At 70.8% G+C, this 57,671-nt stretch carries 46 protein-coding genes and 1 pseudogene (2 of these 47 only partly in view); 25 read left to right on the top strand and 22 right to left on the bottom strand.

Features of this window, described 5'->3' with window-relative positions; all coding sequences use genetic code 11:
- The 4 genes from ACIQ8J_RS19825 to glgB all read left to right on the top strand — a co-directional run.
- Positions 1-2,086, top strand: the 3' portion of a protein-coding gene (locus ACIQ8J_RS19825) for an alpha-1,4-glucan--maltose-1-phosphate maltosyltransferase (protein WP_403272924.1). The gene continues 11 nt to the left of window position 1, outside the view; 2,086 of the gene's 2,097 nt are visible here — the last part of the coding sequence; the start codon falls outside the window, past its left edge; the stop codon is at positions 2,084-2,086.
- Positions 2,083-3,789, top strand: a complete 1,707-nt coding sequence (treS, locus tag ACIQ8J_RS19830; protein WP_403272923.1) for a maltose alpha-D-glucosyltransferase — start codon at positions 2,083-2,085, stop codon at positions 3,787-3,789. The genes ACIQ8J_RS19825 and treS overlap by 4 nt, the downstream gene beginning before the upstream one ends.
- A 143-nt stretch (positions 3,790-3,932) precedes the next feature.
- Positions 3,933-5,303 (top strand): maltokinase, encoded by a 1,371-nt coding sequence (locus tag ACIQ8J_RS19835; protein ID WP_403272921.1) that lies wholly within the window; start codon positions 3,933-3,935, stop codon positions 5,301-5,303.
- A 96-nt stretch (positions 5,304-5,399) separates the two neighbouring features.
- Entirely contained in the window at positions 5,400-7,655 is a 2,256-nt protein-coding gene (gene glgB, locus ACIQ8J_RS19840; RefSeq protein WP_403273045.1) for a 1,4-alpha-glucan branching enzyme, read from the top strand.
- Between the two features lie 158 nt (positions 7,656-7,813).
- Here the strand turns inward: glgB and ACIQ8J_RS19845 are convergent, their stop codons facing one another.
- The 3 genes from ACIQ8J_RS19845 to ACIQ8J_RS19855 form a co-directional block, all read right to left on the bottom strand.
- Complete coding sequence (locus tag ACIQ8J_RS19845) at positions 7,814-8,986, bottom strand: methyltransferase domain-containing protein (RefSeq protein WP_403272920.1); 1,173 nt, start codon at positions 8,984-8,986, stop codon at positions 7,814-7,816.
- Positions 8,983-9,177, bottom strand: a complete 195-nt coding sequence (locus tag ACIQ8J_RS19850; protein WP_403272919.1) for a hypothetical protein — start codon at positions 9,175-9,177, stop codon at positions 8,983-8,985. Before ACIQ8J_RS19850 ends, ACIQ8J_RS19845 begins: the two co-directional genes overlap by 4 nt.
- A 122-nt stretch (positions 9,178-9,299) precedes the next feature.
- On the bottom strand, positions 9,300-9,815 hold the full coding sequence (locus ACIQ8J_RS19855) for an NUDIX domain-containing protein (RefSeq protein WP_403272918.1): 516 nt from the start codon (positions 9,813-9,815) through the stop codon (positions 9,300-9,302).
- A 149-nt stretch (positions 9,816-9,964) separates the two neighbouring features.
- Between ACIQ8J_RS19855 and ACIQ8J_RS19860 the strand changes: the two genes are divergently transcribed.
- Entirely contained in the window at positions 9,965-11,320 is a 1,356-nt protein-coding gene (locus tag ACIQ8J_RS19860) for a helix-turn-helix transcriptional regulator (protein WP_403607895.1), read from the top strand.
- A 17-nt stretch (positions 11,321-11,337) separates the two neighbouring features.
- Positions 11,338-11,697, top strand: coding sequence for a hypothetical protein (locus ACIQ8J_RS19865; protein WP_403272916.1), 360 nt, complete (start codon positions 11,338-11,340; stop codon positions 11,695-11,697).
- 94 nt (positions 11,698-11,791) lie between these two features.
- On the opposite strand, the gene ACIQ8J_RS19870 is transcribed toward ACIQ8J_RS19865, so the two are convergent.
- Genes ACIQ8J_RS19870 through ACIQ8J_RS19895 form a run of 6 tightly spaced genes read right to left on the bottom strand, consistent with a single transcriptional unit; the run spans position 11,792 to position 21,318 of the window.
- Positions 11,792-14,800, bottom strand: a complete 3,009-nt coding sequence (locus ACIQ8J_RS19870) for an alpha-mannosidase (RefSeq protein WP_403272914.1) — start codon at positions 14,798-14,800, stop codon at positions 11,792-11,794.
- A 34-nt stretch (positions 14,801-14,834) separates the two neighbouring features.
- Positions 14,835-16,874: an endo-beta-N-acetylglucosaminidase gene (locus ACIQ8J_RS19875; RefSeq protein ID WP_403272913.1), complete on the bottom strand. Its 2,040-nt coding sequence runs from the start codon at positions 16,872-16,874 to the stop codon at positions 14,835-14,837.
- A 22-nt stretch (positions 16,875-16,896) separates the two neighbouring features.
- On the bottom strand, positions 16,897-18,138 hold the full coding sequence (locus ACIQ8J_RS19880) for a glycosyl hydrolase (protein WP_403272912.1): 1,242 nt from the start codon (positions 18,136-18,138) through the stop codon (positions 16,897-16,899).
- Positions 18,139-18,180: 42 nt separating this feature from the next.
- Positions 18,181-19,047 carry a carbohydrate ABC transporter permease gene (locus tag ACIQ8J_RS19885; protein ID WP_403272911.1) on the bottom strand — a complete coding sequence of 289 codons (867 nt, stop codon included), beginning with the start codon at positions 19,045-19,047 and terminating at the stop codon, positions 18,181-18,183.
- Entirely contained in the window at positions 19,047-19,967 is a 921-nt protein-coding gene (locus tag ACIQ8J_RS19890; RefSeq protein WP_403273044.1) for a carbohydrate ABC transporter permease, read from the bottom strand. Before ACIQ8J_RS19890 ends, ACIQ8J_RS19885 begins: the two co-directional genes overlap by 1 nt.
- A 55-nt stretch (positions 19,968-20,022) precedes the next feature.
- Positions 20,023-21,318, bottom strand: a complete 1,296-nt coding sequence (locus ACIQ8J_RS19895) for an ABC transporter substrate-binding protein (protein ID WP_403272910.1) — start codon at positions 21,316-21,318, stop codon at positions 20,023-20,025.
- A gap of 201 nt (positions 21,319-21,519) precedes the next feature.
- Here ACIQ8J_RS19895 and ACIQ8J_RS19900 point away from each other — a divergent pair, with 201 nt between their 5' ends.
- Positions 21,520-22,632 carry a LacI family DNA-binding transcriptional regulator gene (locus ACIQ8J_RS19900; RefSeq protein ID WP_403272908.1) on the top strand — a complete coding sequence of 371 codons (1,113 nt, stop codon included), beginning with the start codon at positions 21,520-21,522 and terminating at the stop codon, positions 22,630-22,632.
- Between the two features lie 148 nt (positions 22,633-22,780).
- Here the strand turns inward: ACIQ8J_RS19900 and ACIQ8J_RS19905 are convergent, their stop codons facing one another.
- From ACIQ8J_RS19905 to ACIQ8J_RS19915, 3 genes are all read right to left on the bottom strand, one after another.
- Positions 22,781-23,020 (bottom strand): hypothetical protein, encoded by a 240-nt coding sequence (locus ACIQ8J_RS19905; protein ID WP_403272907.1) that lies wholly within the window; start codon positions 23,018-23,020, stop codon positions 22,781-22,783.
- Between the two features lie 553 nt (positions 23,021-23,573).
- Positions 23,574-25,817 (bottom strand): HelD family protein, encoded by a 2,244-nt coding sequence (locus tag ACIQ8J_RS19910; protein ID WP_403272906.1) that lies wholly within the window; start codon positions 25,815-25,817, stop codon positions 23,574-23,576.
- 165 nt (positions 25,818-25,982) lie between these two features.
- Positions 25,983-26,513 carry an Lrp/AsnC family transcriptional regulator gene (locus ACIQ8J_RS19915; RefSeq protein ID WP_403272905.1) on the bottom strand — a complete coding sequence of 177 codons (531 nt, stop codon included), beginning with the start codon at positions 26,511-26,513 and terminating at the stop codon, positions 25,983-25,985.
- 79 nt (positions 26,514-26,592) lie between these two features.
- Between ACIQ8J_RS19915 and ACIQ8J_RS19920 the strand changes: the two genes are divergently transcribed.
- A complete protein-coding gene (locus tag ACIQ8J_RS19920; protein ID WP_403272903.1) occupies positions 26,593-27,498 on the top strand; it encodes an NAD-dependent epimerase/dehydratase family protein in 906 nt (301 codons plus the stop codon).
- 1 nt (position 27,499) lies between these two features.
- Complete coding sequence (locus tag ACIQ8J_RS19925) at positions 27,500-28,366, top strand: aldo/keto reductase (protein ID WP_403272901.1); 867 nt, start codon at positions 27,500-27,502, stop codon at positions 28,364-28,366.
- A 15-nt stretch (positions 28,367-28,381) separates the two neighbouring features.
- Here the strand turns inward: ACIQ8J_RS19925 and ACIQ8J_RS19930 are convergent, their stop codons facing one another.
- Positions 28,382-30,052, bottom strand: a complete 1,671-nt coding sequence (locus tag ACIQ8J_RS19930; protein ID WP_403272900.1) for an MFS transporter — start codon at positions 30,050-30,052, stop codon at positions 28,382-28,384.
- A 164-nt stretch (positions 30,053-30,216) separates the two neighbouring features.
- Here ACIQ8J_RS19930 and ACIQ8J_RS19935 point away from each other — a divergent pair, with 164 nt between their 5' ends.
- The 3 genes and pseudogenes from ACIQ8J_RS19935 to ACIQ8J_RS19945 all read left to right on the top strand — a co-directional run bounded on the left by ACIQ8J_RS19935 (position 30,217) and on the right by ACIQ8J_RS19945 (position 31,832).
- Entirely contained in the window at positions 30,217-30,780 is a 564-nt protein-coding gene (locus tag ACIQ8J_RS19935) for a TetR/AcrR family transcriptional regulator (RefSeq protein WP_403273042.1), read from the top strand.
- Positions 30,774-31,075 (top strand): annotated as a pseudogene (locus ACIQ8J_RS19940) (phospholipase A2); the annotation flags it as partial. The gene ACIQ8J_RS19935 and the pseudogene ACIQ8J_RS19940, both read left to right, overlap by 7 nt.
- Before the next feature lie 61 nt (positions 31,076-31,136).
- The gene (locus tag ACIQ8J_RS19945; RefSeq protein WP_403272898.1) at positions 31,137-31,832 is read left to right on the top strand and encodes a hypothetical protein; all 696 of its coding nucleotides are present in this window, start codon (positions 31,137-31,139) and stop codon (positions 31,830-31,832) included.
- Here ACIQ8J_RS19945 and ACIQ8J_RS19950 read toward each other — a convergent pair.
- The gene (locus ACIQ8J_RS19950; protein ID WP_403272897.1) at positions 31,825-33,210 is read right to left on the bottom strand and encodes a cation:dicarboxylate symporter family transporter; all 1,386 of its coding nucleotides are present in this window, start codon (positions 33,208-33,210) and stop codon (positions 31,825-31,827) included. The genes ACIQ8J_RS19945 and ACIQ8J_RS19950 overlap by 8 nt on opposite strands.
- Positions 33,211-33,348: 138 nt before the next feature.
- On the opposite strand from ACIQ8J_RS19950, the gene ACIQ8J_RS19955 reads away from it, so the two are divergent.
- From ACIQ8J_RS19955 to ACIQ8J_RS19980, 6 genes are all read left to right on the top strand, one after another.
- On the top strand, positions 33,349-34,947 hold the full coding sequence (locus ACIQ8J_RS19955; RefSeq protein WP_403272896.1) for an ATP-binding protein: 1,599 nt from the start codon (positions 33,349-33,351) through the stop codon (positions 34,945-34,947).
- The gene (locus ACIQ8J_RS19960) at positions 34,944-35,630 is read left to right on the top strand and encodes a response regulator (RefSeq protein ID WP_403272895.1); all 687 of its coding nucleotides are present in this window, start codon (positions 34,944-34,946) and stop codon (positions 35,628-35,630) included. The genes ACIQ8J_RS19955 and ACIQ8J_RS19960 overlap by 4 nt, the downstream gene beginning before the upstream one ends.
- A 115-nt stretch (positions 35,631-35,745) precedes the next feature.
- Positions 35,746-37,140 (top strand): extracellular solute-binding protein, encoded by a 1,395-nt coding sequence (locus tag ACIQ8J_RS19965; protein WP_403272893.1) that lies wholly within the window; start codon positions 35,746-35,748, stop codon positions 37,138-37,140.
- Complete coding sequence (locus ACIQ8J_RS19970; RefSeq protein WP_403272892.1) at positions 37,137-38,033, top strand: carbohydrate ABC transporter permease; 897 nt, start codon at positions 37,137-37,139, stop codon at positions 38,031-38,033. The genes ACIQ8J_RS19965 and ACIQ8J_RS19970 overlap by 4 nt, the downstream gene beginning before the upstream one ends.
- Positions 38,033-38,878 (top strand): carbohydrate ABC transporter permease, encoded by an 846-nt coding sequence (locus ACIQ8J_RS19975; RefSeq protein WP_403272890.1) that lies wholly within the window; start codon positions 38,033-38,035, stop codon positions 38,876-38,878. The genes ACIQ8J_RS19970 and ACIQ8J_RS19975 overlap by 1 nt, the downstream gene beginning before the upstream one ends.
- A gap of 124 nt (positions 38,879-39,002) precedes the next feature.
- The gene (locus tag ACIQ8J_RS19980) at positions 39,003-39,677 is read left to right on the top strand and encodes a helix-turn-helix domain-containing protein (protein WP_403273041.1); all 675 of its coding nucleotides are present in this window, start codon (positions 39,003-39,005) and stop codon (positions 39,675-39,677) included.
- Positions 39,678-39,846: 169 nt separating this feature from the next.
- Here the strand turns inward: ACIQ8J_RS19980 and ACIQ8J_RS19985 are convergent, their stop codons facing one another.
- Positions 39,847-40,872 carry an ATP-dependent 6-phosphofructokinase gene (locus ACIQ8J_RS19985; RefSeq protein WP_403272889.1) on the bottom strand — a complete coding sequence of 342 codons (1,026 nt, stop codon included), beginning with the start codon at positions 40,870-40,872 and terminating at the stop codon, positions 39,847-39,849.
- Between the two features lie 256 nt (positions 40,873-41,128).
- Here ACIQ8J_RS19985 and pta point away from each other — a divergent pair, with 256 nt between their 5' ends.
- The 4 genes from pta (at position 41,129) to ACIQ8J_RS20005 (ending at position 47,563) form a co-directional block, all read left to right on the top strand.
- Complete coding sequence (pta, locus tag ACIQ8J_RS19990) at positions 41,129-43,270, top strand: phosphate acetyltransferase (protein WP_403272888.1); 2,142 nt, start codon at positions 41,129-41,131, stop codon at positions 43,268-43,270.
- Positions 43,267-44,538: an acetate kinase gene (locus tag ACIQ8J_RS19995; RefSeq protein WP_403607897.1), complete on the top strand. Its 1,272-nt coding sequence runs from the start codon at positions 43,267-43,269 to the stop codon at positions 44,536-44,538. The genes pta and ACIQ8J_RS19995 overlap by 4 nt, the downstream gene beginning before the upstream one ends.
- Positions 44,539-44,661: 123 nt before the next feature.
- Positions 44,662-46,092 (top strand): pyruvate kinase, encoded by a 1,431-nt coding sequence (gene pyk, locus ACIQ8J_RS20000; protein WP_403272885.1) that lies wholly within the window; start codon positions 44,662-44,664, stop codon positions 46,090-46,092.
- Between the two features lie 226 nt (positions 46,093-46,318).
- Entirely contained in the window at positions 46,319-47,563 is a 1,245-nt protein-coding gene (locus ACIQ8J_RS20005) for a D-alanyl-D-alanine carboxypeptidase family protein (RefSeq protein ID WP_403272884.1), read from the top strand.
- Between the two features lie 116 nt (positions 47,564-47,679).
- Here the strand turns inward: ACIQ8J_RS20005 and ACIQ8J_RS20010 are convergent, their stop codons facing one another.
- From ACIQ8J_RS20010 to ACIQ8J_RS20025, 4 genes are all read right to left on the bottom strand, one after another.
- Positions 47,680-49,023, bottom strand: a complete 1,344-nt coding sequence (locus ACIQ8J_RS20010; RefSeq protein ID WP_403272883.1) for a hypothetical protein — start codon at positions 49,021-49,023, stop codon at positions 47,680-47,682.
- Complete coding sequence (locus ACIQ8J_RS20015) at positions 49,013-49,582, bottom strand: DUF6114 domain-containing protein (protein WP_403272882.1); 570 nt, start codon at positions 49,580-49,582, stop codon at positions 49,013-49,015. The genes ACIQ8J_RS20010 and ACIQ8J_RS20015 overlap by 11 nt, the downstream gene beginning before the upstream one ends.
- Positions 49,583-49,675: 93 nt before the next feature.
- Complete coding sequence (locus tag ACIQ8J_RS20020; protein ID WP_403272881.1) at positions 49,676-50,350, bottom strand: DUF6230 family protein; 675 nt, start codon at positions 50,348-50,350, stop codon at positions 49,676-49,678.
- A gap of 642 nt (positions 50,351-50,992) precedes the next feature.
- On the bottom strand, positions 50,993-51,964 hold the full coding sequence (locus ACIQ8J_RS20025; protein ID WP_403272879.1) for a tetratricopeptide repeat protein: 972 nt from the start codon (positions 51,962-51,964) through the stop codon (positions 50,993-50,995).
- A 295-nt stretch (positions 51,965-52,259) separates the two neighbouring features.
- Between ACIQ8J_RS20025 and ACIQ8J_RS20030 the strand changes: the two genes are divergently transcribed.
- A complete protein-coding gene (locus ACIQ8J_RS20030; protein WP_403272877.1) occupies positions 52,260-52,895 on the top strand; it encodes a TetR/AcrR family transcriptional regulator in 636 nt (211 codons plus the stop codon).
- Between the two features lie 19 nt (positions 52,896-52,914).
- Here ACIQ8J_RS20030 and ACIQ8J_RS20035 read toward each other — a convergent pair whose 3' ends face one another.
- Both ACIQ8J_RS20035 and ACIQ8J_RS20040 read right to left on the bottom strand, forming a co-directional pair.
- Positions 52,915-53,910 carry a GDP-mannose 4,6-dehydratase gene (locus tag ACIQ8J_RS20035; protein ID WP_403272876.1) on the bottom strand — a complete coding sequence of 332 codons (996 nt, stop codon included), beginning with the start codon at positions 53,908-53,910 and terminating at the stop codon, positions 52,915-52,917.
- Entirely contained in the window at positions 53,907-55,055 is a 1,149-nt protein-coding gene (locus tag ACIQ8J_RS20040) for a UDP-N-acetylglucosamine--N-acetylmuramyl-(pentapeptide) pyrophosphoryl-undecaprenol N-acetylglucosamine transferase (RefSeq protein WP_403272874.1), read from the bottom strand. Before ACIQ8J_RS20040 ends, ACIQ8J_RS20035 begins: the two co-directional genes overlap by 4 nt.
- Before the next feature lie 64 nt (positions 55,056-55,119).
- Here ACIQ8J_RS20040 and ACIQ8J_RS20045 point away from each other — a divergent pair, with 64 nt between their 5' ends.
- Together ACIQ8J_RS20045 and ACIQ8J_RS20050 are read left to right on the top strand one after the other, a co-directional pair.
- Complete coding sequence (locus tag ACIQ8J_RS20045) at positions 55,120-55,815, top strand: response regulator transcription factor (RefSeq protein ID WP_403272873.1); 696 nt, start codon at positions 55,120-55,122, stop codon at positions 55,813-55,815.
- A complete protein-coding gene (locus ACIQ8J_RS20050) occupies positions 55,812-57,200 on the top strand; it encodes a sensor histidine kinase (RefSeq protein ID WP_403272871.1) in 1,389 nt (462 codons plus the stop codon). Before ACIQ8J_RS20045 ends, ACIQ8J_RS20050 begins: the two co-directional genes overlap by 4 nt.
- Positions 57,201-57,239: 39 nt before the next feature.
- On the opposite strand, the gene ACIQ8J_RS20055 is transcribed toward ACIQ8J_RS20050, so the two are convergent.
- Positions 57,240-57,671, bottom strand: the 3' end of a protein-coding gene (locus tag ACIQ8J_RS20055; RefSeq protein ID WP_403272869.1) for a methylmalonyl-CoA mutase. Its footprint extends 1,269 nt past the window's final position; only the last 432 of its 1,701 coding nucleotides appear in the window; the start codon falls outside the window, past its right edge; the stop codon is at positions 57,240-57,242.

Here is a 57,671-nt window from a genome sequence, read left to right on the forward strand (position 1 = left end):
CGGTCAGCCGTCAATGGAGCAGCTAAAAAGGACAGATTCCCGCAAACGCGGCAAATCCTACCTATCGCCTACAGGTGAGCCCGTGAACCCGAACCCGTCAATCGGCCGTATCCCCATTCTGGACGTACGCCCCGCCGTCGAGTGCGGCAAGAGGCCCGCGAAGGCGGTGACCGGGGAGAGCTTCCAGGTCACCGCCACCGTCTTCCGCGAGGGCCACGACGCCGTGGCCGCCAATGTCGTGCTGCGCGACCCCGGCGGCCGGAGCGGCCCGTGGACCCCGATGCACGAACTCTCGCCCGGCACCGACCGCTGGGGCGCCCAGGTCACCGCCGACGCGGAGGGCCCCTGGACGTACACCGTCGAGGCCTGGAGCGATCCGGTCGCGACCTGGCGCCGACACGCCGGCATCAAGATCCCGGCCGGCCTGGACACCGAGCTCGTGCTCGCGGAGGGCGCCGCGCTGTACGAGCGGGCCGCGGCCGGCGTCCCCAAGGCCGAGGGGCGCGAGGCCGTGCTGGCCGCGGTGGACGCCCTGCGCGACGAGCGCCGCACCCCCGCGGCCCGGCTCGCCGCCGCCCTCGCCCCGGAGGCCGACGCGGCCCTCGCGGCGCATCCGCTGCGCGAGCTCGTCACGTCCTCGCCCCCGCTGCCCCTGCTGGTCGAGCGCGAGCGCGCGCTGTTCGGGTCCTGGTACGAGCTGTTCCCGCGCTCGGAGGGCGCCGTCGTCACCGGCGGGGGGCCACCGGTCTCCGGCACCTTCCGCACCGCCGCCGAGCGGCTGCCCGCCATCGCCGCGATGGGCTTCGACGTGGTCTATCTGCCCCCCGTCCACCCCATCGGCACGACCTGTCGCAAGGGCCCCAACAACAGCCTGTCGGCTGGGAGTTGGGACGTCGGCGTGCCGTGGGCGATCGGCTCCCCGGCCGGCGGCCACGACGCGGTCCACCCCGATCTCGGCACCCTCGACGACTTCGACGCGTTCGTGGCCACCGCCCGCGACCTGCGTCTGGAGGTCGCGCTGGACTTCGCCCTGCAGTGCTCCCCCGACCACCCCTGGGTCGACAAACACCCCGAGTGGTTCCACCACCGGGCCGACGGGACGATCGCGTACGCCGAGAACCCGCCCAAGAAGTACCAGGACATCTACCCGATCGCCTTCGACCAGGACATGCCCGGCCTCATCGGGGAGACGGTGCGGATCCTGCGGTTCTGGATGGCGCGCGGCGTACGGATCTTCCGCGTCGACAATCCGCACACCAAGCCGGTGGTCTTCTGGGAGAAGGTCATCGCGCAGGTCAACGGCACCGACCCGGACGTGATCTTCCTGGCCGAGGCGTTCACCCGGCCCGCGATGATGCACACGCTCGGCAAGATCGGCTTCCAGCAGTCGTACACCTACTTCACCTGGCGCAACACCCGCCGGGAGCTCACCGAGTACGTCACCGAGCTGGCGGGCGAGCCCGCCTCCTACATGCGGCCCAACTTCTTCGTGAACACCCCGGACATCCTGCCCGGCCACCTCCAGCACGGCGGCCGTCCCGCCTTCGAGGTGCGGGCCGTGCTCGCCGCCACCCTCTCCCCGTCCTGGGGCCTCTACGCCGGGTACGAGCTGTGCGAGAACACCCCGGTCAAGGACGGCAGCGAGGAGTATCTGGACTCCGAGAAGTACCAGCTGCGACCACGCGACTGGGAGGCGGCCGAGCGGGCGGGCCGTTCCATCGCCCCGCTGATCACCGCGCTCAACCGCATCCGGCGGCGCCACCCGGCGCTGCGGCAGCTGCGTTCGGTCCACTTCCACGACACCGGCAACGACGCGGTGATCGCGTACAGCAAGCGCGCCGGATCGAACACCGTACTGGTGGTCGCCAACCTCGACCCCCACCACACCCAGGAGGCCACGGTCTCGTTGGACATGCCGGCACTCGGCCTCGCGTGGCACGAGTCCGTCCCGGTGCGCGACGAGCTCACCGGCGAGACCTACCACTGGGGCAGGGCCAACTACGTGCGTCTGGAGCCGGGCCGAGCGCCCGCGCACATCCTGGTCCTGCGACCGTCCCCGCCGATCGGAGGGTCACCCACACCATGATCGTCAACGAGCCTGTCCACGACACCTTCGAGGACACCCCCGCCAAGGACCGCGATCCCGAGTGGTTCAAGCGAGCGGTGTTCTACGAGGTGCTCGTGCGGTCCTTCCAGGACAGCAACGGCGACGGCGTAGGGGATCTCAAGGGCATCACCGCCAAGCTGGACTACCTCCAGTGGCTGGGCGTCGACTGCCTCTGGCTGCCGCCGTTCTTCAAGTCGCCCCTGCGGGACGGTGGTTACGACGTCTCGGACTACACCGCCGTCCTGCCGGAGTTCGGCGACCTCGCCGACTTCGTGGAGTTCGTGGACGCCGCCCACCAGCGCGGCATGCGCGTGATCATCGACTTCGTGATGAACCACACCAGCGACCAGCACCCGTGGTTCCAGGAGTCGCGCAAGGACGCCGAGGGCCCGTACGGCGACTACTACGTCTGGGCCGACGACGACAAGCAGTTCCAGGACGCCCGGATCATCTTCGTGGACACCGAGACGTCCAACTGGACCTTCGACCCGGTCCGCAAGCAGTACTACTGGCACCGCTTCTTCTCCCACCAGCCCGACCTCAACTACCAGAACCCGGCCGTGCAGGAGGAGATCGTCTCGGCACTGCGCTTCTGGCTCGACCTCGGCATCGACGGCTTCCGCCTGGACGCCGTGCCGTACCTGTACCAGGAGGAGGGGACCAACTGCGAAAACCTCCCGGCCACGCACGAGTTCCTCAAGCGGGTACGGGCCGAGATCGACGCGAGCTACCCGGACACGGTGCTGCTCGCCGAGGCCAACCAGTGGCCCGAGGACGTCGTGGACTACTTCGGCGACTTCGCCGTGGGCGGCGACGAGTGCCACATGGCCTTCCACTTCCCGGTGATGCCGCGCATCTTCATGGCCGTACGGCGCGAATCGCGCTACCCGGTCTCGGAAATCCTCGCCAAGACCCCGGCGATCCCGAAGAACGCCCAGTGGGGCATCTTCCTGCGCAACCACGACGAGCTCACCCTCGAAATGGTCACGGACGAAGAGCGCGACTACATGTACGCCGAGTACGCCAAGGATCCCCGGATGCGGGCCAACATCGGCATCCGGCGGCGGCTCGCCCCGCTGCTCGACAACGACCGCAACCAGATCGAGCTGTTCACCGCGCTGCTGCTCTCGCTGCCCGGCTCGCCGATCCTGTACTACGGCGACGAGATCGGGATGGGCGACAACATCTGGCTCGGCGACCGCGACGCGGTGCGCACCCCGATGCAGTGGACCCCGGACCGCAACGCGGGCTTCTCCTCCTGCGACCCGGGACGGCTCTACCTCCCCACGATCATGGACCCGGTCTACGGCTACCAGGTGACGAACGTCGAGGCGGCCATGGCCTCGCCCTCCTCGCTGCTGCACTGGACCCGCCGGATGATCGAGATCCGCAAGCAGAACCCCGCCTTCGGACTCGGCTCCTACACCGAGCTGACCTCCTCGAACCCGGCCGTCCTCGCGTTCCTGCGGGAGGCGGGTGACGACCTGGTGCTGTGCGTGCACAACTTCTCGCGCTTCCCCCAGCCCACCGAGCTGGACCTCCAGGCGTTCAACGGCCGGCACCCGGTCGAGCTGATCGGCGGGGTGCGCTTCCCGGCGATCGGCGAATGGCCGTATCTGCTGACCCTGGCCGGGCACGGCTTCTACTGGTTCCGGCTGCGGAAGGACCCCGCCGTCGCCTGACCCCGCGTCCCGGGCGGGCGGTTTCCACCGCTCCGCCCGGGGCACTCTCCACCCCGTACCCCGCGCGCCGCCGGACAGCTTCTGTTGCAATCCGGGACACTCTGCGCAACTCGATTGTGTGCCCGGGGAAAGGATGCGCCGCCATGCCGAAGGCCGCACCGCCCCGTACCACCCGCCTCGAACCTGCCCGGCTGCTGACCTCGCTCGCCCCGCTGCTGCACGAATGGCTGCCCCGGCAGCGCTGGTTCGCGGGCAAGGGCCGGCCCGTCACCGACTTCGCCCTGCTCACCGCGACCGAACTGCTGCCCGGCGTCCTGCACCTGCTCGTCCGCACCGAACAGTCCGCCCTCCCCCCGCCCGGCGAGGCCGCCGGGCCGCCGTCCGCCGACTGCTACCAGCTCCTGATCGGGGTGCGCGACCAGCTCCCGCCCCGCCTCGCCCCCGCGCTGATCGGCCGGGCCACCGGGGGCCCGCTGGCCGGGCACACGGTGTACGACGCCCTCCAGGACCCCCAGTCCGCGGGCCTGCTCCTGGAACGGCTGCGCTCCGCCGGCGCGGTGGGCCCGCTCCGCTTCGAACGCGACCCGGACGTCGACGTTCCGCCGGGGCTCGCACCGCGCCTGCTCGGGGTGGAGCAGTCCAACTCCTCCCTGGTGTACGGAGATACGTTCATCCTCAAGGTGTTCCGCCGGGTGCAGCCGGGCGTCAATCCGGACCTGGAACTTCCGTGGGCGCTGGCCCGCCGGGGCTGCGCCCGGGTGCCCGCCCCGGCCGCCTGGTTCCGCACCTCACAGCCCCAGGAGGCGACACTCGGGGTGCTCCAGCCGTTCCTGCGCGGCGCCGACGACGGCTGGACCCTGGCCCTCGCCTCGCTCGCCGCCGGGCGCGCCTTCACGCAGGAGGCGTACGACCTCGGCCGGGCCACCGCCGAAGTGCACCTCTCCCTCGCCGAGGCGTTCCCCCGCATCACCCTCGGCCGGCCGCAGACCGCGCTGCTCGCCACCGCGATGACCGAGCGCCTGGCCGCCACCGCCCGCGCGGTGCCCGCGCTCGCGCCGTACGTGCCGGGACTGCGGGCCGCGTTCGATGCGGTCGCCACCCTTGACTCGGCGGGCGCCGCCCAGCGCGTCCACGGCGATCTCCATCTGGGTCAGGCCCTGCGGCCCGCCGAAGGGCCCTGGTCGGTGATCGACTTCGAGGGCGAGCCGGCCCGCCCGCTCGCCGAACGGCGCCGCCCGCAGCCCCCGGTCCGCGATGTGGCGGGCATGCTGCGCTCCTTCGACTACGCGTCCCGTTCGGCGGGCCCGGCCGACCCCCGGTGGGCCGAGGAGTGCCGGGCAGCGTACTGCGCGGGCTATGCGGCGCGCGCGGGCTCGGACCCGCGCGAGTCGCCCGAGCTGCTGCGCGCGTACGAGACCGACAAGGCGGTGTACGAGGTGCTCTACGAGGCCCGGCACCGCCCCGACTGGCTGCCCGTGCCGATGGCGGCGATCCGCCGTCTGGCCGGGTCCTGAACGCCCGTGCCCGAGAAGCAACTTGAGGAGGCCGACCCCGTGACCCCCCGCTCCGCCCGCAACCCGTCCGAACCCGCCGCCCGCACCGTCCGCCCGGTGCCCGCGGCGAAGAAGGCCGCCCCGGCCCCGCCCGCGCCGCGCCGGTCCGCGAGTCACGGCGTACGGCCCGCTCCCGCCCTCACGGACACGGACCGAGGCCGCCTGCTCGCGGGCGGGCACCACGATCCGCACGCCCTGCTTGGCGCGCACCCGGTGCGGGGCGGGGTGGCGTTCCGGGTGCTCCGGCCGCACGCGCAGGCCGTGGCCGTGCTCGCCAAGGGGCTGCGGGCGGAGCTGCACGACGACGGCGACGGGCTGTTCTCCGGGGTGCTCCCGCTGCGCGCGATCCCCGAGTACACGCTGCTGGTCAGCTACGAGGACAGCGAGATCGAGGTGCAGGACCCGTACCGCTTCCTGCCCTCGCTCGGCGACCTCGATCTGCATCTGATCGGCGAGGGCCGGCACGAGGAGCTGTGGACGGCGCTCGGCGCCCGACCGATGACCCACCAGGGCGCCACCGGAACCCGCTTCACGGTGTGGGCGCCCAACGCCCAAGGGGTGCGGGTGGCGGGCGACTTCAGCTACTGGGACGGCGCGGCGTACCCCATGCGCTCGCTCGGCTCCACGGGGGTGTGGGAGCTGTTCCTGCCCGGGGTCGGCGACGGCGCGCTGTACAAGTTCGACATCATGCGCCCCGACGGCAGCCACACCCTGCGGGCCGACCCGATGGCGCGGCACACCGAGGTGCCGCCCGCGAACGCCTCGATCGTCACCGAGTCGCACCACGTGTGGCGGGACGAGGAGTGGATGGCGCGGCGGGGCATCCACCCGGTGCACGAGTCGCCGTTCTCGGTGTACGAGGTACACCTGGCATCCTGGCGCCCCCGCCTGACGTACCGTCAACTGGCGGATCAACTCCCGTCATACGTCAAGGACTTGGGATTCACCCACGTCGAGTTCCTGCCGGTGGCCGAGCATCCCTTCGGCGGCTCCTGGGGCTACCAGGTCACCGGCTTCTACGCCCCGACGTCCCGGATGGGCACGCCCGACGACTTCCGCTTCCTGGTCGACGCGCTGCACCGGGCGGGGATCGGCGTGATCGTGGACTGGGTGCCGGCGCACTTCCCGAAGGACGACTGGGCGCTCGCGGAGTTCGACGGGCGCAAGCTCTACGAGCACGAGGATCCCGCACGGGCCGAGCACCCCGACTGGGGCACTCTCGAATTCGACTACGGCCGCAAGGAGGTACGCAACTTCCTGGTGGCGAACGCCGCTTACTGGTGCGAGGAGTTCCACGTCGACGGGCTCCGGGTCGACGCGGTGGCCTCCATGCTCTACCTGGACTACTCGCGCGAGGACGGCGAGTGGAGCCCGAACGAGCACGGCGGCCGGGAGAACCTGGACGCGGTCGCCTTCCTCCAGGAGATGAACGCGACGGTGTACCGGCGCTGCCCCGGGGTCGTGACCATCGCGGAGGAGTCCACCGCGTGGGACGGCGTGACCCGGGCCACCCACCATGTGGGGCCGGGCGGCTTCGGCGGTCTCGGCTTCGGCCTGAAGTGGAACATGGGCTGGATGCACGACTCGCTCGGCTACGTCCAGCACGAGCCGGTGCACCGCAAGTACCACCACAGCGAGATGACGTTCTCGATGGTGTACGCCTACAGCGAGAACTACGTGCTGCCGATCTCCCACGACGAGGTGGTCCACGGCAAGCGCTCCCTCGTGTCGAAGATGCCCGGCGACTGGTGGCAGCAGCGCGCCACCCACCGCGCCTATCTGGGCTTCATGTGGGCCCACCCCGGCAAGCAACTCCTGTTCATGGGCCAGGAGTTCGCGCAGGGCGCGGAGTGGTCGGAGGGACACGGGCCGGACTGGTGGCTGCTCGACCCGTCGTACGGCGCCGAGCCGGACCACCGCGGCGTACGTGACCTCGTACGCGACCTGAACCGCATCTACGCGGCCCAGCCCGCCCTCTGGGAGCGCGACACCGACCCTGCGGGCTTCGCGTGGGTGGACGGCGACGCGGCCGAGGACAACGTCTTCTCCTTCCTCCGCCACGATGCGTGGGGCTCGCCGCTCCTGTCGGTGTCGAACTTCTCGCCGGTGGTCCGGGCGGAGTACCGCCTCGGGGTGCCGGAGGGAGTGCTGGCCTGGCAGGAACTCCTGAACACGGACGCGGCGCGGTACGGAGGCGGCGGCGTGGCCAACCCCGACCCCATCAAACCCGCCCCGACCCCGTCCCACGGCCGCCCGGTCTCCATCCGCCTGACCCTGCCACCCTTGGCAACGGTCTGGCTCCGCCCGGCGTAGATGGCTCTCCCCCCCACCCCGCCCATCCCTCCGGGGGCGGGCGGGTTGAGGCCGTCCTGGGGCTGCGTGTCACCGGCCGCGCTGCCAGGTCCGGCAGGACTGACCGGACACGCCAGCGCCCCCGCTCCGGTCGTGCTGGAGCGGGGGCGTCGGGGACGTCAGAGTGTGGCGGTCAAAGCATTGCCGGGCTCGTCGAGCCACGCGGTGTGCCCGTCCGGGGTGATGGTGAGTCCGAACCGGTCATGCGCTGGTCGCCCTTGCTTCTGCCACCAGCGGAACGCGGCTTCCACCTCGTCCCACAACCGCCGCTCCCCGTGCTGCCACACTTTCGCCGGGGCGCCGTCGCGGAACATGGCGCACGCCCACGACGTATCGCCCAGCTCGTAGAACCAGGCGGGGCGGGCGCCGTCGCGTTTGTCTGCGACGCTGTGCCGGCAACGGGGCACGCGTAGGCCGATGGCGAATGGCAGCGCCGTGTACTGGCCTGTGACGAACTCCTCCTCGGTGACGTCGGTGGTGGAGGTATCCGCGCCGGACATGTCGCGGGGGACGTAGGAGTCGTGGCCGGCGAACGAGAAGCGCTGGGAGCGGAGTTTCATGAACTCCACGGGATGCGCGAACTTCCCCTCGGCAGCACCATCCTTGACGACCAGGCGGGCGACGGCGTCCGCGTTGGAGTAGTGCGTCCCCCACGGTGCGACGATCAGCCCCCCGGGGCGCGTCTGATCGATCCAGGCGCCGGGGATGTGCCGCAGTCCGCAGGTGGCGAGGATCCGGTCATAGGGCGCCCGGGGTGCGTAGCCCTCGAAGCCGTCGCCAGCGACGGCGGTGGGGTGGAATCCGGCGTGGTGCAGCGCGGTACGAGCGCTGCGTGCCACGGCCGCGTCAACGTCGATGGTGACCGTGTGGCGGTCTGTGAGGCGGTGTGTCAGAGCCCCGGCGGTTTCGCCGGTCCCGGTGCCGACGTCCAGCACTGTCATGCCGTCGCCGATATCGAGGTCTTGCAGCAGCCGGTAGACGACCGAGGGCATCGACGAGGAGCTGGTGGACACCTTCCCGGGCTCGCGGCCCTCGTGGTTGCCGTCGTCCCACTGAGTGACGATGGGGATGTCCTGGTCGGCGCAGGCGTACCACCGGCCGGGGTCGTCAGCCTTGCCGACGGGAACGCTTGTACGGGTGTCCATGTCGTAGGGCCACATCAGCGAGGGCAGGAACGCGGCCCGGTCGACGGCCGCGAAGGTGGGTGCCCAGTCGGAGGCGAGTGCACCACTGGCAGCCAGGGAGCGCCCCAGCGTGGTGCGGCTGGGGCGCTGCTCGATGGTGGCGGTCACTTGCGGTGGTCCCCGTCGCCCTCGGGGCTGCCGCCGTCGGGGTGCGGCTCCTCGGTGGGGCCGGGCCACGGCTGGCCGGGGAGGCTGTCGCCTTCACCGCCGCCGCCTGCGGTCAGGGTCATGGTGCGGGGGCCGTCGTCGGGGGACGGGGGCTCTTCGGGTCCGGGCCAGGGCTCGCCGGGTACGGTCACGATGGTCTCCTCTGGTCGTAAGTGATGGTGCACCGGCGCCTCCTACTGCGGTAGGGCGCTGGAGTTCAGGGGGGATTGCCGGTCCCGTCCGCAGCTCGTCGTCTGGCGAGCGGCTCAGGGGGCTACACCTCGGCGATCTCGCCGAGCTGGTGGAGCGGGAGCCGCATTCCGAAGTCATGCGCTCTCGCTGCGGCTCGAACTCGCGCCGCATGGTGGGGAATCGCGTGGTCATCCAGCTGGCCAGACGGCACCCACTTCACGGCGGAAAGGCGGCCCACTGCGCTCTCAGGGAGACTCACCGCGGCAGCTACGTGGTTGTCCAGCGTCCCGCCGTCCAGCACGAACGTGATGCCCTCGGCCGATGCGCCGTCGCCGTCCAGCGTTACCTGGTCGACCATCAGCAGGTGCGCGATGTGCCGTTCAACACCGGTCTCTTCTCTCAGCTCGCGACGGCCGACCTTGGTTACGGCCTCGTTCCTCTCGACGCTCCCGCCCGGAAGCTGCCAACCCCGCTTCTCGTCGGCGTTCCTGTCCGCAGGCTTCACCATCAGTACGTCTCCGTGCAGGTTGCGCATCAGGACCACGGCCCCGATGTACCACCGGGGCGGCATGGCAGGGTCAACGTCGTTATGTGCCATGGGGATTCCGTTCTCTCGGTGTTTGGACCTCTCCCCCTATGGGGCTTTCCGTGCGGGTCGTCCGTGGCTGCGTCGTGCCTTTAGACAACTCGGGTCCGTTGAGCTGAACCAGAGCGGAAGCAGCGCAGATGTCCGTCATAATCAGCGCATTGACCGCTCTGGCCTGGGAAGTTGTCTCTCAACAGCACAAAGGGGCAAGCATGGGACCACGGCTCAAGCTCGCGGAACGCCGCAAGGTGCTCGGCTACAGTCAAGAGAGGTTGGCCGATGCCCTCGGCGTCGCCACATCGACGGTCGGCCGATGGGAACGGGGGGAGATCGAGCCGCGCGGCTACGTCCGCGCCAAGCTGGCCAGGCTGTTGCACGTCAAGCTTGAGGAGTTGGGGGTACTTCTGGAGCCAGGGACACCAACGCCCAAGGAGCGATCAACCGCGCAGGAAAGGCGGGCGTTCCTCGCCACGTACGGAGCAGTTGACAACTACTTGGGTACGGGTGATCTTGACGAAATGATTCGGCGTGAGTTCCTACGACTGGTCACCGTAACGGGCACGCTCGCCACGCTCCCTGCCGCCGGCGACGCGGTCCCCGTCGAACCCCCCTCGTTCGCATCGACAAGTGACGACATCGCGGGGTACACCGCGATGAACTCGCACTTGTGGCAGATCTTCGCTCTCGCCAAGTCCAAGCGCACCGCTCTGCCCATGGTGCATAGTCACGCGCGAGCTATTGCGGATAGCTTCGCCGACGTACGGACCGAACGCGAGCGCCAAGGCCTGTGCTCCGTGGCGGGCGATCTCTTCCAGCTCGCGGGTGAAGTCCACTTTGACGACAACCGATACACAGATGCCGCACAGTGCTACACCCTTGCGGCGAGCGCCAGCCGCGAAGCCAGAAACCCGGATCTGCTGGCTTGCGCACTGACACGACATGCCTTTGTCAGCATCTACGACCGGAATTCCCGGGATGCCGCGTCTCTGCTGGCCGTGGCTGCCGATGCCGCCAAGCGCGGTGACACGCAGCTGTCAACACGTCATTGGGTGGCCGCCATTCAAGCAGAGGTGTTCGCGACCCTCGGCGACCTGAACTCCTGCAAACGAGCTCTGGATCAAGCAGAGGAAGTTCATTTCCTCAACGGCGCGATTCATAACGGTGGTTGGCTTCGATTCGACGGGTCCCGCCTCGCCGAGGAACGCGGTACCTGTTACGTCGCGCTCGGCAGACCAGACCTGGCAGAGCAAGCACTCTCCGTAGCGCTTGACCAGCCGTTGTCTCTCCGGCGCCGTGCCAGCGTCCTAACGGACCTTGCTGCCCTCGGAGTTCAAAGGCGCGACATCGACCAGCTCGTCAGCTACGCATCACAGGCGATACACCTCGCCTCGCAGACCAAGTCCGGGTACGTCGTCCGCAAGCTGCAAGGACTCCAGGGGCACATTCAGCCCCTGATGTCTGACGGACGCGTATCAAACCTCAGTGATCAGATCTCGGCATTCGAGATGACCGCCTAGTGAGTGGGGACGCTACGTTGCAGAACGAAAACGGCCGAATCTTCCGCGAGGCATGGATCTCCGGCGTGGTGAAGCACTATCCCGGTGAGCCGAAACCCGGGTATGTCACGCCATGGGAAGAGACCCCCGAGTGGGAGCGTGATGCCGCCGCCGCGGTCTGCGCGCAGGTACGGGACTTCATTCGAGCAAGCAGCGGAAGCACAGCAAGGCTGTCCCGCGAGCAGAAGGGGCGATTCGTCGCCATCTGCTGGATTGCCCAAATTTACAAGCACTTTGAGAGCCCCAAGCCCGGCTATGCAGCCGATTGGGCGCAGCTGCCCGAGTGGCAGCGCGAGACAGACGCCGACATCTTCCAGGCCATCGAAACGGCCAACTGACACCGCCCGCCGGGCCCCGGCACGGGGAGCTGCGCCCCCAGCCCCCGTGCCGGGGCCCGGGGGCGGGCTGGGGGCGGAGCACCCAGGGCAAGCGCTAACGCCTCGTGAACCGCAGTGTGCGCAGTTCGAACGGGCGCAAGGTCACCGGCACGGCCCCCTCCGCCAACTCGCCCTCCCCGAGCGGGCGTTCCAGCAGGTCGGTCACGGTCACCCCCCGCACGGGGAATCCCGGCGTCACGGTCGCCCGCGCCCGGCCACCCCGCGCCTCGTGGAAGCGGACCACCACATCCCCGCTCCCGTCGTCCGCCAGCTTCACCGCCGTGACGACAACCGCGTCGTTGTCGACCTCGACCAGGGGCGCGACCGGAGCGGACCCGCGAACCGTCCGCTCGGGCAGGTTCAGCCGGTAGCCCTCCCGCACCGCGTCGCCGATCGTCGCGCCCGGCACCAGCGCGTGGCGGAAGCGGTGCAGGCCCTGGTCGGTCTCGGGGTCGGGGAAGCGCGGGGCGCGGAGGAGGGAGACCCGCAGGGTCGTCGTCGTACCCGAGTCGGAGGGACGTACCGTGCGCGTCACGTCGTGGCCGTACGTCGAGTCGGTGACCAGCGCCACCCCCCACCCCGGCTCCTCCAGGTGGACGAACCGGTGGTTGCACGCCTCGAACTTGGCCGCCTCCCAGCTGGTGTTGGTGTGCGTGGCCCGGTGGAAGTGCCCGAACTGGGTCTCGGACGCGTACCGCTCGGCATGCACATCCAGCGGGAAGGCCAGCTTCAGGAACTTCTCCGTCTCGTGCCAGTCCACCTCGGTGTCGATGTCCAGGCGGGGAGAGAGAGGGGCCAGCGTCAGGAGCTGGGTGACCTTCGACGCCCCGAAGGTGCGGACCACCCGCACCGACGTGCCCTCCCCCGCCACCACCTCGTCCGCCTCGACCAGATCCGTCACCGTGTTGCGGTAGAACGCGTCGACGTCCCACGCGTCCCACATGTTCGGGAAGTCGGGGTGGATCTGGAGCAGGTTCGCGGGGCGGTCCGGCGCGATCGCCTCCCGGTCCGCCTCGATGTCGTACGCCGAGACCACCAGGCCCCGCCCGTCGATCACCACCCGCAGCCGTCCGTTGTCGAGGACGAAGCCCCCGTTCGGGGCGACGGACCGCTCGGCGGGCGCCTGAGCCGCCGGGGCCGCCGCGCCGCCCGCCGCCACTCCGTGCCGCGCGTGCGGCGCCGCGTTGAAGACCAGGCTCTCGCCGCCCTCGCCCGCCAGCGCGCGCTGGGCGGATTCGATGAGGCCGGTCAGCTCGGCGGCCACGGCCGCGTACGTCTTCTCCGCCTCCCGGTGCACCCAGGCGATCGACGACCCCGGCAGGATGTCGTGGAACTGGTGGAGGAGGACCGTCTTCCAGATCCGGTCCAACTCCGCGTGGGGATAGGCGAATTCGGCGTCCCGTACCGCCGCCGTCGCCGACCACAGCTCCGCCTCCCGCAGCAGGTGCTCGCTGCGGCGGTTGCCCTGCTTCGTCCTGGCCTGGCTGGTGAGCGTGGCCCGGTGCAGTTCCAGGTAGAGCTCGCCGACCCACACCGGCGGGTTCGGGTACTCGGCCTCCGCCTTCTCGAAGAACTCCGCGGGTGTCTCCCAGACAACCTGCGCGCTGCCCTCCAGGTTCCGCAGCCGGGCCGCCTTGGCGATCATCTCGCGGGTGGTGCCGCCGCCCCCGTCGCCCCAGCCGGTCGGCGCGAGCGAGTGCCGGGCGACGCCCTTGTCCTTGAAGTTCCTGGCCGCGTGGGCGATCTCGCTGCCCTTCATGGCGCAGTTGTACGTGTCGACGGGCGGGAAGTGGGTGAAGATCCGGGTGCCGTCGATGCCCTCCCACTGGAAGGTGTGGTGCGGAAACTTGTTGGTCTGGGACCAGGAGATCTTCTGGGTCAGGAGCCACTTCGAGCCTGCCGCCTTGATGATCTGCGGAAGGCCGGCCGCGAAGCCGAAGGTGTCCGGCAGCCACGCCTCGTCGTTCTCGACGCCGAACTCGTCCAGGAAGAAGCGCTTGCCGTGCACGAACTGGCGGGCCATCGCCTCCGATCCGGGCATGTTGGTGTCCGCCTCGACCCACATGCCGCCGGCCGGTACGAATCGGCCGGCGGCGACCGCCTTGACGACCTTCGCCCACACCTCCGGCCGGTGCTCCTTGATCCACGCCCACTGCTGGGCCTGCGACATGGAGAAGACGAACTCGGGCTCGTCGTCCAGGAGCGCCGTCATGTTGGACGTCGTACGGGCCACCTTGCGCACCGTCTCGCGCAGCGGCCACAGCCACGCCGAGTCGATGTGCGCGTGGCCGACCGCGCTGATGCGGTGGGCGGAGGGTTCGGCGGGCGAGGCCAGTACGTCGGCGAGCAGTGAACGGGCCTTCCCCGCCGAGCCGTTGATGTCCTGGAGGTCCAGAGCGTCCAGCGCGCGGTCCACTGCCCGCAGGATGTCCCAGCGCCGGGCCGATTCGACGGGAAGCTCCTGCATCAGCTCGCCGAGCACCTCCAGGTCGATGACCAGCCGCCACACCGTCTCGTCGAAGACGGCGAGGTCCATCCGGGTCAGCTTGTACTGCGGCTCGGTCCCCGCGGTCTCCTGGTCGCCCAGCTGGGTGGGCAGGAAGGGGTGGTAGTCCAGGATCACCGGGTTGGACGCCGCCTCGATGTGCAGCCGCACCTCTTCGCCCCCGTCGACCGGGGCTCCGATGCGTACCCACTGGTTGCGCGGGTTGAGGCCCTTCACCGGAGTGCCGTCGGGCCGGTAGACCAGGCCCTCGCACTGGAAGCCCGGCATGTTCTCGTCGAAGCCGAGGTCGAGGATCGCCTCGACGGACCGGCCCGCCCATTCCTCGGGCACCCGCCCGCTCACCCGGAACCAGCTGGTGCCCCAGGGCGGGCCCCACAGGTCGCCGACCGCGATCGGGTGCGGCTCGGCGGCCAGTCCCTCCTCCACCGGTACCGGCTCACCGGGCGCGTTCCAGACGGCGACCTCCAGCGGCACCGACTCGGGGTGGACGGCGGGGCGGACGCGCTCGTCCAGAACGCGCTTGAGGCGGGCTTCGACCAGGCCGCGGTCGTCATGCATGAGGGGTGTCCCTTTCGCTTGCGATGAGTGCGGGTTACCAGGAGTGGACGGCCGGGGCCGCGCCGGACGCGGTGTACAGCTCGCCTATGGCGCGCACCTCGAAGTGTGCTTGCCTCTCGCCCTGTTCGGGTACCGGGCCGGGCACGAAGTACGCCTTCTGGCAGGTGCCGCCGAGGAAGCGCCGGGTGCCGTCGGGCAGGATCCGGTGCAGCTCGTAGTGGCGTACGGGACCTGGGGCGGGCCGCCAGCTGAAGCGCAGGCCGTCCGACCCGGCAGCCACCTTCAACTCGGCGGGTGCGCCCGGTACTTGTACGTCCTCCCGCACGGCCAGCGCGCCGATCCGGTACTTCAGCGGGCCGCTCGCGGTGAGGCGTACGCCCAGAGCCTTCGCCGTCCCGGACAGGCCCTTGAGGCTCAGGGTCGTCGTCGCCCAGCCGCCGCCCGTGCGCAGGGTCCCGGCGGGGAGGTAGGTGTACGGGTAGGGGGCACCCGCCTTCGCGGGCTCGGCCGTCGCCACGGCCAGCTCGACCGTGATGTCTCCCCGGTCCGCGCGGTGGGTGAGCTCGACCACCGTACGGCCGGTGAGCGGAAGGCGCGTCGCGTAGAGGTCGAGGGTGACGGGCGCGCCCGGCGCTCCGTCGACCAGGACGCTGCTGCCGCCGCGCCAGGCGTCCGCGAAGTCGAAGGTGACGGCGGGGTGCCGGCCGGTGGTGCGGGTGACCCAGCGGCGCGACGGCAGCCGGTCCTGGAGGCCCAGGTGGTTCCAGGCGGCGGTGGAGGTCACCTTGCCGCCGTCGTACCAGCGCGGTCCGTGCCCGGTGTTGAACGTCGTCGCGAAGGGCAGCGCGCTCACCGTCGAGCGGTCGGCGACGGCGAGGGCCGGGGCGCGCCAGGACGCGCCGGTGTCGGGCCGCGAGGGGTCGAGGGAGGGGCCGGTCCAGAAGCGGTCGTCGGCCGCGTGGAAGTCGCCAGGGGTGCGGTTCGCGGGGAGGTGGCCCAGCGTCCACTCGGGCCGGTAGAAGCCGTAGGAGACGATGTGCGCCCTGCCGCTCGGGACGATGGCGTCCCAGTCCACGGGCGTGTCCCAGCCGTTGGACTCCACGTCCACGCCCGCCCTCAACTCGTAGCGGCTGCGGCCCAGTTGGTCGGCCTTGCGCCCGGAGGAGGCCAGCGTGTTCGCCGTCCAGCGGAAGTCGAGGAACATGTCGTCGGCTGCCTGGTAGAACGCCTGGTTCTGGCTGTTGAGCGCGCCCTGCCAGCTCACCGAGCCGTTCGCGGTCATCGAGTCGTACCAGGTGACGCGCTGCCCCTTGGCCGCGCCGAGCGACGTCAGCTCCTTGAGGAAGCCGAGCATGTCCGCGGCGAGTGCGGTGTTGCCGCCGTCGGTCTCGGCGTTGATGAACCAGCCGTCGAAGCCGTACGCGGCGGCGACCGCGACGAGCTGGGCCGCCAGCGGGTAGCGCCCGGAGGCGTCCTTCTGGACCAGGTCGCGGGTCCACTGGAGCTGTCCCCCGTAGGCGACGGGCGGCAGGAAGACGTTTCCGAGCACGGGCACGCCGTGGCGGTGGGCGGCGTCCACGATCGGCGCGTTCGGCGCGAGGATCAGCCCCTCGCCCGAGGAGCCGCCCCAGAAGACCAGTTCGTCGATGTACGCCCAGTGCGTGAGGGCGTAGTAGTCGGCGGTGGCGGCGCCCTGCGACGGGTTGCCGGCGGTGGGGCCGAACGAGACGAGGGACTGGATGCGGGCCTGGCCGCTGCGGGCGGTCGGGTTCACCGCGGTGGGCGTGAAGCGCGCGGCGAGCGGCACGGACGCCGCGTTGAACGCCAGATCGGCGTCGCTCGCCGCGCGCCAGGCCTTGAGGCTGCGCCAGGTGATGCCGGTACCCGGGCTGCCCGAGGGCAGCGAGTCCGGATACCAGTAGGAGGCGTACGGCTGGAGGGAGGCGGCGGTGTCCCCCTCGAATGTGGCGAGATCGGCGCCAACCGCCTTGGCCGTCGCGGGAGTTGACGGCAGCACGGCGGCCGTTGCGCCGGCTCCGGCGGCGAGCAGGACGGTGCGTCTGGTGGGGTTCACGGGGTGCCTCCTGGCGGGAGCGTTACCGGACCTGGTCGGGGGTGACGACTTCGGTGATGCCGCGTGCGGCGAGGTGGTCGTGGTCCTGTGCGCGCGAGTCGAGGACGGTGGTGGGGCGGGCGCCGTCGGCGGTCAGCCGGAAGAACGCCTCGAAGACGGGTTCGCCGGGGGCGCACGCGGAGCGGCGCGACGGCTCCTCGGGGACGACCAGCGCGGTGGTGCGGGGTGCGGGGGCGTGGGTGCGTACGCCGTCACGGAACGCGGCGGCGGTCCGCGCCAGCACCTGGGCGGTGTCCTTCGGGCGGCGGTCGTTGGTCAACAGGCCGAGCCCGTATTCGAGTTCGGGGAAGTCGGCGAGTTCGCGCGAGACGTCGTGGGAGCACCACCAGGTGATGCCCCACAGGTCCGGGCAGTCCAGGGCGTTCTCGACGGTCGACTCGGTGAAGCGGGCGGCGTGCACGGGCGGCACCAGCGGGGCGGGCGCGCCGACCTCCTGGAGCCAGACCGGGCGGTGCGGGTCGTCGGCCCAGGCCTTGGACAGCTCGATCAGATAGGCGGCGTGGTGCTCGGTCGCCACGGAGAGGCGCCCGTGGAGCTGCGCGGTGCCGTTGAACACCCAGGAGTGGACGGCGGTCAGCGCACCGCGCCGGGCGGCCTGGGCCGGGGTGAACGGCATGTCGTCCTGGTACCAGCACGCGTCGTACTCGGCGTGCAGATGGAGCCGGCCCGGCGCGCCCTGTTCGCAGGCCGCCAGCATCCGCTCCAGCCAGGTGTCGATCTCGGCCGGGGTGGCCCGGTCGGGGTCGGGGTGCGGGCCCGCCGAGAACTGGTTGACCTCGTTGCCCAGGGTCATGCCGATGAAGTTGGGCCGGTCGGCGAGGGCGGCGGCCAGGGTGCGCAGATAGGCGGCCTGCCCGTCGGCGATCTCGGGGTCGGTGAAGAGGTTGCGGCGGTGCCAGGTTCGGGTCCAGGCGGGCAGGAAGTCGAAGCTGGATAGATGGCCCTGGAGACCGTCGACGTTGACGTCCAGGCCGCGTTCGGCGGCGGCGTCCGCGAGCTTCACGAGGTGTTCGACCGCGCGGGGCCGGATCAGGGTGCGGTTGGGCTGGAAGTAGGGCCAGAGCGGGAAGACGCGTACGTGGTCGAGGCCGAGGGCCGCGATCGAGTCGAGGTCGGCGCGCACCGCGTCCGGGTCGTAGTCGAGCCAGTGGTGGAACCAGCCTTGGCTGGGCGTGTAGTTGACGCCGAAGCGGGGGGCCGTCATGGGGTGTGCTCCAAGCTAGTTCTGCGGAAGGGGAGTTGGTGTTCAGCCCTTGACGGCGCCCTCGCCGACGCCCTTGAAGAAGAACCGCTGCAGGCAGGCGAACATCACGATCAGCGGCGCGACGGCGATGACGGTGCCCGCCGCGACGACCCGCTGGTTGTTGGAGAACGTGCCGTGCAGGAAGTTCAGGCCGACGGTGAGCGTGAAGTGGTCGGAGTCGGACAGCACGATCAGGGGCCACAGGAAGTCGTCCCAGGCGCCCATGAAGGCGAAGATCGCGACGACCGCGAGGGTGCCCTTGACGGCGGGCAGCGCGATGCGGGTGAACCGCTGCCAGACGTTGGCGCCGTCCACGACGGCCGCCTCTTCGATCTCGTACGGAAGGTTGTCGAAGGCGTTCCGCATCAGCAGCACGTTCATCGCGCCGATGCAGCCGGGCAGCACGACGGCGACCAGGGTGTTGTTGAGTTCGAGGGTGCGCATGGTCGCGAACTGGGCCAGCATGGTCGCTTCCATCGGCACCAGGAGGGCCAGCACGAAGACGATCCCGGCGGCGCCCCGGCCCTTGAACCGGAGCCGGGAGAGCGCGTATCCGGCCATCGCGGCGCCGGCCACATTGGTCGCCACGTTGCTGACGGCGACCTTCACGGAGTTCAGGACGAAGTCCCAGACCGGGATGATGTCGGCGACGCCCCGGTAGTTGGCGAAGGTCGGATGCTCGGGCAGCAGTCCGGGCGGCGAGGTGTAGATGTCCTCGGTGGTGCCCTTGAGCGAGGTGGACAGCTGCCACAGGAACGGCCCGATCATGATCAGCAGCACGATCAGGAGGGCCGCGTACCGCAGCGCCTTGCGCCAGCGGGGTACGCCTCCCCGGCGCGGCGGGGCGGGGGTGCGGGTGACGGCGGCCATCAGTCCTTGTCCTTCCGGTCGGCCCGCAGCACGAGGAGCATCAGGACCAGGGTCAGCAGGAACAGCACGATCGACATGGCCGAGGCGTAGCCGGTGCGGCCCTGGAGTCCGGTGCCGACCCGCTGGATGAGCATGACGAGGGTGGTGTCGGCGCCGCCGGGTCCGCCGGTCTGCCCGGCGATCATGAAGACCTCGGTGAAGACCTTGAAGGCGGAGACCGAGGAGAGGGCGGCGACCAGGACCATGGTGGAGCGCACGGACGGCATGGTGATGGAGACGAAGCGGCGGACGGGGCCCGCGCCGTCGACCTCGGCGGCCTCGTGCAGCTCCCTGGGTACGTTCGCGAGCGCCGCCAAGTAAATGATCATGTAGTAACCGAGGCCCTTCCACACGGTCAGCGCCATCGAACTGAGCAGCAGCAGCCACTGGTTGGACAGGAACGGCACCGGGTCCACGCCCACCAGGCGCAGGACGCCGTTGACCAGGCCCCGGTCGTCCAGCATCCACACCCACATCAGGGAGACGACCACCACGGACGCCACGACCGGTGTGTAGTACGCGGACCGGAAGAAGGCGATGCCGGGGATGTGCCGCTGCACCAGGAGCGCGAGCAGCAGCGGCAGGAAGACCAGGCAGGGCACGACCAGGACCACGTACAGCGCGCTGTTGCGCAGCGCCACCCAGAACTGCTCGTCGTCCAGGAGCGCGGTGAAGTTGTCGAAGCCGACGAAGCTGCCGGTGGTGAGGGTGCGGGCGTCGGTGAACGACTTCCACACGGTGGCGAGGAACGGGTAGAGGTTGAACGCCAGGGTGACCAGGAGGGCCGGCGCCAGGAACAGCCAGGGGCTGAACGGCTTGTGGGTGCGGGCGGCGGCGCGGCCCGCGCGCTCGCCGGTGGCGGCGGCGCGCGGGCGGCCCATGGCCCCCTGGACGGTGACATGCCGGGTCGAGGTGCTCATCGAGGGGCCCGCCGGGTCACTTCTGCTCAAGCAGCTTGGTCATCTGGCCCGCCGCGCTGTCCAGGGCCTCCTTCGGGGACTCCTTGCCCTGGAGGCACTTGGCGATCTCGTTGCGCAGGATCGTCTTCATCTCGTCGCTGAACAGGACCGGGGTGTAGTTGACGGCGGTCGGCAGCATCTTGGCCGAGGCGACCCGGATCTTGCCCTCCTCCGTACCGTCGGCCCTGGTCCAGTACTCCTTGTCGAGCGACCCCTTGGTGCTGGGGAAGACGGCGACTTTGTGGCCGAAGTCCTCCTGGTTCTTCTGGTCGGTTACGAAGTGCGCGAAGGCGAGCGCGGTCGCGGCGTTCTTGCTCTGCGAGTTGACCGAGAGTCCCTGCAAGTACATGTTCTGCTTGCCGGTGTTGGTCGGTACGTCGGTGATGCCGAGGCTGCTGTAGAGCGTCGGGGCGTTCTTCTTGAAGGTGTCCAGGTCGTGGGCGCTGCCCGGGTTCATGGCGACCTCCTGCTGGAGGAACTTCTGCCCGGCCGTCTCGGCGGTCAGCGTCAGCGCCTGTTTGTGCAGCCCGCCTTCCTTGAACATGTCCTGATACTTCGCCAGGAAGTCGACACCCTTGGCGTCGTTGAAGGTGAAGCTCTTCCCGTCCTTGCTCATGATGTCGACGCCGTACCGCCCGAAGTCCTCGACGGTCGGCGGCTGCGCGAGGGTCGCCTTGCCCTTCTTCGCCAACTGGGCGGCGTCCGCGAAGAGTTCGTCGAACGTCTTGGGCGCCTTCTCCGGATCGAGGCCCGCGTCCTTGAACATGGCCTTGTTGTAGAAGAGCGGGCCGGTGTTGAGGTACCAGGGAAGGGCGTACGAGCCGTCCAGGCCCGGCATGCCGAAGCCCTGCCAGGCGCCGTCGAGGTACTCGGGCTTGAACTTGGCGGCGACCTTGTCCTTGTCCAGGTTGAGCAGGGTGCCCGCCTTGGCGAGCGGATAGGCGAGATCCGGGGAGAGGTTCACGACATCGGGCAGGGTGCCGGCGGAGGCGTCGGCGCTCAGCTTGTCGGCGTAGTTGTCGGCGGGCTGGTCCACCCATTTCACCTTGGTGCCGGGGTTCGCCTTCTCAAAGTCCTGGATGACGCCGTCGAAGTAGTCCTTGAAGTTGGCGCGGAGGTTCCAGGTCTGGAACTTGATCTCGCCCTCGACCTTCCCGTCGGTGGCGGAACCCGCGCCGCTCCCGCCGCCACCGCACGCGGTGAGCACGGTGAGCGAGAGGGCCGCGCCGAGCCCGACGGCCGTCCGGATCGCGACACTGCGATGAATGGACATGAGTGGCTGACTCCTTCGCCTCGTCCCGATGACGTTGCCGCACACCATGCAGCGCGAATTAATTGGCCGTCAATACCGAATAAGTGAGCCCATTGGCTAAACTCGCAGGTCAGCACAGCTAAATAGGACTAAAGTCCCGAAAAACAGCGGACAACTAAGGCGCTTTAGTTCCGATCAGCTAAACCGCGTTACCATCGGCGCATGAGCGAGATCGAAAACGATGCGTCGCCGCCCCGCCGCCCGACCATGAAAGACGTGGCCAGAGAGGCCGGCGTCTCCACGAGCGCCGTCTCCTTCGCCCTCAACAACCGGCCCGGGGTGTCCGATTCGACCCGCCGCCGGGTGATACGGGTCGCCGACCGGCTCGGCTGGCGGCCCAGCTCAGCCGCCCGCGCGCTCTCCGGCGAGAACGCCGGCGCGGTCGGCATGGTGCTCGCCCGCCCGGCGGACAGCCTGGGCGTGGAGTCGTTCTTCCTCCAGCTCGTCTCGGGCATCCAGGCGAGCCTCGCCCCGCGCGACCACGCGCTGGTCTTCCAGATGGTCGAGGACGTCCAGGCGGAGTGCGAGCTGTACCGGCGCTGGTGGGCGGAGGGCCGCGTCGACGGGGTGATCGTGGTCGACCCGAGGGTCTCCGACCCCCGCCCCGAGACCCTCGCGGTCCTCGGCCTGCCCGCCGTCATCATCGGCGGCACGGAGGCACCCGGGAACCCGGGCGCGCCTCAACTCCCGCGCCAGGCACGGCTGTCCAACATCTGGGCCGACGACTCCGGCGCGATGGACCTGATCGTCCGTCATCTGTACGCGCTCGGCCACCGCCGCATCGCCCACATCGCGGGCACGCCGGGCTTCGCCCACACGGCCCGCAGGATCGCCTCACTGCGAGCGGCGGCCCGCAGGCTGAACCTGGAACACGCGGTGTCCGTGACAACGGACTTCACGGACCGCCAGGGGGCCAAGGCGGCAAGGAGACTGTTCTCGGGGCCGACCCCGCCCACCGCCCTCATCTGCGACAACGAGGTGATGGCGGTGGCGGCGGTGAGCGTGGCCGCCGAGCGCGGACTGCTGATCCCCCGGGACGTCTCGGTGGTGTCCTGGGAGGACTCGGTGATCTGCCACACCCTGCACCCCCAACTCACCGCGCTGGTAAGGAAGGCGGACGAGTTCGGCCACCGCGCCGCGCAGCAGTTGCTCGACCTCCTCGACGGCGGCGAACCCCGCCAGGTCCAGGACCCGCTGCCGCGCCTCCAGCCCCGCGAGAGCACGGCGCCGCCGCCGGGGCCCTGGAGCTCCGCCCCAGACCCCGCTCGCACCTGAAGGGCGCTCGTCCTCGAACTCTCCCCAAGGCCTCAAGGGCCAGGGGGGACCCCCATGACGGACGGACCGGGTATGCACCCTGCCAGGGGCGCGGGGACCTGCGCGACAAGCCACCCACGGCCCGCAGCGCGTCCAACGCGTCAAGAAGTCATGGCCGTTGAAGAACCGGTCCGAGAAATGAACGGACGCCTCTTTTGACCTTAAGCGTCTCCCGAATGGCCCGCTGGTCATTGATATTGCCACGGGTCCGCGCGATAAAGATGTCGACGCCGGAATCCCCACCGAGGATGGCGAGCGTCTCGATCAATTTCCCACTTCGGGTCGGGTGAATACAAATGCGCCGCAGCTGGTTGCCGGCGACACCCACAGGAATGGCCCAATGAGCCATGCGAGTTTTCCACCTCCCTGCCGAACTGGAGCGGGAGTTCAGGGGAGTCCCCCCCTGACGGCCGTGCGACCACACCGTACGCACCACGGATGCTGGTACAGGAACGTCTTGCGTATGCGCTGCCAACGCATTGTGCAGCCCCAGGCGGGGTCGTCCGGGCATGGGGGGGATCACCCCCAAGGGGCGGGGGAATCATTTCGTCTTCCCCGTTCGGGTGAATCCAGGCGTGTCCATTCAATGGGTCAGACAGTTACAGGGGTTGCTCGAACGAGCCGCCGAGTCGGCGCCAAACTCCATTTCACAGCAAGGGGATTACTGTGCTCCCAATTCTCTCCGTCCTTGGCACTGTCGTGGTCGGGCTTGTCCACGCCGTAGGCATCCTCCTGAAGGTCCTGCTCGGCTAGCAGGAGAGCCGGGGCGGGCGAACTCGAACCGCCACCGCTCTGCGTTCTGGCCGGTAACAAGTCAGGACTGCTCGGGACAGGATCCGAGCCCCTTCCGCACCCGTACGGGCCTGGTCAAGGCCTGTACGGGTGCGGCGCGGTGGGGAGCGTCAGGCCTCCAAGCCGCGCAGCGCCCCCGGCAGGCTCCCCGTATGCAGCACCCCCACCCGCTGCGTGGCCCGAGTCAGGGCGACGTACAGGTCGCTCACCCCGTACTCCCCCGGCTCGACCACCAGCACCGTGTCGAACTCCAGCCCCTTGGCCTGGCGCGGGTCGAGCAGCACGACCTCCCGGGTGAGATCCGGCGCCGCCCCGCACTCCGCACCGGGCAGCGCCGCGAGCAGCGCCCCGTGCAGCACCCCCGGCGCGATCACCGCGAGCCGCCCGGCCCCCGTCGTGGCCGCGACCGACTCCGCCACGGACTCCGCCACCGCAGAGGCAAGCGCGTCGGGTGCGACGCGACGCGCCCAGGGCCGCACCCCCGTCGACCGCACGGAGCGCGGCGGCACGAAGGACGGGTCGGCGTCCCGCAGCACCTCGGCGGCGACGTCCATGATCTCGGCGGGGGTCCGGTAGTTGACGCCGAGCCGGACGTGTTCCCAGTTCCCGTCGGCTACGTACGGCGACAGGATCCGCTCCCAGGACCCGACGCCGGCCGCGTCCGCCGTCTGCGCGGGGTCGCCGACGAGCGTCATGGAGCGGGTCGGGCAGCGCCGCATGAGCAGCCGCCAGGCCATGGCGGACAGTTCCTGCGCCTCGTCCACGATGATGTGGCCGAACGCCCAGGTCCGGTCCGCCGCCGCCCGCTCGGCCGCACTGCGGTGGTCGGCCTCCTCGTGCCGCTCGGCCATCCGCTCGGCGTCGATGATGTTGTGCGCGGCGAGCACCTCGGACTCCTCGTCCTCGAACTCGAAGGTCTCCGAGCCCGCCGAGAGGTCCAGCACGCCCTGCGCGTAGGCGATCCGCTCCTGGCGTTCGGCCTCGGCGGCGGCCCGCGCCGCGCTGTCGTCCTCGCCGAGCAGTTCGGCCGCCTCGTCCAGGAGCGGCACGTCGGCCGGCGTCCAGTCGCCGCCCTCGCGCCGGATCAACTTGGCGTCGCCGTCCGGGAGATGGGCCGGATCGGCGAGGAAGTCCGCGACGAGCCGCTGCGGGGTCAGCATCGGCCACAGCTCCTCGATCGCGGCGTGCACCTCGCGGCTGGTCGCGATCTCCTTGCCCATCTGGGCGGCGTCGTCGGGGCCGAGCAGGTTCGGCCCGCCGAAGGGGTCGGCGCCGATGCGCTCCACGAGCTGGGCGGTGAGCGCGTCGATGATGTGGAAGGCGAAGTGCGGCCGGGCCAGGTTGTGCGGCAGCCCGCTCTCGCGCGCCCGCCACCGGGCGTCCTCCGCCATCGCCCGGTCGAGCTGGATCGTGCCGTACCCCTCGTGCTCGATCTCGACGGCCCACTCGGGCACGGTCTGCCGGTCGCGCACCACCTGGGCGAGCACCTCCGCCATGGCGGCGCGGCCTTTGACCTCGGCCGCCTCCTGGCTGTCGGTGCCGGTCGCGTGCACGCCGGGGAACAGCTCGGACAGGGTGGACAGGAGCACCCCGGTCTCGCCGAGCGAGGGCAGCACATCGCCGATGTAGCCGAGGAACGCCGGGTTGGGCCCGACGATGAGCACGGCCCGCCGGGCGAGCAGCTCGCGGTATTCGTACAGCAGGTACGCCGCCCGGTGCAGCGCGACGACGGTCTTGCCGGTGCCCGGCCCGCCCTCGACCACGAGCACGCCCCGGTGCGGGGCCCGGATGATGCGGTCCTGCTCGGCCTGGATGGTCTGCACGATGTCGTGCATCCGGCCGGTGCGGGCGGCGTCCAGCGCGGCGAGCAGCACCTCGTCGGCGTTGGCGCCCTCGTACCCGGTGCGCTCCGAGTCCGTCAGGTCCAGGAGCTCGTCGTGGAGCGCGGTGACGGTGCGGCCCTGGGTGGTGATGTGCCGCCTGCGCCGCAATCCCATCGGTGAATGCCCGGTGGCGAGATAGAAGGGCCGGGCGACTTCGGCCCGCCAGTCGATCACGACAGGAGTACGTTCCCGATCGTCCCGGCGGATTCCGATGCGCCCGATATGGTGCGTCACCCCGTCCCGGAAATCGAGCCGCCCGAAGCACAGCCCGTTCTCGCCCGCATTGAGGGCAGCGAGCAGCCCGGACTGCTCGGCGACCAGCACATCCCGCTCAAGTCGCGCCTGAAGACCGGTCCCGGCCTGCGACAACGCCGACCGCGTCGCGGCCTCCGCCTGGTCCCGCAGTTCATCGAGGCGGGTGTAGAGGCCGGTGATGAATTGCTGTTCCTTCCGAAATTCCTCGGTTGACAATTCCACTCCTGACGCGTTACAGTGTCCCCATAAGGTTTCCTCGTGACTTCCGCATGGCCGAAGACACGAAACACCCAATATACTCAAGAGAATGCCCCGGATGTCAATTCATCCGGGGCATTCTTCTTTTGCGTACGGCTTTCCCTGGGACTTCGCTGCGGCCGGTCAGCCCGCGGTGGGCGGCAGCAGCGGCTTTCCCTCGCGGCCGCCCACCGGTGAGGAGAGCACGATCGACGTGGTGGTGCGCCCCAGCGCCGAGGTCTGCTCCAGGATCTCCTCCAGGTGGATCGTGTCGGCCACGGCCACCTTGATGATCCAGCAGTCCTCGCCCACCACGTGGTGCACCTCGGTGATCTCCGGCCGCTCCATCAGCTCCAGGGTCCTGGGGTGCTTGAGGTTGTAGCCGCCGTGCGGACTGACCCGGATGAAGGCCTGGATGCCGTAGCCGAGCCGGGCCGTGTCGACCCGCGCCGCGTACCCGGTGATCGCCCCGCTGCTCTCCAGGCGCCGCAGCCGCTCGGTGACCGCGGCCGGGCTCAGCCGGACCCGCCGGCCCAGCTCGCTGAGCTTGATCCGGCCCTCCCGCTGGACGACGTCCAGGAGCTGCCGGTCGACCTGATCGAAGCCCGCCGACGAATCGTGGGCGGCGTTGCGCGAATGCCGTGGTTCTTTCGGTACGGCGGCGAGATCTCCCATGTTTCCCCCTTCAGTCCTCGGCCCGCCAACGTAACACTGGTACCCCGGAGAAACCGCAGGTGGGAAGGGGTTTGACGATATGCGCGAGGTGCTGGTCATCGGAGGCAACCGCTACTTCGGCAAGCGGCTGATCGCGCGGCTGCGCGCGGCCGGTGACCGGGTGACCGTCCTCAACCGCGGCTCGGCGCCACCGCCGCCCGGCGTGGTCCAGCTGATCGCCGACCGCGACGACGAGGCGTCCCTGGTGGCCGCGCTCGGCGAGCGCGCCTTCGACGTGGTGGTCGACCAGGTCTGCTACACCCCGCGCCAGGCGGCCGTCGCCCGCCGCGTCTTCACCGGCCGCACCGCGCGGTACGTCATGACGTCGACGGTCGAGGTGTACGAGTACGAGGACTCGGCCGAGCCGGTCGGCGAGGCGAGCCTCGATCCGCGTACGGTCGTCGTCACGCCCGGTCTCCCCTGGCAGGACCCGGAGTTCCGCGAGCGCCACTACGGCGAGGGCAAGCGCCAGGCCGAGGCGGTGTTCGCGGCGGGCCCCGAGTTCCCGTACGTGTCGGTGCGGGTGGCCCATGTCCTGGGCGGGGCCGACGACTTCACCGGCCGGCTGGCCCACTACGCGGACCGGATCCGCACCGGCGCCCCGGTCGCGGTGGCGGCGGCGAACCGCCCGGCGACGTACATCCACGTGGACGAGATCGCCGAGTTCCTGTTCTGGGTGACCCGGCAGGAGTTCACCGGGCCGGTGAACGCCGCCTCGCACGGGCCGCTGACCACCGAGGACATCGTGTCCGCGATCACGGCCGTACTGGGCGGCGGGCACGGCCCCGTGCGGTACCAGCCGGTCGAGGTCGGCGAGGTCTCGCCGTTCTCCTTCGCCCGCTCGTACGGGATGGACACCTCCCGCGCCACCGCGCTCGGCTTCACCTTCTCGCACACCGACAACTGGCTGACGCGCGCCGTCGGCGAGACGACAGGGGTCAACTGACATGCAGTACCGCACACTTGGACCGTACGAGGTCGGCGCGATCGGCTACGGGGCGATGCCGCTGTCCATCGAGGGCCGCCCCGACGAGGCACGCGCCCTCGCCACCGTGCACGCCGCGCTGGATGCGGGCATCACGCTCATCGACACCGCCGACTCCTACTACGCGCCCGGCGGCGAGCCCGGCCACAACGAGCTCCTCGTCGCCCGCGCCCTCGCCTCGTACGGCGGCGCCACCGACCACGTCCTGGTCGCGACCAAGGGCGGCCGGGGGCGCACCGACGACGGCGGCTGGACGATGAACGGCGACCCGCGCCATCTGCGGCGGGCCGCCGAGGCCTCGCTGAAGCGGCTCGGCGTCGAGGCGATCGGCCTCTACCAGCTGCACAAGCCGGATCCCGGCGTCCCGTTCGCGGAATCCCTCGGCGCACTGCGGGAGTTGGCGGCGGAGGGCAAGATCCGCGCGGTCGGCGTCTCGAACGCGTCCGTCGCCCAGATCCGCGAGGCGAGGTCGGTCCTGGGCGGCCTGCTCGCCTCCGTACAGAACCGCTACTCCCCCGCCGTACGCGACAGCGAGCCCGAGCTGCGGCTCTGCGCCGAGCTCGGGCTCGCCTTCCTGCCGTGGAGCCCGCTGGGCGGGATCTCGCGCAGCGCCCTTGACGGACCGGGCGGCCCCGCGCCGGAATCCGCGTTCCACACGGTGGCGAGGGGCCGGGGCGTCAGCCCGCAACAGGTCGCTCTGGCCTGGCTGCTGACGCTCTCCCCGTCGCTGATCCCGATCCCGGGGGCCAGCCGCCCCGAGTCCGTACGGGACTCGGCGGGCGCGGCCGACCTCGTACTGAGCGGGGAGGAGCTGGCCCTGCTGCCCTGATGGGCCGTCAGGTTCTCAGACCTCGACGGGCTCGCGCTCCCGCACGGCCGCGTCCTCCTGTGCGGCGGGCGTGCCCCGACGCGGCAGGAGCACTGCCACCAGGACGGTTCCGACGCCCAGGATCACCGCGCCGATGAGGCTGGTGTGGGCGACCGCGTCGGAGAAGGCGGAGCCGACCGCGTGGCTCATCTGCTGGGCGCCCGTGGTGAGTTGCTCGGCCTGGGCCTTGAGCTGGGCGGCCTGCTGGGGGGAGGCCGCGTGCAGGGCCTGGGCGCCGAGCTGCTTGGCCTGTTCGCCGATGCCCTGGGCGACGGCGTATCCGGCGCCGACCGAGTCCTGGGCGGTGGCGAGCGCGGATGCGGGCAGCTTCGTACCGGCGGTCGCGTCCGCGAGGTGCGAGGAGTACGACTTGGCGAGCACCGAGCCGAGGATGGCGATGCCGAGCGAGCCGCCGAGTTCGAGCGAGGTGTCGTTGACGGCGCCGCCTACGCCGAGCTCGGCCTCCGGGAAGGCGCCCATGATCGCGTCGGTGCAGGGCGACAGGGCGAGCCCGATGGCCACGCCGAGGATGATCAGCGGGGCGAGGAAGTCCCCGTACCCGGAACCGGCGTCGACCCGGGTGAGCAGGGCGAGCGCGACGGTTCCCGCGACCATGCCGGCCGTGACGGTGACCTTCATGCCGAGCCGGGGCGTGAGGAGCCCGGTGAGCGCGGAGCCCACGAAGACCGCGCCGGCCAGCGGCAGCATGCGGACGCCGGTCTCCAGCGGGGTGTAGCCGAGCACGAACTGGAGGTGCTGGGTGAGGTAGTAGAAGGCGCCGAAGACCGCGAGGAAGAAGAGGGCGACGGCGAGCAGCGAGCCGGAGAACATCCGGTGCGCGAAGCGGCGCACGTCGAGGACGGGCCGCGGGTGGCGCAGCTCCCACAGCACGAAGACGATCAGGCCGAGGCCCGCGACGACGGCGGCGCCGATCGCCTTGGCGTCCCAGCCGAAGTGCGGCCCCTGGATGATCATGTAGACGAGCGCGCCGACGGAGACGACCGAGAGCAGTCCGCCGACGTAGTCGATCCGGTCGTGGTGGGCGGCCTTGGACGGCGGTACGAGGACGAACGCGCCGACGACCGCGAGGAGCGCGATCGGCACGTTGATGAGGAACGTCGAGGCCCAGCCGTGGTTCTCCAGGAGCGCCCCGGCGACCAGGGGGCCGGCGGCGATGGCGATGCCGGCGGTGGCGGTCCACAGCAGGATCGCCTTGGCGCGTTCCGCGCGCGGGAACGTCGAGGCGAGCAGCGACAGGGTGGCGGGCATGATCAGCGCGGCGCCGACGCCCATGACCGCGCGGGAGGCGATGACGCCCGTCGAGCTGTCGACGAGCGAGCCGGCCACCGAGGCGCCCGCGAAGACGAGCAGACCGAGCACGAGCGCGCCGCGCCGGCTGTACTTGTCGCCTATCGCGCCGAGCAGCAGCATCAGCGCCGCGTACGGGACGGTGTAGCCGTCGATGACCCACTGGAGGTCGGAGCTGCTGAGCCCGAGGTCCTTGGTCATGTCGGGCGCGGCGACGGTGAGGGCGGTGTTCGCCATCACGATGATCAGCAGGCTGAGGCAGAGCACGAGCAGCGCCCACCAGCGCCGCCGGTAGGGCTGTCCCATCTTCTCGACGGGCTGGTTGATGACGAGACCCACGGTGTCTCACCCTTCCACGACAGGAGATCAACTTGCACATCATTGTGCAATTACACACTGCTGTGCAATTTACGCCTCTGCACGCCGCTGTGCAAAATGGCCCTGTGACTGCTACCCCTGCCGCCCCTTCGGGGGGCCGCGCCGACGCGAACCGCCGCCGCATCATGGAGGTCGCCTTCGCCGAGCTGCTGCGCGACCCGGACGCGTCGATGGACCAGATCGCCCGCGCGGCGGGGGTCGTACGGCGCACCGTGTACGGGCACTTCCCGAGCCGGGACGCGCTGATCGCGGCACTGGTGGACGAGGCGGCGGAGACCGTCGCCGACGCGCACCGCGAGGGGCGCGAGGGCGTCACCGACCCGGCCGAGGCGCTGGCGCGGGCCACCCTCGCGGTCTGGGCGATCGCCGACCGCTACCGGCTCCTGGTCGCCCTGGCCCAGCGCAGCGTCACCATGGCGGGCATCAAGCAGCGCCTGGCCCCGGTCCGCAAGGAGTGCGTGGACCTGCTCCAACTGGGCGTGCGCCAGGGCGCGTTCACCTCTCCCCTCCCCCCGGCCGCCCTCGCCTACGTCCACGAGCAGGCCCTGTTCGGCCTGATGGAAGCGGTCAACGAGGGCGCCCTGCCGGCCTCGGAGGCGGGCCGCGCGGCCGCGACGACCCTCCTGCTCTCGGCGGGGGTCCCGGCGGACCGCACGGCGGAGGTAGTGGCAGCGGCGCTGCGCGGGTAGCCCGCAACGCGCAGTCCGCCTGGGCGGCGTACGACTCCGACCGGTCGACGGACTACTGCCCCAAGCCCCCCGACAACCCCTTCGGCTTCCCCGTCAAACTGCCCTGCGCCCGCCACGACTTGGGCTCCCGCAACTACAAGGCGGCAGGCCGGTTTCCCCGCCCACAAGAGCCGCCTGGACGGCGCCCTGCACGAAGACCCGAAGCGCGTGTGCGCGGCGTACGGTGGCGCGAAGCAGACGTCGGGCATCCGCGCCGGCCTGGACGTACTACCGGGCGGTGAAGGCCTTCGGCTGACGGGCGACGGGTCCGGACCCCGGGTTGGCCCCCCGCCCGCTCGCCCGGCAGCATGGGCCCGGTGACACACGTACCGCATGAAGAGTCCGAGCACCGGCCGCTGCCTGCCTGGCTGCGGGTGACTCAGGGGGAAACGCGATGGGCCTCGACGGTTGCGGTGCTGACCGCCGTCGGGTTGCAGTGGACGCTGCCCGAGCGGCTGTCGATCCATCCCGTCTGGCTGCTGCCCGCGCTGGAGCTCGCGCTCGTGGTGGCGCTGATCGCGGGCAACCCCGTACGCATCGAGCGCGCCTCGCGGCTCTACCGGCTGGCCGGGCTCGTGCTGATCGCCTGTATCAGCGCCGCCAACGGCTGGTCGGCGGTGCGGCTCGTGGTCGGGCTCGTACGGGGTGTGGAGGGCGGCGATGCCGGGGCGCTGCTCGTGACGGGCGGCGGCATCTGGCTGACCAATGTGATCGCCTTCGCGCTCTGGTACTGGGAGTGGGACCGGGGCGGGCCGATCGCCCGGATGCAGGCCACCCGCTCCCACCCCGACTTCCTCTTCCCGCAGATGCAGAGCCCCGAACTCGCCCCGCCGCACTGGGAACCGGCGTTCCCCGACTATCTGTATCTGTCCTTCACCAACGCCACCGCGTTCAGTCCGACCGATGTGATGCCGCTGAACCGGTGGGCGAAGATGCTGATGATGCTTCAGTCGGCGGTGTCGCTGCTGACTGTCGTGCTGGTGGTCGCGCGCGCCGTCAATATTCTCAAGTAGCCACCGGAGTCGGCGACTTGTCGGGCTCGCGCTGGTCCGGCAGGGCCGGGTCGTCCTGCGTCAGCATCTGCTCGTCGAAGGGGAGGCGGCCCGCCAGGACCTCCTCGACGCGGGCCTTGTCGATCTCCTTGGTCCAGGTGCCGACAAGCACCGTCGCCACCGCGTTGCCCGCGAAGTTGGTCAGCGCCCGCGCCTCGCTCATGAAGCGGTCGATGCCGACGATCAGGCCCACGCCGTCCACCAGCTCGGGTCGGTGCGACTGGAGCCCGCCCGCCAGGGTGGCGAGTCCCGCGCCCGTCACGCCCGCCGCGCCCTTCGAGGCGATGACCATGAAGACGAGGAGCGAGATCTGCTCGCCCGCGCCCAGCGGCTTGCCCATCGCGTTCGCGATGAACAGCGAGGACATCGTCAGGTAGATGGCGGTGCCGTCCAGGTTGAACGAGTACCCCGTCGGCACCGTGATGCCGGCCACCGACCGGCTCACGCCCAGGTGCTCCATCTTCGCGATCAGCCGCGGCAGCGCCGACTCCGACGACGACGTGGCGAGGATCAGCAGGAACTCCCGGCCCAGGTACTTCAGGAGGCGGAAGATGTTCACGCCGGTCAGCAGCTTCAGGATGGTGCCGAGGACGACGAAGACGAACAGCGCGCAGGTGATGTAGAAGCCGATCATGATGACCGCGAGGGACTTCAGGGCGTCCACGCCGGTCTCGCCGACCACCGCCGCGATCGCGCCGAAGGCGCCGATCGGCGCCACCCACATCACCATCGCCAGGATGCGGAAGACCAGCTTCTGGATGTGCTCGACGCCGCGCAGCACCGGCTGTCCCGCCGCGCCGAGCGCCTGGAGCGCGAAGCCCGCGAGCAGGGCGATCAGGAGGGTCTGGAGGACCTGCCCCTCGGTGAACGCCGACACCAGCGTCTTCGGGATGATCCCGAGCAGGAAGTCGGCCGTCGACTCGCTCGCACCCGCGGCCTGCTTGGCCCCCGCGTGCCGTACCGCCTCGGTCAGGTGCAGACCGGAGCCGGGCTCCAGGACGTTGCCGACCAGCAGGCCGATGGCGAGCGCCACCGTCGACATCACCAGGAAGTAGCCGAGCGCCAGACCGCCGACGGCGCCGACCTTGGCGGCCTTCCGGACCGAGCCGACGCCGAGCACGATGGTGCAGAAGATGATCGGCGAGATCAGCATCTTGATCAGGTTCACGAACCCGGTGCCGATCGGCTTCAGCTCGACGGCGACCCCCGGCGCCGCGAAGCCCACGGCGATGCCGATCAGCACCGCGCCGATCACGGCCAGGTAGAGATAGTGCGTGCGGGTACCGCCCTGGGCCCTGGGGGCCCGGGGGCGGTCCACCCGTGCGGCTGCGTCTGCCACGGGGGTTCCTCCTCGATTGCGGCTGCGGCCATGTCCCGATGGCCGAGGGAACGATCCCCGCGACTATCCAGCACGATGTGACCCCGGTCACCCTTGCGTGCATTTCGTTCATACAGAACCAGCCAGCACACTTACGGCATGCGCCTCCCCGGACCCCGAAGTCTCGCCGGCCAGCTCTTCGCCATGCAGGTGGTGCTGGTCGCGGCGATCGTCGCGGGGTGCGCGCTCTTCTCGTACGTCACCGACCGGGCCCAGGCCGCGGAGACCGCGCGCCGTCAGGCCATCGCGACCGCGACCTCCGTCGCCGCCTCGCCCGCCGTGGTGGCGGCGGCCCGCACCAAGGACCCCACGGCCGCGCTCCAGCCGTACGCGGAGACGCTGCGCGGCACGACCGGCGTCGACTTCGTCGTGGTCATGGCCCCGGACGGCATCCGCTGGACGCATCCGGTGCCGGGCGAGATCGGGAAGAAGTACCTCGGGGACATCGCCCCGGCGCTGCGCGGGAAAACGTTCACCGAGACCCACATGGGGGTGCTCGGACCGTCCGTACGGGTCGTGACGCCGGTCCTGGATCAAAATGATCATGGCCGGATCACTGCGCTCGTCAGCGCGGGCATCACCATCGACAACATCAGCAAGCAGGTGCGCAAGCAGCTGGTGGCGCTGGCCGGCATGGCGGGCGGCGCGCTCGCGCTCGGCGGGCTCGGCACCTACGTGATCAACGCGCGGCTGCGCCGCCACACGCACGGCATGAACGCCGCCGAGCTGAGCCGCATGCACGACTACCACCAGGCCACCCTGCACGCCGTGCGGGAGGGGCTGTTGATGCTCGACGGTCAGCGGCGGATCGCGCTCATCAACGACGGCGGGCGCGAGCTGCTCGGGCTCGGCGAGGACGCGGTGGGCCGCTGGGTGGCCGGGCTCGGCCTGCCCGCCCCGCTCGCCGGGGCGCTGCTCGCCTCCGAGCCACGGGGGGACGAGGTGCACATGACGGCCGACCGGATCGTGGTCCTGAACAGCCGGCCGGTCTCGTCCGGCGGGCAGCGCGGCACCGTCGTGACCCTGCGCGACCACACCGAACTCCAGGCGCTCTCGGGGGAGTTGGACTCCGAGCGCGGATTCACCCAGGCGCTGCGGGCGCAGGCGCACGAGGCCGCCAACCGGCTGCACACGGTGGTCTCCCTCATCGAGCTGGGCCGGGTCGAGGCGGCCGTCGAGTTCGCGACCGCCGAGCTGGAGCTGGCCCAGGCGCTGACCGACCAGGTGGTCACCGCGGTCGGCGAGCCGGTGCTCGCCGCGCTGCTGCTCGGCAAGGCGGCGCAGGCCAACGAGCACGGCGTGGAGCTGGTCCTCACCGAGGGCAGCGCCATCGGGGACGGTCTGCTGCCGGCCACCCTGCCCGCCCGCGACCTCGTCACCGTGCTCGGCAATCTGATCGACAACGCGGTGGACGCGGCGCAGGGCAGCGCGGCCGCCGAGGTCGCCGTCACGCTCACCACCGAGGACGGTCAGCTCCTGGTGCGGGTCGCGGACAGCGGGCCCGGCGTCGATCCGGCCGCCGCCGAGGCCGTGTTCGAACGGGGCTGGTCGACCAAGAGCCCGGGGCGCGGCCTCGGCCTCGCGCTGGTGCGGCTGACCGCGGCCCGGCACGGCGGCACCATCGCACTGGCCCGAAGTCCGTACGGAGGCGCCGAGTTCACCGTACGGCTGCCGATAGAGCAGGGAGTGCACGCATGATCAGAGTGCTGGTGGTCGAGGACGATCCCGTCGCCGCCGAGGCGCACCGGCTCTACGTCGGCCGGGTGCCCGGCTTCACCGCCGTGGGGGTCGCGCACTCGCGGGCCGAGGCGCTGCGCGCCCTTGAGCGGACCGAGGTCGACCTGCTGCTGCTCGACCTGTACCTCCCCGACGGGCACGGCCTCCAGCTCGTACGGTCGCTGCGGGCGGCCGGGTACGGCGCCGATGTCATCGCGGTGACCTCGGCCCGCGATCTGACGATGGTGCGCGAGGGCGTCTCGCTCGGGGTCGTGCAGTACGTACTGAAGCCGTTCACGTTCCCGACGCTGCGCGACCGCCTGGTGCGGTACGCCGAGTTCCGGGCGACGGCCGGGGAGGCGAGCGGGCAGGAGGAGGTCGACCGGGCGCTCGCCGCGCTGCGCGCCCCGCAGGCCTCGGCGCTCCCCAAGGGGCTGAGTGCGCCGACCCTTCAGGCGGTCACGCGGACGCTGCGCGAGGCGCCCGACGGGGTGACGGCGGCCGAGACCGGCCTCGCGGTGGGCATCTCGCGGATCACCGCCCGCCGCTACCTGGAGCACCTGGTCACCACCGGACGCGCCGAGCGCACCCCGCAGTACGGCCAGATCGGCCGCCCGGAGCTCCAGTACCGCTGGCTCAACTCCGCGCGCGGGCCCGGCGGTTGACAAGGTTGTCGGGCGAGGTCCGACGTGGGGTTGACCCTGCCACGGGGCGCCCTTACGTTCACCGGGCAGCCACGTGCGGCCGGGTCCAGGGCCGCAGCCATGGCCAGAGGAGGTCGTGCCCGTGCGCCCCACCGCCCCAGCCTCAGAGTCCCTCTCCCGACCCCGCCGGGCCCCGCGCCGCCCGGTCCGGCTCCCGCTGGTCCTCGCCGCCGTCCTCGCCGCCGCGGCGCTCACCGGCTGCGGCGGCGGATCCGGCGGCGACGCGAACACCGTGCGGATCGTGTACAACCGCTCCACCGACAACAAGATCCGCTTCAAGGACGAGTATCTGGACGCGGTGAAGAAGCAGTTCGAGCAGGAGCACCCCGGCAAGAAGGCCCAGCTGGTGCCGGTCCAGGCCGCGGACAACGACTACGCGGCCAAGGTCCAGCAGATGATGCGCTCGCCGAAGACGGCCCCGGACCTGGTGTACGAGGACACGTTCCGCATCAACTCCGACATCGGCGCGGGCTATCTGCGCCCGCTGGACGACTACTTGACGAAGTGGGACGCCTGGGGCCAGTTCGCCGACACGGCGAAGGCGGCGGCCAGGGCACAGGACGGCAGGACGTACGGGGTGCCGGACGGCACGGACACCCGGGGGCTCTGGTTCAACAAGCAGATCTTCGCGAAGGCGGGCCTGCCCGCCGACTGGCAGCCGAAGAACTGGGCGGAGGTCCTGGACGCGGCCCGCACCGTGAAGCAGAGGGTCCCCGGCGTCATCCCGCTCAACGTCTACACGGGCAAGGCGGCCGGCGAGGCAGCGGCCATGCAGGGCTTCGAGATGCTGCTGTACGGGACCGGCGAGAACCCGCTGTACGACCCGGGCGCCAAGAAGTGGGTGTCGGGTTCGCAGGGCTTCAAGGACGCCCTCGACTTCGTACGGACGGTGTACGCGGACAAGCTCGGCCCGGATCCCTCGGACGCCCTCGACCCCAATGTGGGCACGCACTTGGCGACGGACTGGATGCCGAACGGCAAGCTGGCGATCGCCCTCGACGGCTCCTGGCTCGGCCAGAACTGGATCAACAAGGGCCCCAAGGAGTGGCCCGCCTGGTCGACCGTGCTCGGCCAGGCGCCGATGCCCACCCAGGACGGCCGGGCGCCGGGCAAGGTCTCCATGTCGGGCGGCTGGACCTGGGCGATCCCGGCGAAGGCGGGCAACCCCGATCTCGCCTTCGACTTCGTCAAGACGATGCAGACGCAGCAGAACGCGGTGCGGTGGGACGTGGCGGACGCCCAGATCGCGGTCCGCAAGGACGTGGCGGCCGACCCGACGTATCTGCACTCGATGCCCGGCATCACCTTCTTCACCGGACTGGTCCAGTACACCCACTACCGGCCCGCGCTGCCGGTCTATCCGCAGGTGTCGACGGCGATCGGCGAGGCGATGGAGTCGGTGACCACCGGCGGCTCGGCGGCCTCCGCCGCCAAGGCGTACGACGACCAGCTGAAGACGATCGCCCAGTGACGGCCGTGCCCGCGGCGGCCGCGGCCCGCGAGCGGCGCGGGGTGCGGGCGGTGCGCTGGCTGCCGATCGCGCCCGCCACCCTGCTCCTGCTGCTGTTCCTGGCCGGGCCCATCGGTTACTGCGTCTACATCGCCTTCACCGACATGCGGCTGACCGGCTCCTCGTCCGTCGACTTCGTCGGCTTCGCCAACTTCCGGCGGGCGTTCGCCGACCCCGCGTTCCGCAACGCGGTCTGGCTGACCCTCGTCTTCACCGTCCTGTCCTCGCTGGTCGGGCAGAACACCCTGGGCCTTGCGCTCGCCGCGCTGATGCGCCGGGCCTCGCGGCCGGTGCGGACGTTCACCGGGGCGCTGGTGATCACGGCCTGGGTGCTGCCGGAGATCGTGGCGGCCTTCCTCCTGTACGCCTTCTTCCGGCGCGAGGGCACCTTGAACGCCATCCTCGGCTGGCTCCATCTCCCCGCCCAGAACTGGCTGTTCACCCTGCCGATCCTCGCGGTGTCGTTCGCCAACGTGTGGCGCGGCACCGCGTTCTCGATGCTCATCTACTCGGCCGCGCTCGCCGAGATCCCGCGGGACATCGAGGAGGCGGCCGAGGTCGACGGGGCGAGCGGGGCGCGCCGGTTCTGGCACATCACGCTGCCGATGATCCGCCGCTCCATCGGCACCAACCTCATGCTCAACACCCTCCAGACGCTGTCCGTCTTCGGTCTCATCTGGGCGATGACCCGGGGCGGTCCGGGCGACCGCAGCCAGACGCTGCCGGTGTTCATGTACGACCAGGCGTTCCTGAAGAGCCTGATCGGCTACGGCACGGCGGTGGCGCTGCTCCTGCTCCTCGTCGGCTCGCTGTTCTCCGTCGTCTATCTGCGGCTGATGAGGGTGGAGGTCTGATGCCCGCGCCCGGCGGCCGCCTGCGGCGCCGCACCCGGCAGCGGCTGGCCGCCGACGCGGCCCTGCTCGCGGTGGCCGCCGCCTTCGCCGTGCCGCTGCTCTGGCTGCTGCTCGCCTCCGTCGACGCGCAGGCCGATCTGCGCGTACGGGTCCCGGGTTCGGCCACCCTCGACAACTTCTCCGCCGTACTGACCGCCGACATCACCTTCACGCCGATGCTCAACAGCCTTCTGCTGTGCGGGAGTTCGACCCTGCTCACGGTGGTCTGCGCGACGCTCGCGGCATACCCGCTCTCCCGCTACCGCTCGCGCCTGGCCCGCCCGTACCTGCTGACGATCCTGTTCACGACGTGTCTGCCCATCACGGCGGTCATGGTCCCGGTGTACGGGCTCTTCGTGCGGGTCGACCTCATCGACACGATGTACGGCACCGCGCTCTTCCTCGCCACCTCCCAACTCCCGTTCGCCATCTGGCTGATGAAGAACTTCATGGACGGGGTGCCGCTCGCCCTGGAGGAGGCCGCCTGGACGGACGGTGCTTCGATGCCGCAGACGCTGGTGCGGGTGGTGCTGCCGCTGATGGGTCCCGGTGTGGCCGTCGTGACGATCTACACCTTCATCATGCTGTGGGGAAACTTCTTCGTCCCCTTCATGCTGCTGCTCTCCCCCGACCAGCTCCCGGCCTCCGTATCGATCTTCACGTTCTTCGGGAACTACGGCTCGGTGGTCTACGGCCAGCTCGCCGCCTTCTCGATCCTGTACTCGGCGCCGGTGCTCGTGCTGTACGTCCTCATCGCGCGGCGGCTCGGCGGAGGTTTCGCGCTGGGCGGCGCGGTGAAGGGTTAGCGTTGGCGAGCACACGCTTACCCAACCCTTAGGTAACCCGGACAGCACCAAAACCGTACTTTCCTACAAATCGCCTTCTTTGGTGGAACACACCGTAGTCAGACGTGACTCCCCGTCCTACGGTGTGCGCGTGCACCCCTCCCCGCCCTTCAACGCCCTCGCAGCGCGCCGACTGCGAGAGGCCCTGGGCATGGCTCCCGGCCATGTCGCCTACGGCATGCGCGCCCAGTACGGCCTCCCCGTGTCACCGGACACCGTGATGGCCTGGGAGCGGGGGCTCGCGGCGCCCGGGACACGCGAGCTGACCGCGCTCGCCGGAGTCCTGTGGTGCTCCCCCGGCGACCTCATGGCGACCGCCTCGACGCTGCGCGAGCACCGGATGTCACGCGGCCTCACCATCGAGGACATGGCCCGCCGGGTCGGCCTGGACGCCGGGGCCTACCGGCGCATGGAGGACGCGGGCCGCTGGCGCGGCAACGAACGCCAGTCGGCGGCGCTCGCCGATCTGCTCCAGCTGTCGCTGCGCGACTACGTCACGGCCACCGGTCTCGACGAGGACCTCGGGGAACTGCTCCGCAGCGCGGTGACCACGCGCTGGCAGGCGTATGTGAAGCCCGCGGCGAAGCTGCTTCCGCTGACGAAGCAGCATCTGGAGGGGGTGCTCGACCAGTTGCACACGGAGTACCAGTCGCAGATGGTCACCACGCTCAACTGGAACGCGAGCACCGACACCAGCGACACGGGCCGCGCGTTCCTGGACCGCATCGTGGACCGGTTCTGGGAACTGGCCCACGGGTGACGCTCCGCGGGGTGACGGTTTTCGACCGCGGGCCGGTGGGGGCTGGTCGCGCAGTTCCCCGCGCCCCTTCGGGGCACAGGCCCGCTCGGCCGCAGCCACACCTCCCCGGGAGGCCGCCGGCAGGACCTCCGGCCCCCGGGATTCAGGGCGTACGTCCCGCCGGGGCCGGTCAGAACACCGATTCCGCCTCGTACATCCGGCTCTCGGGGACCGTCTTCAGCGTGGTGACGGCGTGGGCCAGCGGCGCCATCACGATGTCGGTGCCGCGCAGCGCGGTCATGTTGCCGAAGTCCCCGCGGTGCACGGCCTCGACGGCGTGCCAGCCGAAGCGGGTCGCGAGCACCCGGTCGTACGCGGTCGGCACACCGCCGCGCTGGACGTGGCCGAGGATGACCGGGCGGGCCTCCTTGCCCAGGCGCCGCTCCAGTTCGACGGCGAGGCGGTTGCCGATGCCGGCGAAGCGCTCGTGTCCGTACTGGTCGATCGCGCCCTTCTCGTACGGCATCGAGCCCTCGGCGGGGTGCGCGCCCTCGGCGACGCAGACCACCGCGAACTTCTTGCCGCGCGCGAAGCGCTCCTCGACCATCTTCACCAGGTCGGCGACCTCGAAGGGCCGCTCGGGCAGGCAGATGCCGTGGGCGCCGCCGGCCATGCCGGACTCCAGCGCGATCCAGCCCGCGTGCCGGCCCATCACCTCGACGACCATCACGCGCTGGTGCGATTCGGCGGTGGTCTTCAGGCGGTCGATGGCCTCGGTCGCCACACCCACGGCGGTGTCGAAGCCGAAGGTGCGGTCGGTGGCGGAGATGTCGTTGTCGATGGTCTTGGGCACGCCGACGACCGGCATCCCGGCGTCGGACAGCATGCGGGCAGCGGTGAGCGTGCCCTCGCCGCCGATCGGGATCAGCGCGTCGATGCCGTAACGCTTCGCCAACTCGGCGCAGTTCTCGGACGCTTCGCGCAGCCGGGCGCGCTCCAGGCGGGCGGAGCCGAGGATCGTGCCGCCGCGCGCCAGGATGCCGCTGACCGCGTTCAGGTCCAGCGGGCGGAAGTGGCCGTCCAGCAGGCCCTTGAACCCGTCCTCGAACCCGATGACTTCGTCGCCGTGGCCGACCACGGCTCGGTGCACGACCGACCGGATCACTGCGTTCAGGCCGGGGCAGTCGCCGCCTGCGGTGAGAACTCCGATGCGCATCGTGCTCAATCTCCTGCTTCGCTGGTCCTGGGACGTCACGCCCGAATCCCCCGTAACGTGAGCAATTCAGATTGTCCCACGCACCACGGCGGACCCGCCCATCCAGCTACTCCGACCATCATGGACGGGGGGTCTTCGGACCCTGCCGCCGGGCCTTTCGTCCGGCGGGCGCCCTATCCATCCGCAGAGGTATTGTCAAGAGGGCAAGACCGCCCTATCTGGACAAATTCCTGCAACGCAGAACTGGAGAGCACGCGTGACGCGCAGCGTGTACGTGACCGGGATCGACCGGGGAGACGGCCGCCAGGTCATCGAGCTGGGAGTCATGGAGCTCCTGACCCGTCAGGTGGACCGGGTGGGCGTCTTCCGCCCCCTGGTGCACGACGGACCGGACCGCCTGTTCGACCTGCTCCGCGCCCGCTACCGGCTGGCCCAGGACCCGGCGACGGTGTACGGGATGGACTACCAGGAGGCGTCCGCGCTCCAGGCGGAGCAGGGTACCGACGAACTCGTCTCGCGGCTCGTCGACCGCTTCCACGACGTGGCCCGCGACTACGAGGTCGTCCTGGTCCTCGGCACCGACTTCGCCGACACCCAGCTCCCCGACGAGCTGGCGCTCAACGCCCGGCTCGCCAACGAGTTCGGCGCCTCGGTGATACCGGTGGTCGGCGGCAAGGGCCAGACCTCCGAGTCCGTACGGGCCGAGGCGCGCAACGCGCACCGGGCCTACGACGGGCTCGGCTGCGACGTGCTGGCGATGGTGGTGAACCGGGTCGCCAGGGCCGACCGCCACGAGATCGAGGAGCGGCTCGCGGCCCGGCTGCCCGTGCCCTGCTACGTCCTGCCCGACGAGCCCGCGCTCTCGGCGCCCACCGTCGCCCAGATCACCGCGGCCCTCGACGGCACGGTGCTGCTCGGCGACGACTCCGGTCTCGCGCGCGACGCCCTCGACTTCGTCTTCGGCGGCGCGATGCTGCCCAACTTCCTGAACGCGCTGACCCCGGGCTGCCTGGTGGTGACCCCCGGCGACCGCGCCGACCTGGTCGTCGGCTCGCTCGCCGCGCACAGCGCCGGCACGCCGCCCATCGCGGGCGTGCTGCTCACCCTGGACGAGCGGCCCGGCGAGGCGATCCTGACCCTGGCCGACCGGCTCGCGCCGGGCACGCCGGTGGTCGCGGTCAGCCATGGCTCCTTCCCCACCGCGCAGGAACTCTTCGCCCTGGAAGGCAAGTTGAACGCGGCGACCCCCCGCAAGGCGGAGACCGCGCTCGGCCTCTTCGAGCGGCACGTGGACACCGCCGACCTGCTGCGGCGGGTCTCGGTGGCCCGCAGCAGCCGGGTCACCCCGATGATGTTCGAGCACGAGCTCCTGGAGCAGGCGCGCTCCAACCGCCGCCGGGTCGTGCTGCCCGAGGGCACCGAGGACCGGGTGCTGCGCGCCGCGGACGTGCTGCTGCGCCGCGACGTGTGCGAGCTGACCCTGCTCGGCGATGTCGAGGCGATCCGCAAGAAGGCCGCCGACCTCGGCATCGACGTCATCAAGTGCCAGATCATCGACCCGCAGACCTCCGAGCTGCGCCAGCGCTTCGCCGAGCGCTACGCCCAGCTGCGCGCCCACAAGGGCGTCACCGTGGAGCTGGCGTACGACGTGGTCGCGGACGTGAACTACTTCGGCACGCTGATGGTCCAGGAGGGCCTGGCCGACGGCATGGTGTCGGGTTCGGTGCACTCCACCGCCGCGACCATCCGCCCCGCCTTCGAGATCATCAAGACAAGAGCAGCCACGCGTAGCGCGTCGGATAGGGCGGTGGTGGGAGACGGGAGGGCAAAGCCGGAGGCCTCGATCGTCTCCTCGGTGTTCTTCATGTGCCTCGCCGACAAGGTGCTCGTGTACGGCGACTGCGCGGTCAACCCGGACCCGGACGCCGAGCAGCTCGCGGACATCGCGGTCCAGGCGGCCGCCACCGCCCAGCAGTTCGGCGTGGACCCGCGGATCGCGATGCTGTCGTACTCGACGGGCACCTCCGGCTCGGGCGCCGACGTCGACAAGGTGCGCGAGGCGACCAAGCTCGTCCGCGACGCGCGGCCGGACCTCAGGGTCGAGGGCCCGATCCAGTACGACGCGGCCGTGGAGCCCTCGGTCGCCGCGACCAAGCTTCCGGAGTCGGAGGTGGCCGGGCAGGCGACCGTGCTGATCTTCCCGGACCTCAACACCGGCAACAACACCTACAAGGCCGTGCAGCGCTCGGCCGGCGCCGTGGCCGTGGGCCCGGTGCTCCAGGGTCTGCGCAAGCCGGTCAACGACCTGTCGCGCGGCGCGCTCGTCCAGGACATCGTCAACACCGTCGCCATCACGGCCATCCAGGCCCAGGCGCAGGGGCAGGAGGCCTCCGCATGACCACCGCCAACCAGGGCACCCGCGTCCTCGTCCTCAACTCCGGGTCCTCGTCGGTGAAGTACCAGCTGCTCGACATGAACGACTCCTCCAGGCTCGCGGTCGGCCTGGTCGAGCGGATCGGCGAGGCGACCTCGCGGCTCAAGCACACCCCGCTGGCGACCGAAACTGATACAGCGGCCCGAAGGGCCTCGGTTGAGGGTGGCGGTGGGCGACGGGCGGGCGCGTCCCGCGAGCAGAACGGCCCGTTCGCCGACCACGCCGCGGCGCTCAAGGTGGTCGCCGAGGAGCTGGCGGCCGATGGACTCGGCCTGGATTCACCGGAGTTGGCGGCCATCGGGCACCGGGTGGTGCACGGCGGTCTGAAGTTCAGCGCGCCGACCGTGATCACCGACGAGGTCCTGGCGGAGATCGAGCGGCTCGTCCCGGTCGCCCCGCTGCACAACCCGGCGAACATCACCGGCATCCGCACCGCCCAGGCGCTGCGCCCCGACCTGCCGCAGGTCGCGGTCTTCGACACCGCCTTCCACACGACGATGCCGGAGTCCGCGGCGCGCTACGCGATCGACGTGGCGACGGCCGACGCGCACCGCATCCGCCGCTACGGCTTCCACGGCACCTCGCACGCCTACGTCTCGCGCGAGACCGCGAAGCTGCTCGGCAAGGCGCCCGAGGACGTCAATGTGATCGTGCTGCACCTGGGCAACGGGGCCTCCGCGTCCGCGGTCCAGGGCGGCCGGTGCGTCGACACCTCGATGGGGCTCACCCCTCTGGAAGGCCTGGTCATGGGCACCCGATCCGGTGACATCGACCCGGCGGTCACCTTCCACCTGGTGCGCAACGCGGGGATGTCGGTGGACGACGTCGACGTCCTGCTCAACAAGAAGAGCGGCCTGGTGGGGCTGTGCGGCGACAACGACATGCGGGAGATCCGCCGCCGCTGCGACGAGGGCGACGAGCAGGCGCAGCTCGCCTTCGACATCTACATCCACCGGCTGAAGAAGTACATAGGCGCCTATTACGCCGTGCTTGGCAAGGTCGACGCGGTCGCGTTCACGGCCGGGGTCGGCGAGAACGCCGCGCCGGTCCGCGAGGCCGCGGTCGCCGGCCTGGAGGAGCTCGGTCTCGCGGTGGACGGCGAGCTCAATGCCGTACGGTCCGACAGCCCCCGGCTGATCTCCCCGGAGTACGCCAGGGTCGCGGTGGCCGTGGTGCCGACGGACGAGGAGCTGGAAATCGCCCAGCAGACGTATGCCCTGGTGCGGCTCTGAATTCCTGCCCGGTCTGACCGGATTTCCGGTTTGCCTGGCCGACACCTGAGCGTCATCCCGCCCATTTGTACATTCCACCAGACGGAATATTCCGTAGCGAAACAAACCGATAGGATCCGCCTTATGCGCCGTTCCAAAATCGTCTGCACACTGGGCCCCGCCGTCGACTCTCATGAGCAGCTCGTCGCTCTGATCGAGGCCGGCATGAGCGTGGCCCGCTTCAACTTCAGCCACGGCTCCCAGGCCGAGCACCAGGCCCGCTACGACCGGGTCCGCAAGGCCGCCGAGGAGACGGGCCGCGCGGTGGGCGTGCTCGCCGACCTCCAGGGCCCGAAGATCCGGCTGGCGAAATTCGCGGAGGGGCCGGTCGAATTGGTCCGCGGTGACGAGTTCACCATCACCGCGGAGGACGTTCCCGGCGACAAGTCGATCTGCGGCACCACCTACAAGGGCCTGCCGGGCGATGTCGTCAAGGGCGACCCGATTCTGATCAACGACGGAAACGTCGAGCTCAAGGTCATCTCGGTCGAGGGTCCCCGGGTCAGGACCATCGTCATCGAGGGCGGTGTCATCTCCGACCACAAGGGCATCAACCTGCCCGGCGCGGCGGTCAACGTCCCCGCGCTGTCCGAGAAGGACATCGAGGACCTGCGGTTCGCCCTGAGGATGGGCTGCGACCTGGTCGCGCTCTCCTTCGTGCGGGACGCCGACGACGTCAAGGACGTCCACAAGGTCATGGACGAGGTGGGCCGCCGCGTGCCGGTCATCGCCAAGGTGGAGAAGCCGCAGGCGGTCGCGAACATGGAGGGCGTCGTCGCCGCCTTCGACGGTGTGATGGTGGCCCGTGGCGACCTCGCGGTGGAATACCCCCTGGAGAAGGTCCCGATGGTGCAGAAGCGCCTCGTGGAGCTCTGCCGCCGCAACGCCAAGCCGGTGATCGTCGCGACCCAGATGATGGAGTCGATGATCACCAACTCGCGGCCGACGCGCGCCGAGGCGTCCGACGTCGCCAACGCGATCCTGGACGGCGCGGACGCGGTCATGCTGTCCGCCGAGTCCTCGGTGGGCGCGTACCCGATCGAGACGGTCAAGACGATGTCGAAGATCGTCGAGGCGGCCGAGGAGGAGCTCCTGTCCAAGGGCCTCCAGCCGCTCGTCCCGGGCAAGAAGCCGCGTACGCAGGGCGGTTCGGTCGCCCGCGCCGCCTGCGAGATCGCGGACTTCCTGGACGGCAAGGCGCTGGTCGCCTTCACCAAGTCCGGCGACACGGCCCGTCGCCTGTCCCGCTACCGCGCCTGCCAGCCGATCCTGGCGTTCACGACGGACCCGAGCACCCGCAACCAGCTCGCGCTGAGCTGGGGCGTCGAGACCCACGTCGTGCCGCACGTGGACTCCACCGACGCGATGGTCGACCTGGTCGACGCCGAGCTCCTCAAGCTCAAGCGCTACAACGCGGGCGACACCATGGTCATCACGGCCGGTTCGCCCCCCGGCATCCCCGGCACCACCAACATGGTCCGGGTGCACCACCTGGGCGGCGGCGAGCAGGACTAGCCGGCCGTTACGCCGTGGAGGGCGGCATCCCGTCGCGTACGGGGCGCCGCCCTCCGGCATGTCCGCTGCTGGGACTTCCAGTTGTGGCGACCGCCGCCCACGACGGGTCCCCCCCCGTTCCGGACGGGACGGGTTGGCGCCCTTGTCCGTTCCATGAACCAGGCGTGGCAAATTCCACGGGCGGACGGGTCAATTCCGTGACAACTCCTGGGGTACGTTCACGGTCATGCGTCTTCCCATATCGCCGCAGGTCCGGCGCGCACTCGTGGCTCTCACCGCCACCGCGGTCACCGCGGGCACCGCCGTCGGTCCGGCCGTGGCGAGCGGCCATCGGGCGAAGCCGCCCAAGTCGGCGACGCCCGGGGCACCCGGCGGCGAGGCCAGGAAGGAGCCGCCCGCGACCATGTCGCAGGCGGGCGGCGCCCAGTTGGGCAAGCCGGGCGACCAAGTCGGCGCGGGCGCACCGGCGCTGCCCCCCGGCCTCTCCGCGCTCTCCTGGGTCGTGGCGGACGGCGACACCGGCGAGGTCCTCGCGGCGAAGAACGCGCACTGGCCGCTCCCTCCGGCCAGCACCCTGAAGATGCTCTTCGCGGACACCGTGCTGCCCGCGGTGCCGCACGACGCGAGCCGCAAGGTGAGCAACGAGGACCTCAAGGGCATGGGCGACGGCAGCAGCGCGGTCGGCATCGTGCCCGGCCAGACGTACCAGGCGCCCGATCTGTGGCGCGGGGTGTTCCTGCGCTCGGGCAACGACGCGGTGCACGTCCTCGCGACGATGAACGGCGGCGTCGACAAGACCGTCACCGACATGCAGAAGCGGGCCAAGGACCTGGGCGCCGGCGACACACACGTACTGAGCCCCGACGGCTACGACGCACCCGGCCAGGTGTCCTCGGCGTACGACCTGACGCTGTTCCTGCGCCAGGGCCTGAAGAACAAGGACTTCAAGGACTACTGCTCGACGGCCTTCGCCGACTTCCCCGGTGGCCCCAACACCAAGGGCAAGCCGTTCGGGATCTCCAACACCAACCGCATGCTGTCGGGCATCGAGGGGGTGGCCAAGTACCCGGGTCTGATCGGCGGCAAGAACGGCTACACCACGAACGCCGGTAACACCCTGGCCGAGGCGGCTCAGCGCGACGGCCACACCATCCTGGTGACGGTGATGAACCCCCAGGAGAACAAGCGCGACAAGGTGTACACGGAGATGCGCCAGCTCCTGGACTGGGGCTTCTCGGCGGTCGGCAAGGCCGCTCCGGTCGGCACCCTGAACCCGGCCGCGTCGAGCGCCTCCGGCGACGGCGGGAGCGGTGGCTCGGCGACGGGCGCCGCGGCCGGTTCCTCGGACTCGGGCATCGGCGCGCTCGGCTGGACGGGCATCGGCGCGGCGGTGGTGGCGGCGGGCGGCGCGGGCGCGCTCGTCCTGAGCCGCCGCAAGAAGGCGAAGCCTCGGACCGACGTGGTCGACTGAGGCGCTGCCCGGTCCCCCGGCATCCAGTCGGTGACAAGCCGTGGCCCGCACCCCGGTGAGAGTGCGGGCCACGGCTCAACTGCGGCTCCCGGATGGGTACATGGGGCCGTGCGCTACTACTCCGGGTTGCCGTTCGTGACGAAGTTGTGGAGGCCCGGGACGGTCAGGGTGCCGCCGAACTGGCCTGCCTGACGGACCGTCACATTCGTGAAGAAGGCGAACGGGACGTTCAGCGGGGGCGGGGTGGCCGGGCTGAACGAGATGGGGATGAGGCCGAAGAGGTTGCCCTTCAGCTCTTCCGTGTACATCGTGACGGTGCCGTTGCGGATCGTGGAGGTCGAGCCGGAGCGGGCCTGCACATGCGTGGTGGTGGGCGTGCCGCCCACCTCGGGGCCGTACACCAGCTGGTGGAGGTCCTTGATGTCCACGGACGAGGCCGTGAACTTGAGGACCTTCTTGGTCGTGTCGCCCGTCTTGACCTCGACGATGCCCGCGTAGTTCAGGCCGCTCAGGGTCAGCATCGAGCTCTTGAGGATCCACGGCTGCGAGGGCAGCGTCGGAACGCCGCTGTCCTGCTTGGCCGCGGCGAGCGCCTTGGGGTCGGCGGTCGGGCACGGGAAGGGCTGCTTGGCGCCATTGGGGATGGCGGTGTCCTTCTTCGGGTCCAACCCCTTCGCGGCGGCCGGGAGTTCGCTGACCTTCTGGCCCGCCTGGTCGGCCGCCTTCTTGATGGCCTCCGCGGTCTTGTCGAGCGGCTGGTCGGCCGCCTTCCCCGTGTTGGTCGTGGGCTTGGACGCCGTGCTGGCCGGCTTGGACGCGCTCTGTGCGGGCTTCGGCGCGGCCGGGGGCGGCGCGCTCGGCGGCGGCGTGTCGCTCGGCGTCGCACTCGGCGTGTCGTGAATGCCGAACAAGCCCTTGAGCGCGTCGCCCAGACCCAGCGGGTCCAGCGGGTTCGTCGTCTTGGCGGGCGGCGCCGCGGACTGCGCCGGAGCCGGGGCCGCGGCCGTGTCCGAGGATGCCGTGTCCGAGGACGGCGTGTCCGAGGGCTGCACCGGCTTCAGCAACTTGTCGACGGAGCCCGCGGCCGAACCCGAGGCCGACGGCGTCGGCTCCTTCGACTTGGCCGCCCTGCTGTCCGGCGAGGCCGCCGACGGGCTCGGCGACGCCTTGCCCGATGCGCTGCTCGACGGGCTCGGCGAGGCCGGAGGACTGTCCGAGCGGGTCACACAGGGGCCCGGGGCGAACGGGATGTCCGTCTTGTCGTCGGCCATCGCGAGCTTGGGCGTGAGGGTCATCCCGACCAGGACCGCCGTGGGCATCGCCGCAAGGGCCATCGCCTTGCCCGCGGGCATGTGCCACTTGGTCAGCAGCGACTTCCTCGGGGCCGCGTGACGCGGCCCGCCTCTTCCCCGCGGGTCGCCGCCTCCGGTCGAGTCCAGCTGCGTCTCGTCACCCCGCACTGTTCCTCCCGCCGTTGGCGTCAACTGTCGTTTCGTAGGCGGCCGTTCCGGGCTCCTGCGCGCGCGGGCCGGGCGCCGTGTCCCCCTCGGGCGCGGATCCGTCCGGCTCGCCGTCGGCGGTCCGGGCCCGCTGGTCGCGTCGCCGGGGCTTGGCGGGCACCCAGGCCACGGCGAGCGCGCCGCCGAACATGGAGAGCAGGAAGCCGATGACGAAGCCGCCGATGTTGGCGATGGGCAGGGAGATCAGCGCCAGCAGAATCGCCGCGATGCCCGCGAACATCCGCACCACGTGGTGGAACCACATGGTCAGGCCCAGCGTGACCAGGAGTACGCCGATGATCAGCGAACCCGCGCCCGCCGTGGTCGACATGGCCAGCGTGACGTTGCCGAGGTGCATGTTGGCGTACGGGAAGTACATGATGGGCACGCCGCCCGCCATGGTCAGCAGGCCCGCCCAGAAGGGCCGGCGGCCCCGCCAGGCACGGAAGCCAAGCCGCATGCCCCGCACGCGAAGCTGGAAGTCGGAGAAGTCGCGGGAACCCGTGGTCTCGGCGCTCATGGAAAACAGCTCCCTGGTACCGCTGTTGCTCTCAGAAAAATTTGGGGGTCCCGGTGGCCGCTCAGCAGGCTCAGCGGCCACCGGGGTTCAGGCTTAGAACTTGCTGGCCGGCGGGCACTCGGGCCCGTTCATGGCCAGCTTCAGGCTGAGGCCCGGGAGCTTGAAGGAACCCGCGGTGGTCGCCCACGCGCGCTGCTCCACGTTCTCCAGGACCGCTTTGTCGGCACGCTGGGCGAAGCCGTACGGGTTGCCGCCCGGCGTCTTGCCGTCCGCACCGGGCTGGATGACGACCCGCTCGCCGTGTTGGCCGGTCTTGCCCTCGCCCGCCGCGACACCGATGTCGAGGTTGGTGAACGTCGCGTCGGTGGAGAGGTCGGACACGTCGAGATAGAGGTTGGTCGCCTCGATCTGCTTGTTCCCACCGGCCTTCAGCGTCATCGTCACGTTGCCGAGGCCGAACGGCAGCGGCTGGACGACCGACTGGCACATCTTGGTGATCTTGGCATCGCTGAACCCGGAGACGACGACAGGGTGCGCCTCGCTCTTGCCGTCGAGGCTCTTGCCGGTCGCCACACTCCCGTACTGCAGGAGGTTGTTACCTTCCAGCTGCTGCGCCGTCACCTTGAAGTCGACACCGGACACACTGAACGAGGCCGCCAGCGCGCCCTGCGCGAGGCCGACGCCTATCGCGGCCGTGGCGGCCACGCTCGGCACCATGACCAGCGCGAACCGCTTCCATCTGGTCCCGCCACGTACTTGGGACTCCATGACTTTCCTCCTTCTCGGACGTACATCTCCGGGACGGACCCTCAAGGGCTGTCACGGGATGGGAGAAGTGCTACGTCCTCGGGAAGGGGAGCGCACGGGAGGTCGACCGCGTACGACTCGCGCACCTCGTCCGACACCGGCGATCACCCCCGAGCGACAACCACTGGCCACGCGTTCGCGCAACCTGGACAGGCCCTGCCGGAGAGCAGAGACCCCCCTGTCCACGGCCGGTGCCACTGCCACCGGCCGGCCCGGTGGGGACCCAAATGGGCGGTAGCACCGATTGGCTGTCGGGCTGGTGCGTTATTGGACCGAGCGTGGCCGATCGTGGTGCATTCGGGGCCGCGACACAAGGGGGATCGTTACTAGCCAGTAACGGCCCGATAACCGAAGCGCGACCGGTCGGCATCGACCGGGCACGCAGGGTGCTGCCGAGTGACCGGACAGAGGGTGAAATCGCCGCTGAAATGCGGACGTAAGAGCCAGCTCAACTTACTGGAAGTAACAGCGGCCGCGTTTACCAAGTTTTGGTAAAACGCGGCCGCCTCTTGTCTCTCTGTCGCCAAATCGTCCGTCGCACACCGTGCGCGGCACTCAGTTGGTGACAGTTCGATGAACGCCCGGGGGTGCCCGGAAGGACGCCTAGAAGAGCACCCTCGCCAGCGCGGTTCGCGCCGCCGTGACCCGCGGGTCGTCCCCGCCGATCACCTCGAAAAGCTCCAGGAGACGGACCCGCGCGGCATCGCGGTCGTCACCGAACGTGCGCCGCACGGTCTCGATGAGCCGGCCGAAGGCGTCCTCGACATGACCGCCGACCAGATCGAGATCGGCCGCCGTGATCTGCGCCCCCACATCGGCGGGCTTCTCGGCGGCGTCCCTGCGGACCTGCTGGGGGTCGAGCCCCTGGACGCGCTGGAGCAGCTCGGCCTGCGCGAGACCGAGCTTGGCCTCGGGGTTGCCCGGGTCGTCGCTCAGTACGTTCCGGTACGCCTGGACCGCGCCGGGCAGATCGCCCGAGTCCAGGGCGACCACGGCCGCTTCGAGCAGTGCGTCGTACGGGCCCACCGGAGTCGGCGCATCGGCGGCGGCCGGGGCCGCGGCGTCCTGGTCGACCGGGATGCCGGTCAGGCCGAAGCGCTCCTCGGCGACCTGCACCAGCTGGTCGAGGGTCTCGCGGATCTGCGCCTCCGGGGCGGCGCCCTGGAAGAGCGGCAGCGCCTGACCGGCGACGACCGCGAAGACGGCCGGGATCCCCTGGATCCCGAACTGCTGCATCAGCATCTGGTTGGCGTCGACGTCGATCTTCGCGAGGAGGAAGCGGCCGTTGTACTCGACGGCGAGGCGTTCGAGCAGCGGACCGAGCTGCTTGCAGGGCTCGCACCACTCGGCCCAGAAGTCGATGACGACCGGCACCTCGGTGGAGCGCTGCAGGATGTCGCGCTCGAAGGTGGCCTCGTCGGCGTCGAAGACGAGGGCTGACGGCGCGACGGCCGGGGTTCCCCCGTGCCGGGCGGCCTCGGCTCGCGCCTGCTCCGCCTTGGCCTTGGCCTCGCCGGCCGCCTTCACCGCGGCGAGGTCGACGACGCCGCTCATGGACATGTTCCTAGGCTGCATGCGTACATCCTCCCCCTTCCGCGCACGACTGTGGTGAACCGGTGGCAGGATCCGGGCCCGCCCCCTGCCTCCCGCCGGATTGCGAGACATGGACAAACCCGGACAGGCCGCGGATCTTCTCTTGCGGCACCCGGGTCCCCACCTGGGCGCCTGTGACATGTGGTTGTCGCGGAAGGCCGCTCAAGGCTTTCGCTACGAGCCGTAGCGTAACTGCTGCGACCCCCGCGCACACGGTGATCTCGCCCACACGACGGGCCCCCTGGCGCGATTGCTACCGGCCGGTATGGTCGCCGTCATGCCTTCTTCATCCAGTGGCGGGAGACCGTCCTGTACGAGTCGTACGGGCCGGCCCCGCAGCGCCGAGGCCGACGCGGCGATCCTGCTGGCGACCCGGGAGGCGCTGGTGGACCTCGGCTGGTCGAAGCTGACGATGGGGGACGTGGCGACCCGGGCCGGGGTCGCCAAGACGACGCTCTACCGGCGCTGGGCCGGCAAGAACGAGCTCGTCGTGGACGCGGTCGCGGTCCTCTTCGACGAGCTCGAACTCCCGGACCTGGGCAGCCTGGTGGCCGATGTGGAGGGTGTCGTCCTCCAGTTCGCGGCGCTCCTGGAGCGCCCCGAGACGAAGACCGCGCTCATGGCGGTGGTGGCCGAGTCCACCCGGGACGACGCGCTGCGCGGCCGGATCAGGTCGGCCATCGTCGACCGCCAGAAGCGGCTGGTTCTGATCGGCCGCGAACGCGCCCAGGTCCGTGGTGAACTCCCCTACGAGGCCGACCCCGAGCTGTCCGCCCGCCACGCCGACCTCATCTTCGACGTGGTGGCGGGGGCGGTGGTGCACCGGGCGCTGGTCAGCGCCGAGCCCGTGGACGCGGAGTGGGCCCGCGACTTCACGCTGCTGATCTGCTCGGGCCTGGCCGCGACGGCCTGAGGCCCGGACCGGAGGGCGGTCAGACCTGGTAGCGGGTCGGCGCGAACAGCGACAGGTTCTCCTCGACCCATCGCGACGTCAGCTTCAGGCCTTCCTCCAGGGAGACTTCCGGCTCCCAGCCCGCCCACTCGCGCGCCCGCGCGTTGTCGGAAAGCAGCCGCTCCACCTCGCTGCCCGAGGGGCGAAGCCGCGCCGGGTCGATCACGACCGAGGCCTCGCGCCCCGACGCCGCGATGAGCGCCTCGGCGAGATCCCCGATCGCGATCTCGCGCCCCGTCCCCAGGTTCACCACCTGCCCGAGCGCACGGTCGCACTCGGCCACCGCGAGGAAGCCCCGCGCGGTGTCGGCGACGTAGGTGAAATCACGCGTGGGAGTGAGCGAGCCAAGCTTGATCTCCCGTACACCCGCGTGCAGTTGGGCCAGAATCGTGGGGATCACGGCCCGCGCGGACTGCCGGGGGCCGTAGGTGTTGAAGGGGCGCACGACCGTCACGGGGAGCTCGAAGGCGTGCCAGTGCGAGAGCGCCATCATGTCGGCGCCTATCTTCGAGGCGGAGTACGGCGACTGCGGCTGGAGCGGGTGGTCCTCGCTGATCGGGGCGGTCAGGGCGGTGCCGTACACCTCGCTCGTGGAGGTGTGGACGAGTCGGCGCACGGAGTGGCGGCGGCAGGCCTCCGCCACGTTCTCCGTGCCGACCACGTTCGTCTGGACGTAGGCGCCCGGCGAGTCGTAGCTGTACGGGATGCCGATGAGGGCCGCGAGGTGGAACACGGTGTCGCAGCCGGCCACGGCGTCCGAGACCCGGCCCGCGTCGCGCACGTCCCCGGCGATCATCTCGACGGCCGGGTGCCCGATGAGGTGGGCCAGGTGGCCCTTCTCCGCGTACGGCTTGTAGTGCACGAACGCCCTGACGTTCGCGCCGAGTTCGACGAGCTGGTCGACCAGCGTCGAGCCGATGAAGCCCTCGGCTCCGGTGACGAGGACGGTGCGGTTCTTCCACGGGGAGGTGATCATGCGGCGTAGTACTCCTTGGCGTGCGAGGTGGGGTGGGAGGCGAGTTCGAGGACCCTGGCGGCCAGCAGGTCAGCGGCCCGCGCGTGGTTGCCGGGGTCGGCGGCGCCGCTCATCGCGGCGAGCCGGGCCGGGTCGGCGAGGAGCGGTTCGATGAGGGCGGCCAGGCGGAACGCGGTGGTCTCGGCGTCAGGGACGAGCAGTCCGGCGCCCGCGTCGGACAGGACCCGCGCGTTGTGCGTCTGGTGGTCGCCGGGCGCGTGCGGATAGGGCACGAGGACGGCGGGCACGCCGGTGGCGGCGAGTTCGGCGACCGTCGCCGATCCGGCCCGGCACACGACCAGGTCGGCGGCGGCGTACACCAGGTCCATCCGGTCGAGGTAGGGCACGGCCCGCGCGCCCGGCAGGCCGGCCAACTGCCGCTCGGTGTCGGCCAGTGCGGCCGGTCCGGTCTTGATGAGCAGGTGGACGTCGGGCCGGTCCCGCCACCGTCCGGCGAGGCCGATCGCCGCCGCGGTGAGCCGGGCCGCGCCCAGGCTGCCGCCGTTGACGAGGACGAGGCGCGCCCCGGGCGGCACGCCGAGCGCGCGCCGGGCCTCGGCGCGCATCGTCGGCCGGTCGAGCGCGGCGAGCGAGGCGGCGATCGGCATGCCGGTGGTGAGGGCGTCGGCGCCGCCCGACAGATGGGCGCGGCTGCGGTCGAAGGCGACCGCGATGTGCGGGGTGAGCCGCGCCGCGAACTGGTTGGCGCGGCCCGGCACGGCGTTGGACTCGTGGATGAGGCTGGGCAGCCCGGCCATCTTGGCGCCCACGATGACGGGCGCGCTCGGGTAGCCGCCCATGCCGACCGCGACCTGGGCGCGCTGCGCCTTCAGGATGGCCCGGCACTGCGCGCCCGACTTCAGCAACGCGGCGGGCAGCAGATACCGTCTGGCGCCGAGCGAGGGGTCGAAGGGGATCATGTCGACGGTGTGCAGCCGGTACCCGGCGCCGGGTATGAGCTCGCCCTCCAGGCCCCGGGTCGTACCGACGAAGGAGACCACCGCGTCGGGGACGGCCCGGCGCAGCGCCTCGGCGAGCGCGAGCCCGGGGTAGATGTGCCCGCCGGTACCGCCCGCCCCGATCACTACTGACAATGGTGTGCGCATGGGACATGAGGGTCACGGGGCGCCCTAAGAGGGTTCTAAGAGCCGCGTTTGGCAGGCTTTGCCCATGAGCACCACGCGCGCGGTCAGAATTCTCGTCGTCGACGACGAGCCGGAGGTACGGGCGGCCGTCGAGGACGGCCTCGCGGTGGAGGGGTACGAGGTCAGGGGCGCCGCCGACGGGCTCGCGGCGCTCTCCGAGGTGGCCGGCTGGCGGCCGGACGCGATCGTCCTGGATGTGATGATGCCGGTCCTCGACGGCCTCGGGGTGTGCCGCCAACTGCGGGCGATGGGCGACCGCACCCCGGTGCTCGTGCTGACCGCGCTCGATTCGGTGAGCGAGCGGGTGGACGGCCTGGAGGCGGGCGCGGACGACTACCTGGTCAAGCCCTTCGCCCTGGACGAACTCATCGCGCGCGTACGGGCGTTGCTGCGCCGGGCGGCTCCCGATCCCGCCGAGCCGCAGGAGCTGCGGTACGCCGATCTTGTCCTGGACCCGGTCGCGCACACCGCCCGCCGGGGCGAGCGCCCGATCGACTTCACCCGCACCGAGTTCGCCCTGCTTGAACTGCTGATGCGCAACCCGGGTCAGGTACTGCCCCGGGAGCTGATCCACGAGCTGGTCTGGGGCCGCGACTTCGGCCCGGACTCCAACTCCCTTGCCGTGTACGTGGGTTACCTGCGCCGCAAACTGGAGGCGGCGGGCGAGCCGCGCCTGGTCCATACGGTGCACGGCGTCGGCTACCGCCTGGACGCCGCGTGAGCGCCCGGCGCCGGCTCGGTGCCCGCTGGCGCCGCCACCGCCCGCTGCGCACCCGGCTCACGGCGGCCGCGTCCGCCGCGGTGGCGCTGGTCGCGGTCGGCGTGTGCACGGCCGCGTTCTTCGTGATCCGCTACGAGCTGTACCACCAGCTCGATCTGAACCTGACCCAGTCCGCGACCCTGGCCACCCAGCAGAACCGGGGCGCGGCCCCCGGCGTGCTCTCCGGGGAGTGCCGCTATCTGTCCGCCCCCGCCTGCGCCCAGGTCGTGCCCGCCGACCCGGCGAAGGACCCCGGCAAGGCCTACCTCCTGCCGGTGAGCCCGCCGGTGCGCGCGGTCGCCTCCGGCGGGCGCAACCCGTACTTCACCAACATCACGCTGCCCGACGGGGAGCCCGCGCGGATGCTGACCACCACCTTCGGCGGCGGCAAGTCGCTCCAGGTGGCGCTGCGTTCGGACGCCGTACGCAAGGGGGTGGGCCAGGCGGCCTGGCTGCTGAGCGGGGTCGGTGCGACCGGCGTGCTGCTCGCCGCCGCCCTTGGCTACTGGGTGTCGCGCACGGGGCTCGCCCCCGTGGCCCGGCTCACCGCGACGGCCGAGCACATCGCGGCCACCCGCGACCCGAGCCACCGCATCGAGCTGCCCCCGGGTCCGCCCGACAAGGAGGACGAGGTGACGCGGCTCGCGGCGTCCTTCAACACCATGCTGGCCGAGCTGGAGCAGTCCGTGACCGCCCAGCGCCGGCTGGTCGCCGACGCCTCCCACGAGCTGCGCACCCCGCTCACCGCCCTGCGTACCAACGCCGAACTGCTCGCCCGCGCGGACCGGTTGACGGAGACCCAGCGCAACCGGGCTGCCACCGCGCTCGGCCGCCAGATCAGAGAGGTGTCCGTGATGGTCAACGATCTGATCGACCTGGCCAGGGACGAGGAGCCGACCCCGCTCCTGGAGGAGGTCCGGCTCGCCCCGCTGCTCGCGCACACCGTGGACACGGCCCGCGCGCACTGGCCCGCGACCCCGTTCCAGCTGGACCTGAGCGACGCGTCGGCGACCCTGCCCGGCGTCCCGGCGCGCCTGGCCCGCCTCATCTCCAACCTCCTGGACAACGCCGCCAAGTTCAGCCCGCCCGGCGCTCCCGTCGAAGTCGCCCTGTCCTCGGGCGAGTTGACGGTACGGGACCACGGGCCCGGCATCGCGGAGGCCGATCTGCCGCATGTCTTCGACCGCTTCTACCGCGCCGAACAGGCCCGCGCGCTGCCCGGCTCGGGCCTGGGCCTCGCGATGGCCCGCCAGATCGCCCGCGCGCACGGGGCGGAACTGACGGCGGAACGGGCCGCGGGCGGCGGCGCCCTGTTCCGCCTGGCCCTGCCTACGGGGGCGGCCTGAAGGGGCGCGGGGGAAGCCGCCCCTCTTCGAACCGAGCGCTCAGAAACCGGGCGGCTCCGTGTACGTGCCCCATTCCTCGCGCAGCACCCCGCAGATCTCGCCCAGCGTGGCCTCCGCGCGCACCGCGTCCAGCATCGGCGCGATCATGTTCGAGCCGTCGCGGGCCGCGGCCAGCATCGCGTCCAGGGCTGCGCGCACCGCGGTGTCGTCGCGGCGCGCCTTGCGGTCGGCGAGGATGCGCACCTGCTCGCGCTCCACCTCGTGGCTCACCCGGAGTATCTCCAGGTCGCCGGTGACCGAGCCGTGGTGGCAGTTGACGCCGACGACCCGCTTGTCGCCCTTCTCCAGGGACTGCTGGTAACGGAAGGCCGACTCGGCGATCTCGCCGGTGAACCAGCCGTCCTCGATGCCGCGCAGGATGCCGGAGGTGATCGGCCCGATCGGGTGCTGCCCGTCCGGATGCGCCCTCGT

The sequence above is a fragment of the Streptomyces sp. NPDC094147 genome, from assembly GCF_044764265.1.
Taxonomy (GTDB): Bacteria; Actinomycetota; Actinomycetes; order Streptomycetales; family Streptomycetaceae; genus Streptomyces.

Excerpts from the sequence above, each read along its gene's own strand:
- treS (WP_403272923.1), top strand. The coding sequence starts at position 2,083 with ATGATCGTCAACGAGCCTGTCCACGACACCTTCGAGGACACCCCCGCC.
- ACIQ8J_RS19835 (WP_403272921.1), top strand. The coding sequence starts at position 3,933 with ATGCCGAAGGCCGCACCGCCCCGTACCACCCGCCTCGAACCTGCCCGG.
- ACIQ8J_RS19855 (WP_403272918.1), bottom strand. The coding sequence starts at position 9,815 with ATGGCACATAACGACGTTGACCCTGCCATGCCGCCCCGGTGGTACATC.
- ACIQ8J_RS19870 (WP_403272914.1), bottom strand. The coding sequence starts at position 14,800 with ATGCATGACGACCGCGGCCTGGTCGAAGCCCGCCTCAAGCGCGTTCTG.
- ACIQ8J_RS19880 (WP_403272912.1), bottom strand. The coding sequence starts at position 18,138 with ATGACGGCCCCCCGCTTCGGCGTCAACTACACGCCCAGCCAAGGCTGG.
- ACIQ8J_RS19885 (WP_403272911.1), bottom strand. The coding sequence starts at position 19,047 with ATGGCCGCCGTCACCCGCACCCCCGCCCCGCCGCGCCGGGGAGGCGTA.
- ACIQ8J_RS19890 (WP_403273044.1), bottom strand. The coding sequence starts at position 19,967 with ATGGGCCGCCCGCGCGCCGCCGCCACCGGCGAGCGCGCGGGCCGCGCC.
- ACIQ8J_RS19895 (WP_403272910.1), bottom strand. The coding sequence starts at position 21,318 with ATGTCCATTCATCGCAGTGTCGCGATCCGGACGGCCGTCGGGCTCGGC.
- ACIQ8J_RS19900 (WP_403272908.1), top strand. The coding sequence starts at position 21,520 with ATGAGCGAGATCGAAAACGATGCGTCGCCGCCCCGCCGCCCGACCATG.
- ACIQ8J_RS19905 (WP_403272907.1), bottom strand. The coding sequence starts at position 23,020 with ATGGCTCATTGGGCCATTCCTGTGGGTGTCGCCGGCAACCAGCTGCGG.
- ACIQ8J_RS19915 (WP_403272905.1), bottom strand. The coding sequence starts at position 26,513 with ATGGGAGATCTCGCCGCCGTACCGAAAGAACCACGGCATTCGCGCAAC.
- ACIQ8J_RS19920 (WP_403272903.1), top strand. The coding sequence starts at position 26,593 with ATGCGCGAGGTGCTGGTCATCGGAGGCAACCGCTACTTCGGCAAGCGG.
- ACIQ8J_RS19925 (WP_403272901.1), top strand. The coding sequence starts at position 27,500 with ATGCAGTACCGCACACTTGGACCGTACGAGGTCGGCGCGATCGGCTAC.
- ACIQ8J_RS19935 (WP_403273042.1), top strand. The coding sequence starts at position 30,217 with ATGGAGGTCGCCTTCGCCGAGCTGCTGCGCGACCCGGACGCGTCGATG.
- ACIQ8J_RS19955 (WP_403272896.1), top strand. The coding sequence starts at position 33,349 with ATGCGCCTCCCCGGACCCCGAAGTCTCGCCGGCCAGCTCTTCGCCATG.
- ACIQ8J_RS19960 (WP_403272895.1), top strand. The coding sequence starts at position 34,944 with ATGATCAGAGTGCTGGTGGTCGAGGACGATCCCGTCGCCGCCGAGGCG.
- ACIQ8J_RS19975 (WP_403272890.1), top strand. The coding sequence starts at position 38,033 with ATGCCCGCGCCCGGCGGCCGCCTGCGGCGCCGCACCCGGCAGCGGCTG.
- ACIQ8J_RS19985 (WP_403272889.1), bottom strand. The coding sequence starts at position 40,872 with ATGCGCATCGGAGTTCTCACCGCAGGCGGCGACTGCCCCGGCCTGAAC.
- ACIQ8J_RS19995 (WP_403607897.1), top strand. The coding sequence starts at position 43,267 with ATGACCACCGCCAACCAGGGCACCCGCGTCCTCGTCCTCAACTCCGGG.
- pyk (WP_403272885.1), top strand. The coding sequence starts at position 44,662 with ATGCGCCGTTCCAAAATCGTCTGCACACTGGGCCCCGCCGTCGACTCT.
- ACIQ8J_RS20005 (WP_403272884.1), top strand. The coding sequence starts at position 46,319 with ATGCGTCTTCCCATATCGCCGCAGGTCCGGCGCGCACTCGTGGCTCTC.
- ACIQ8J_RS20015 (WP_403272882.1), bottom strand. The coding sequence starts at position 49,582 with ATGAGCGCCGAGACCACGGGTTCCCGCGACTTCTCCGACTTCCAGCTT.
- ACIQ8J_RS20020 (WP_403272881.1), bottom strand. The coding sequence starts at position 50,350 with ATGGAGTCCCAAGTACGTGGCGGGACCAGATGGAAGCGGTTCGCGCTG.
- ACIQ8J_RS20025 (WP_403272879.1), bottom strand. The coding sequence starts at position 51,964 with ATGCAGCCTAGGAACATGTCCATGAGCGGCGTCGTCGACCTCGCCGCG.
- ACIQ8J_RS20030 (WP_403272877.1), top strand. The coding sequence starts at position 52,260 with ATGCCTTCTTCATCCAGTGGCGGGAGACCGTCCTGTACGAGTCGTACG.
- ACIQ8J_RS20035 (WP_403272876.1), bottom strand. The coding sequence starts at position 53,910 with ATGATCACCTCCCCGTGGAAGAACCGCACCGTCCTCGTCACCGGAGCC.
- ACIQ8J_RS20040 (WP_403272874.1), bottom strand. The coding sequence starts at position 55,055 with ATGCGCACACCATTGTCAGTAGTGATCGGGGCGGGCGGTACCGGCGGG.
- ACIQ8J_RS20045 (WP_403272873.1), top strand. The coding sequence starts at position 55,120 with ATGAGCACCACGCGCGCGGTCAGAATTCTCGTCGTCGACGACGAGCCG.